Annotated in this window: 33 protein-coding genes and 1 pseudogene (1 of these 34 only partly in view); 11 read left to right on the plus strand and 23 right to left on the minus strand. The window is 63.8% G+C overall.

Going from position 1 to position 40522, the window contains the following annotated elements; all coding sequences use genetic code 11:
* Window positions 1-82: the final stretch of a DUF2199 domain-containing protein gene (locus ACFY9W_RS21690; RefSeq protein WP_391134449.1), read on the plus strand. Its footprint begins 407 nt before the window's first position; 82 of the gene's 489 nt are visible here — the last part of the coding sequence; the start codon falls outside the window, past its left edge; its stop codon occupies window positions 80-82.
* A 177-nt stretch (window positions 83-259) separates the two neighbouring features.
* The gene (locus ACFY9W_RS21695) at window positions 260-847 is read left to right on the plus strand and encodes a hypothetical protein (protein WP_391134452.1); all 588 of its coding nucleotides are present in this window, start codon (window positions 260-262) and stop codon (window positions 845-847) included.
* Window positions 848-1251: 404 nt separating this feature from the next.
* On the opposite strand, the gene ACFY9W_RS21700 is transcribed toward ACFY9W_RS21695, so the two are convergent.
* The 7 genes from ACFY9W_RS21700 to ACFY9W_RS21730 all read right to left on the minus strand — a co-directional run bounded on the left by ACFY9W_RS21700 (window position 1252) and on the right by ACFY9W_RS21730 (window position 13299).
* Window positions 1252-1791 carry a GNAT family N-acetyltransferase gene (locus ACFY9W_RS21700; RefSeq protein WP_391134455.1) on the minus strand — a complete coding sequence of 180 codons (540 nt, stop codon included), beginning with the start codon at window positions 1789-1791 and terminating at the stop codon, window positions 1252-1254.
* 226 nt (window positions 1792-2017) lie between these two features.
* Window positions 2018-4483 carry a TonB-dependent siderophore receptor gene (locus ACFY9W_RS21705; RefSeq protein ID WP_391134458.1) on the minus strand — a complete coding sequence of 822 codons (2466 nt, stop codon included), beginning with the start codon at window positions 4481-4483 and terminating at the stop codon, window positions 2018-2020.
* Window positions 4484-4578: 95 nt separating this feature from the next.
* Window positions 4579-5553 carry a FecR domain-containing protein gene (locus ACFY9W_RS21710; protein WP_391134461.1) on the minus strand — a complete coding sequence of 325 codons (975 nt, stop codon included), beginning with the start codon at window positions 5551-5553 and terminating at the stop codon, window positions 4579-4581.
* Between the two features lies 1 nt (window position 5554).
* Entirely contained in the window at window positions 5555-6100 is a 546-nt protein-coding gene (locus ACFY9W_RS21715) for a sigma-70 family RNA polymerase sigma factor (RefSeq protein ID WP_391134464.1), read from the minus strand.
* Window positions 6101-6363: 263 nt separating this feature from the next.
* Window positions 6364-7401 (minus strand): diguanylate cyclase, encoded by a 1038-nt coding sequence (locus ACFY9W_RS21720; protein ID WP_391134467.1) that lies wholly within the window; start codon window positions 7399-7401, stop codon window positions 6364-6366.
* Window positions 7402-7512: 111 nt separating this feature from the next.
* Complete coding sequence (locus tag ACFY9W_RS21725; RefSeq protein ID WP_391134470.1) at window positions 7513-12606, minus strand: AAA family ATPase; 5094 nt, start codon at window positions 12604-12606, stop codon at window positions 7513-7515.
* A 42-nt stretch (window positions 12607-12648) separates the two neighbouring features.
* Window positions 12649-13299 (minus strand): response regulator, encoded by a 651-nt coding sequence (locus tag ACFY9W_RS21730; RefSeq protein WP_391134473.1) that lies wholly within the window; start codon window positions 13297-13299, stop codon window positions 12649-12651.
* Between the two features lie 200 nt (window positions 13300-13499).
* On the opposite strand from ACFY9W_RS21730, the gene ACFY9W_RS21735 reads away from it, so the two are divergent.
* The 3 genes from ACFY9W_RS21735 (at window position 13500) to ACFY9W_RS21745 (ending at window position 16200) form a co-directional block, all read left to right on the plus strand.
* Window positions 13500-13874, plus strand: coding sequence for a response regulator (locus ACFY9W_RS21735; protein ID WP_391134476.1), 375 nt, complete (start codon window positions 13500-13502; stop codon window positions 13872-13874).
* Between the two features lie 183 nt (window positions 13875-14057).
* Entirely contained in the window at window positions 14058-15260 is a 1203-nt protein-coding gene (locus tag ACFY9W_RS21740) for an FAD-dependent oxidoreductase (RefSeq protein ID WP_391134479.1), read from the plus strand.
* 28 nt (window positions 15261-15288) lie between these two features.
* The gene (locus tag ACFY9W_RS21745) at window positions 15289-16200 is read left to right on the plus strand and encodes an MBL fold metallo-hydrolase (RefSeq protein WP_391134482.1); all 912 of its coding nucleotides are present in this window, start codon (window positions 15289-15291) and stop codon (window positions 16198-16200) included.
* A gap of 386 nt (window positions 16201-16586) precedes the next feature.
* Here the strand turns inward: ACFY9W_RS21745 and ACFY9W_RS21750 are convergent, their stop codons facing one another.
* The 7 genes from ACFY9W_RS21750 to ACFY9W_RS21780 all read right to left on the minus strand — a co-directional run bounded on the left by ACFY9W_RS21750 (window position 16587) and on the right by ACFY9W_RS21780 (window position 25860).
* The gene (locus ACFY9W_RS21750; RefSeq protein WP_391134485.1) at window positions 16587-17906 is read right to left on the minus strand and encodes a serine hydrolase; all 1320 of its coding nucleotides are present in this window, start codon (window positions 17904-17906) and stop codon (window positions 16587-16589) included.
* Window positions 17907-17926: 20 nt separating this feature from the next.
* Window positions 17927-19780, minus strand: coding sequence for a DUF1302 family protein (locus tag ACFY9W_RS21755; protein WP_391134488.1), 1854 nt, complete (start codon window positions 19778-19780; stop codon window positions 17927-17929).
* Window positions 19781-19954: 174 nt separating this feature from the next.
* On the minus strand, window positions 19955-21139 hold the full coding sequence (locus ACFY9W_RS21760; protein ID WP_391134491.1) for an acetyl-CoA C-acyltransferase: 1185 nt from the start codon (window positions 21137-21139) through the stop codon (window positions 19955-19957).
* A 21-nt stretch (window positions 21140-21160) separates the two neighbouring features.
* The gene (locus ACFY9W_RS21765) at window positions 21161-21595 is read right to left on the minus strand and encodes a thioesterase family protein (RefSeq protein ID WP_391134494.1); all 435 of its coding nucleotides are present in this window, start codon (window positions 21593-21595) and stop codon (window positions 21161-21163) included.
* A gap of 2 nt (window positions 21596-21597) precedes the next feature.
* The gene (locus ACFY9W_RS21770; RefSeq protein ID WP_391134497.1) at window positions 21598-22761 is read right to left on the minus strand and encodes an iron-containing alcohol dehydrogenase; all 1164 of its coding nucleotides are present in this window, start codon (window positions 22759-22761) and stop codon (window positions 21598-21600) included.
* Between the two features lie 43 nt (window positions 22762-22804).
* Window positions 22805-24592 (minus strand): acyl-CoA dehydrogenase C-terminal domain-containing protein, encoded by a 1788-nt coding sequence (locus tag ACFY9W_RS21775; RefSeq protein ID WP_391134500.1) that lies wholly within the window; start codon window positions 24590-24592, stop codon window positions 22805-22807.
* Window positions 24589-25860 carry a 3-hydroxyacyl-CoA dehydrogenase NAD-binding domain-containing protein gene (locus ACFY9W_RS21780; RefSeq protein WP_391134503.1) on the minus strand — a complete coding sequence of 424 codons (1272 nt, stop codon included), beginning with the start codon at window positions 25858-25860 and terminating at the stop codon, window positions 24589-24591. The genes ACFY9W_RS21775 and ACFY9W_RS21780 overlap by 4 nt, the downstream gene beginning before the upstream one ends.
* A gap of 67 nt (window positions 25861-25927) precedes the next feature.
* Here ACFY9W_RS21780 and ACFY9W_RS21785 point away from each other — a divergent pair, with 67 nt between their 5' ends.
* Both ACFY9W_RS21785 and ACFY9W_RS21790 read left to right on the plus strand, forming a co-directional pair.
* Window positions 25928-26827, plus strand: a complete 900-nt coding sequence (locus ACFY9W_RS21785; RefSeq protein WP_391134506.1) for a LysR substrate-binding domain-containing protein — start codon at window positions 25928-25930, stop codon at window positions 26825-26827.
* Between the two features lie 101 nt (window positions 26828-26928).
* Window positions 26929-28887, plus strand: coding sequence for an alkyl sulfatase dimerization domain-containing protein (locus ACFY9W_RS21790; RefSeq protein ID WP_391134509.1), 1959 nt, complete (start codon window positions 26929-26931; stop codon window positions 28885-28887).
* A gap of 18 nt (window positions 28888-28905) precedes the next feature.
* On the opposite strand, the gene ACFY9W_RS21795 is transcribed toward ACFY9W_RS21790, so the two are convergent.
* The 3 genes from ACFY9W_RS21795 to ACFY9W_RS21805 are packed head-to-tail and all read right to left on the minus strand — an operon-like array spanning window position 28906 to window position 30934.
* Entirely contained in the window at window positions 28906-29205 is a 300-nt protein-coding gene (locus ACFY9W_RS21795; RefSeq protein WP_391134512.1) for a DUF202 domain-containing protein, read from the minus strand.
* Window positions 29195-29584 carry a DUF202 domain-containing protein gene (locus ACFY9W_RS21800; RefSeq protein ID WP_391134515.1) on the minus strand — a complete coding sequence of 130 codons (390 nt, stop codon included), beginning with the start codon at window positions 29582-29584 and terminating at the stop codon, window positions 29195-29197. The genes ACFY9W_RS21795 and ACFY9W_RS21800 overlap by 11 nt, the downstream gene beginning before the upstream one ends.
* 12 nt (window positions 29585-29596) lie before the next feature.
* Window positions 29597-30934 (minus strand): DUF1329 domain-containing protein, encoded by a 1338-nt coding sequence (locus tag ACFY9W_RS21805; protein WP_391134518.1) that lies wholly within the window; start codon window positions 30932-30934, stop codon window positions 29597-29599.
* A 150-nt stretch (window positions 30935-31084) separates the two neighbouring features.
* Here ACFY9W_RS21805 and ACFY9W_RS21810 point away from each other — a divergent pair, with 150 nt between their 5' ends.
* On the plus strand, window positions 31085-32047 hold the full coding sequence (locus ACFY9W_RS21810) for a LysR substrate-binding domain-containing protein (RefSeq protein ID WP_391134521.1): 963 nt from the start codon (window positions 31085-31087) through the stop codon (window positions 32045-32047).
* Here ACFY9W_RS21810 and ACFY9W_RS21815 read toward each other — a convergent pair.
* The 4 genes from ACFY9W_RS21815 to ACFY9W_RS21830 all read right to left on the minus strand — a co-directional run bounded on the left by ACFY9W_RS21815 (window position 32032) and on the right by ACFY9W_RS21830 (window position 36462).
* Window positions 32032-33342 carry an MFS transporter gene (locus ACFY9W_RS21815; RefSeq protein WP_391134524.1) on the minus strand — a complete coding sequence of 437 codons (1311 nt, stop codon included), beginning with the start codon at window positions 33340-33342 and terminating at the stop codon, window positions 32032-32034. The genes ACFY9W_RS21810 and ACFY9W_RS21815 overlap by 16 nt on opposite strands.
* 64 nt (window positions 33343-33406) lie before the next feature.
* Window positions 33407-34570, minus strand: a complete 1164-nt coding sequence (locus ACFY9W_RS21820) for an acyl-CoA dehydrogenase family protein (protein ID WP_391134527.1) — start codon at window positions 34568-34570, stop codon at window positions 33407-33409.
* Between the two features lie 15 nt (window positions 34571-34585).
* Window positions 34586-36133 carry an AMP-binding protein gene (locus tag ACFY9W_RS21825; protein ID WP_391134530.1) on the minus strand — a complete coding sequence of 516 codons (1548 nt, stop codon included), beginning with the start codon at window positions 36131-36133 and terminating at the stop codon, window positions 34586-34588.
* Between the two features lie 173 nt (window positions 36134-36306).
* The gene (locus ACFY9W_RS21830; RefSeq protein WP_391134533.1) at window positions 36307-36462 is read right to left on the minus strand and encodes a hypothetical protein; all 156 of its coding nucleotides are present in this window, start codon (window positions 36460-36462) and stop codon (window positions 36307-36309) included.
* Window positions 36463-36579: 117 nt separating this feature from the next.
* Between ACFY9W_RS21830 and ACFY9W_RS21835 the strand changes: the two genes are divergently transcribed.
* Window positions 36580-37236: an alpha/beta fold hydrolase gene (locus tag ACFY9W_RS21835; RefSeq protein ID WP_391134536.1), complete on the plus strand. Its 657-nt coding sequence runs from the start codon at window positions 36580-36582 to the stop codon at window positions 37234-37236.
* Here ACFY9W_RS21835 and ACFY9W_RS21840 read toward each other — a convergent pair.
* A pseudogene (locus tag ACFY9W_RS21840) lies at window positions 37206-37629 on the minus strand (anti-virulence regulator CigR family protein). The gene ACFY9W_RS21835 and the pseudogene ACFY9W_RS21840 sit on opposite strands and share 31 nt — an antisense overlap.
* A 188-nt stretch (window positions 37630-37817) precedes the next feature.
* Between ACFY9W_RS21840 and ACFY9W_RS21845 the strand changes: the two are divergent.
* On the plus strand, window positions 37818-38951 hold the full coding sequence (locus ACFY9W_RS21845) for an alanine--glyoxylate aminotransferase family protein (RefSeq protein WP_391134539.1): 1134 nt from the start codon (window positions 37818-37820) through the stop codon (window positions 38949-38951).
* 221 nt (window positions 38952-39172) lie between these two features.
* On the opposite strand, the gene dapA is transcribed toward ACFY9W_RS21845, so the two are convergent.
* A complete protein-coding gene (gene dapA / locus ACFY9W_RS21850) occupies window positions 39173-40045 on the minus strand; it encodes a 4-hydroxy-tetrahydrodipicolinate synthase (RefSeq protein ID WP_391134542.1) in 873 nt (290 codons plus the stop codon).
* Window positions 40046-40320: 275 nt separating this feature from the next.
* On the opposite strand from dapA, the gene ACFY9W_RS21855 reads away from it, so the two are divergent.
* Window positions 40321-40522 (plus strand): hypothetical protein (locus ACFY9W_RS21855; RefSeq protein WP_391134545.1); only part of this gene is annotated, 202 nt, incomplete at its 3' end.

Below are 40522 nucleotides of genomic sequence, written 5' to 3' on the forward strand. Positions count from 1 at the left end.
CGATCATGCACTGGCAGTTGAGCAGACCTTCGGTATATCGATTCATAGAGCACATGAGTACAGTGCCCTGGCAAGCGGATGACTACCAAATGACTACAGCGTTACGGCGTTTACAGCAGCACTCACTGAGCGACCAGCAACATTCGCCTGCCGTACGTGGTGGTCAGCTACGAGTCGGGAGGGAACTACAGGTAGTTGTCAGTAGTCGTCAGGATCATGAAAATGCCACCAACTTTTATGCCCGATCAAAGGACTGACCATGTTTTTGCGCACCGCCATTGCTCTCGTCGCCGCACTTCTCAGCGCCTGCGGCAGTATCCAGCACAATACGACAGAGGCCAGGCAGCACATCAAGGAAGACCTCAAGCTGGCCGAGATTACCGACACGTCGTTCACGAGTTTTTGCTGGATGCGCATCGGCGGGCCAGCGGGCTGCCACGCCACACCAGGTATCAGCGTCCTCACGCCGGATAGTCTTCTTCTGGTCGACCACCAATGGGGGAAATACGTCAAGAAGGACGTTATCAAAACGGAAAATGTGAGGTGCATTCATGAGGGAAACGGTGAGATTTTCTACGTCTTCACCGATCAAGTGGCCGTGCAGGTCATGCCATTGACCGACGTACCTGGATCCCCGATGGTGAACAATGCCAGGTATCGGGAAGAGGCGATCAAAATGCTGCTGAGTAATGGCCAGCCCTACGTGACACGTGAGGTTGCGCCTATGATCGTAGCGTCGGGCGTCAAGTTTTACACGACTATGCCAAGCGGAACGGCGGGCATGAATGTCGGCCAGATCGTAAGCCCGTGCCCAGGCGCTCACCTATCCAGGACCTCACTGAACTGAGAGTTGCGCTGCGGATATCATTGGCGCCGATTGACCCGACCAAGCTAGAGACCGCCCATGCAATGCTGTCAGTGCCTGCCCCTACAGGATCATCACCAGAGTGCAGGCCTGCGCTGTATCTGTGGGAGCCGGGCTTGCCGGCGATGGGCCGCAAAGCGGCCCCAGTTCGTGAGCACGACGCGCACTCTGTGGGAGCGGGCGTGCCCGCGAACACCGGCGCAGCCGGTGCCAGGCTCCGCGTTGGATTCTGCGCGGCGGTTCGACGCCTCGACGCGCCCGCTCCCACAAAGATTGCTGTTCGGCTCACCGGCTGCCACGGGTCGATAGCGGACAGTGGTGACCGGCGACAGTAGATGTCGAAGGCTACCCCTGAGCATGAGGTTCAGCGCAACCCCTCGCCATGCTCAAGAGTGCTGCCATCGGGCGCGCGTAAGCGCATAGCACTTCCAGAGCTTTGGAGCGTTTGAAAGGTTCAGCTCCGCGTCATAGAGGTGCTCGGCACCCAATTTCATCGTGGCTTTCTGGGAGCGTATATTCGTCGGCGCGATATGGAAGAACACCCTGTCGTACAGCGTGAAAGCGTGCTCAACCATCAAGCGCTTGAGTTCGCGATTGCTGCCTCCTCCCCAGTGCTCTCTCACCAAAAAGGTAAAGCCAATGGCAATACTGTCGCATTGATCAGGTGGTGAGTAATAACTTGATCCACCGATCACTTTCTGCTGTTGAAGATCTATCACTGCAAGCGCCTTCCCAGTGGCTAGTAGCGTTGCGAAATAGGGCTCGAACACCTCGCGCTTAAAGCGATCCGTAGACGGGTGACCTTCCCAGATTTTCGGGTCGCTTGCTGCATCCAGCATCTCGTCAAAATGACCTTTGGTGAGAGGCTCCAGTCTTAACGAGCGTCCTGACAGAAACGGCTGGTAGTTGAAATCCTTTTGCGTCATGGTCTGTGCGCACTCGCATCCTTGATTGGTAGGCAAAGTCTACATCCGCTACAAGCACAGGCAAGATCCAATCGTGGGTTAATCCCAGGTGCCAAACTCCCGGGAAAACTGACTGTCCGCTATGGGTCGAAAGCGGTCAAACGCCACTGGCCGCATTCGACCCATTACGGATAATCCCTTCAACCTTCAACTTTCAACGCTGGGGGGCAACGGTTGGCAGGCGCTGTCAGAAAGTACCCTTCAATGTCACCATGTAGTTGCGTGGCTCGCCATAATAGTTGCCGCCACTGCGATCACCGACGGTGGCGTAATAAACCTTGTCAAAAAGATTGTTTCCGTTGAGCGCTACGGCCCAGTGCGGGTCGATCTGGTACTGCACCCGTGCGCTCCAGATGGCATACCCCGGTTGTTCGGTCTTGGCCGCGCCAGACAACCTGGAAATATCGCTCTGTGCATTCACGCCCCCGCCGATGCTCCAGCGGCTCAAATTACCGGCCAGTGCATAATCACCCCACGCTCGCAACGCGTGTCGCGGCACCAGGGTGTTGTAGGTATCGCCATCGACCGCTGCCACATTGCTGTTGCGCACGTTGCTGCTCAAGGTTTCTGTCGCGGTGTAGGTGTAGCCCGCTGTCAGTTGCAGCCGCTCGACGGGGGAACCGGTCAGTTCCATTTCCACACCCTGGGCGCGGACCTTGCCTGCGTCTACCGAGCAGGAGGCGCAGATGCTCTTGTCGGTGACCGCCACGGCAGCATGCTCCTGGTAAGCACGGAACAGGTTCAGCGAGCCATTGAGTGCGCCGTCGAACCACTCGCCCTTGATCCCCAGCTCATAGTTGGTGCCGGTTTTCGGCTCTAGCACCTTGCCACTGGCATCGGTATAGGACTGTGGCTGGAAAACATCGGCGTAGCTGGCATAAACCGTCAGGTTGGGCGTCAGGTCGTACAGCACTGCAGCAAACGGCGTGACTTGCCCGGTTTCCCGACGCTCATCGATCGGGGCCACGCCGTAGGCATGGCTGTCATTGGTGTAGCGCCAGTCGCTGACCCGCGCGCCCAGCACCACGGTCAAGGGTTCGGCCAGCTTCAGTCGCAGGTTGGCGTAGGCCCCTTGCTGCTTGACGGTGGTTCGCGACGGGTACGGCCAGCCACCACGGTAGCTGTTGTTGATGATGTAGTCGTCGCTGGGTTCGATGAAGTGCGTAGGGTTGAATACATCGGAGCGTTGCTGCAAAAACGCCAGCGCCCATACGTCATGGCTGTGCGAATAGCTGGTGTTGGCGCCGACGGTCAACTCATGCTCCAGGCCAAATGCGCGAAACTTGCCATCCAGATACCCGTCGAAGCCGTAGTCCACCGAGTCGTAGTCGAACAGGCCGGAAATCGACTGGATCGATGATGATGTGGCACCGGGGGTAACGTAACCGACCCCCACGCCTTGGGCGTATTTCATGTCCTGCTGGTTATGGCTGTAGGCACCTGCCAGGCGCACGGCCCAGTCTTCGTTCAGGTGATGCTTCACGTCGGCAAATACGGAGGTGCGTTCGCTGTCCCAGTGGTTCCAGCTGGCGCCCAGGCAGGTAGAGCGCTTGAGCTTGATGTCCGAGCCGTCACTGTAGCTTGGCAGGCCACCAAAACAGGGTGTGGCGTTGAGCTTTTCATAGGCGATGGCAATGCCAGCAGTGGTGTCGTCAGAGAAATCATAGTCCAGCGCCCCATAGGCAAGCTGGTCTTCACGCTTGCCATAATCGTAGAAATATCGGCGCTTCTGTTCGGCAACCACCGCACGCCCCCGTAGTGTGCCCTCGGCATTGAGCGGGCCGCCGACATCAACCTGGCTACGGTAGTTGTCCCAGGTGCCGCCGGACAGCGTCACGGTCGCCGTGGGCGTGGCCTGGCCGCGCTTGCGCACGAAGTTGACCGCGCCCGCCGGGGTGCCTGCGCCCTGCATCATGCCGGCGGCGCCACGCAGCAGTTCCACCTGCTCGTAGAAGGCCATGTCGCTGCTGAAGCTGTTGGCCTGCACATAGCTGCCGCCGACATCCAGCGGCACGCCGTCGTACTGGAACGGCGCATCCATCTTGAAACCGCGCGAGTAGAAGTACTTGCCACCCATTGGCGACCCGGAGACGGTGATGCCGGGGGTCTGTTCCATCACCTGTTCGATGGTGTTGAGGTTCTGGTCATCCATGCGCTTGCGGGTCATCACCGTGACCGACTGTGGAGTTTCCTTGATGCTGTGCTCGCCCTTGCCTATGGTAATGGCCCGTGTGGTGTAGGAGGTGGTTGGCTCGACCGTAGTACCCAGCGCGGCATTAACGTTAGTGGCACCGAGTTCAAGGGCAGCGCTGTCGACGGTGTACAGCCGGTACTGCGCTGGGCCGGTCATTTCGGCGGCCAAACCGGTTCCCGACAGCAACATGAAAAAGCCACTCTCGGTATCGAAACTACCCTGCAACCCCTGGCTGGAGCGGCCTGTGGCCAGTTCGCTCAACCCCACGAGGTAGACGCCGGACTCTGCGGCGAAGCGCGACAGCACCTGGCTCAATGGCCCGGCAGGAATCGCGTACTGGCGGCTGGCGGCCTGGGCGGTGAGCGGTGCGGTCGCCAGCCAGGTGGTGGCCGCAATGCCGGCCAGGCAGACAGAAAAGCTCAGGCGTGCTGTAAACGGCGCGCGTGCTGGACGAAACATTATGTGATCCTTGTCCCCGTTGGGTGTAATGGGTGGGTTGTCATCCCTTAACCCGGCGAGGCGATGAAAAGCGGAACCACAGGTTGAAAATTTCTTCAGCTGCCACTGGCCGCTACCGTGATCCACCACGGCAGGCGCCGTTCGACGCGAATGGGCAGTGACTCACCGAGCATTGCCAGGGCACCGTCGAAGTCGAGCAGCGGAAGGTTGCCGAACACCTTGAGCAGGGCTACCTCGGGGCTGACCGAGATGTACCCGTGGTGGTAGCGCGACAGTTCGTCCAGCACCTCGCCCAGTGGTACGTCTACCGCCACCAGCTTGCCTTCGGTCCAGGCTTCCCGGGCCAGTTCGGCGGTGCCTGGAGGGGCTAGCTGGTGGCTATCGAACGTTTGCTGGTGGCCAGCGGTGATCACCCGGCTGGTGCCGGTGTTCGCCAAGGTCACTTCCACCGCGCCTGCGAACACCGACAGTTTCGTCTGTGTGCTATCGGTACACACGCTGAAGCGCGTACCCAGCGCCCGCATATGGCCCTGGTGGGTACTGACGATAAAGGGGCGCTCGGCATCGTGCGCGGTGTCCACCAGGATCTCGCCGGCCAAGAGGTGCAGACGGCGGCAGGTACTTGAAAAGGCGACATCGAAAGCCGTGCGGGTGTTGAGCCACACCTGGGTGCCATCGCTCAGGCGCACCGGTTTCAGTTCGCCCGTGCCGGTGCGGTAATCGGCGGCCAGTTCCGCACGCCAGGCCGGCAATGGTGTCAGGCGCCAGGTAGACCACAGCACCCCCACACCGGCCAAGGCGGCAAGGCCGCGCAGCAGCGCACGCCGGCGCACCCGCTGGTGGGCACCGATAAGGCGCTCGGCGGTGTCGCGGCGATGCGCCAGGTGCTCCAGCGGTTCGAAACGCTGGCTGATGCCTTGTACGGCCTGCCAGGCCTGCCGGTGCATCGGGTCGGCGGCGAGCCAACGTTGCCAAGCCTGCTGGCGGGCCGTGTCGGCGCCGCCGCAGCGCAGTTCGGCATACCACTCGGCAGCTTGTTCCAGTACCTGGAATGATGGTTGAGCGCGCATCTCAGCCGCCGTGCTCGCTGCACAACATCGTCATGTCCTGCGCTGCCTGCAAGCTCAGGCAGGCGAGCATGGCCTTGGCCACATACTTGCGCACCATGCGGTCGGACACACCCAGTTCGGCAGCCACTTCCTTGTCAGTCATCCGGCACACCACAGCCAGCACGAAGGCCTGTGCCGCCTTGCTCGGCAGGCCGATCAGCATCTGCCCAACTTCCTGCAAAGCCTGCAACACCGCCGCGCAATGCTCTGCGGAGTCGGCAAAGCGTTCTGGCTGGGCAGCCAGGGTATCGAGCCAGGCTTGTTCGATCTCGCGGCGTTGCCAAAGGTTGATGCACAGCCCGTTGGCAACCTTGCGCAGGTAACCGCGGGCGGCAAGGGCATTGTCGAACACGGGCTGCACCGGCTTGAGCAACAATCTGAGGAAGGCATCATGGGCAAGATCGGCTGCGTCGGCATGGCAGCCCAAGCGCCGCCCCAACCACTGACGCAGCCAGGAATGATGCTCGTGATAGAGGTGATCAAGAGGTGCGAGTGGTTTGGTCGACATGGTAAAAGGCAGCGCCTGAGAACTTGTATCAAAAGACAATCATTATCATGAGCCACGAATTATTGGGATATCGGTCGAAGAATGCAATGCGATAAGCCGGCGTTCAGCTGAACGAAGCAAGCTCGCTGAGCCCATACCAAAGCAGACCCTTGTCCTCCCGCACCTGGAGAACAAGCCATGAACGCCATCAGGACCAGCCGCCATCAACCTTGGAACAAAGGAAAATTGGTCGGGCCAGCGATTTTCAGGGGCAGGAACATACCTCATTTATGCGGCGGCACGTAGGCAACTTGATCTCTCCCTCCCTTTTTTGCCGCGTAAAGTGCGCTGTCGGCGCGCTTCAATGCATCATCGATCTGCTCGTTTTCGGCGACTAGAGTACATCCCACACTCAGGCTCACCCTCAGTGGACCGCCAGAAAGCTGCATCGGCCTGCTGCCGATGAGCAGGCGCACGCGCTCCGCGATGCGCACCAGTTCGTCATCGTCCTTCACACGCAGCAATGCGACGAACTCTTCACCGCCCTGGCGTACCAGCAAATCATCGGGGCGAAGCGCAGCTCGCAGGCGACACGCACACTCGCAGAGCACCTTGTCACCGTCAGCATGACCATACTTGTCGTTAACAGCCTTGAAGTGATCAAGGTCAGCATACAGAGCACCCAGCCGTAGGCCTTTTTCCGTTGCCAAACGGCGTTCACGTTCCTTGAAGGCCGCCAAAGCGCCGCGGTTCCATAATTGAGTTAGCGGATCAACCAAAGCCTTGCGCTGCTCACGGTCCATTTCAAGCCGCAAGTCCTGGTTGGCCTGTATCAAACTGCGCAGTTGTAGATACCCCTCTGCGAGCGTGGCCAGATCTCTGAAGTTGGCCTGTTGGGCCTCACTCAGGACGCGTGGGCGAGGGTCGAACATGCATAAGGTGCCGATCGCCTTGCCGTTGCCAGCACGCAAGGGGTGCCCGGCATAGAAGCGGATATAGGGTGCGCCAGTGACCAGCGGATTATCGGCGAATCGCGAATCGTACTCGGCATCTGCCACCAGCAGGGTGTCGTCCCCCAGAATGGCGTAGCCGCAGAAGGACACATTGCGCGGGGTCTCGCTTACATCCAGCCCAATCCTGGCCTTGAACCATTGCCGATCGTGATCGATCAGGCTGATCAGCACGGTGTCCACATGCGCCACTTCCTGAGTGAGTCGCACCAGGGTATCGAGGTAATGCTCAGCCGGTGTATCCAACACATTCATTTCATCGAGTGTACGCTGGCGCGCCGTTTCGTCAGTCGGTATGGGACAAGCCGGCATATCTGTTCTCCAGTTCATGGGCGGTGGCGTCTGCGAAAGGCGCATTCCTAGGCTGTTTTCAACGCAGCATCACCGAGTATCAAGGCTATTCACACAGAGCCTAGTACGCCTTCAGGCGCCCGGCGCGGGATGCGCCGGCAAGGTGAACTGCACTTCGGCGCCAGGGCCCTGCCTGGCGCTGGCCCAGAAACGGCCACCGTGGCTGTCGATGATCGAGCGGCAGATCGACAACCCCATGCCCAGGCCGGTCGCCTTGGTGGTGTAGAAAGGCTCAAAAACCTGCTCTACGTTTTCCGCTTCGAATCCGGGCCCGCTGTCTGCCACGGTCACCCGCACACCGTCCTGGTCGATGGCCGTGCTGATGTGCAGCGTGCGAGCGCGTGCAACCTCCGACATGGCTTCCAGCGCGTTGAGGATCAGATTCAGCAGCACCTGCTGCAGCTCCACCCGGTCGGCCAGAACCTTCGGCAAATACTCGGCGAGTTCGGTGCGCACCTCTGCCCTCCCTCTTACGGCCTCGCCACGGGTGAAGTCGACCATCTCCAGCACCACGGCATTGATGTCCACCGCCTGCTTCTGCGGTGGAGCCTTGCGGATCAGCTCGCGAATACGGCCTAGCACCTGCGCCGCGCGGTTGGCATCCTTGATGATCCGCCCCAACCCGAGGGCTACTTCATCCAGCTGCGGGGGTTGCGCACCCAACCAGCGGATGGCGGCGTTGGCATTGGTGACCGTGGCGGCGATCGGCTGGTTGACTTCATGGGCGATCGAGGCGGCCAGCTGGCCCATGGTCGCGACACGATTGGCATGGGCCAGTTCGGCCTGCACCTGACGATTCCTGGCTTCGCGTTCGGCAACCGCGTGATACAGCCTGGCGTTTTCAAGCGAGATAGCGGCCTGTGACGCGACCAGCCGCAGCACCGCGATGCGCGCAGCGTCGAACACACCTGCACTCAGGTTGTTCTCAAGGTACAGCGCCCCCACCAACCGCGCCTGGTTGGTCAGGGGCAGGCACAGCAGGGATCGGGCCCGGCAACGGCGGATGTAATCGTCAGCCATGAACTCAGCATCAACGATGGCGTCGTCCAGGCAGAGGCTTTCCCCAGTGCGCAGTACCTGGTAAAGCACGGATTGAGCCAGCAGCGTGCCGCTCACCGGCTCGTCGCAGAGCACTACCTCGCCCTGCGCCACACTTGCCTGCGCAACGATACGCGGCGCTTCCCCTCGGGCACGCACCAGCACGCCACGTTCGGCGCCGGCCTGCTCGATTGCCGTGCGCAGCACCTGGGTGATCAGCTGGTGCAGGTCAACTTCGCCCGACACGGCTTGAGACACCTTGAGCACAGTCGCAAGGTCCAGGTGCTCGACCGGGGTGGCGATGGTGGTTGTGGGGCCCGGCTCCGGGTCGACACTGCGCAGATAACGATGACGGCTGTCCAGCTGGCGAACCTTGCCGTCTGCCCCCCAGCGCAGGTAGCCATAACGCGCATCACGAAGGTAGGCCCGGGCAATCCTGGCGAGCCCGCGGCTGGCATAGAAGCGCGATGCCAGTTCGTTGGCCAGCGCCTCTACCTGCACGAAGCCGCTGTCACGCGCTAGCTGGATAGCCTGTTCATAGAGGTGCTCGGCCTCGACCAGGCGCCCCTCCAGGCGGGCGATCTCTGCCGCAAGCAGTACCTGCCTGCTGGCGAAGGTTTCCGCGCACTGCTGTGTCCAGACCTGCAGCATCCCATGGTGCTCGGCCAACGCTTGCAAGGTTGCCTCATCAGCACCCTGACGGGCCGACAGGGTCAGCGCCGCGAAAAAGTGGTATTCCGCCTCTTCGAAGAACGAGGCGATCACCCACAGCAGCGCCTTGGCCCGCGCAGCACAGGCTTCGGCGGCCGCATGGTCGCCGGCCAGGTAACGCGCCTGCAGCTTGCGCACCCAGTACTTGCCCGCGGCCAAGGCCAGGCCGGGCATAGCGTCCAGGTGTTGCTCGAAACGCGCCTCGCTGAAGTGTTCGGTGTCCAGGCACCCGAACACCGGTGCTTGCCCGCGCAGCGTGCGGATCAGCGCCAATTGCGTGTGCATGAAGTCTATCACCAGCCCGAAATGCACCTTTTCTGCGTAAGCCAGGCCCTGCTCCGCCTCGGTTTGCATGCTGCCCAGCGGTTCGCCGCTGAACAGTTGATCGGAGATCAGCCCATTGCCGACGTAGGCGGCATACGGCAGGTCACCGACCCGGTTGGCCGCAACGAAGGCCCGCCGCAGCAACTCTCGGCACTCGCTGACCGGCCGCGTCCAGCGCACCACGAACATCGAGAAACACAGGAACGTATTGGCTTCGAAGCGTTGCAGGCCGCGCCGCTCGACCAGCTCGCAAGCCAGGCGCCCGAACCGGTAGCCGGTCTGGTAGTCGCCATAGCGCCGGGAGACCCGCCCGATATTGGCGTAGAGCATGCACGAGGCGTCGCAGTTGCCATGCTCAAGGCTCAGGCTCACGGCCTTGCAAATGGTCAGGCAGGCCAGGTTGGCATTGGTTTGCAAGGCCGGGGCGAACAGCTTGCACAAGATATCCAGGGTGGCCAGGGTGGACGCGTCGTTCATCAGCGGAAGGTCGATCAACTGCTCGATGCTGCGCGAGCCCACCTTCAGCGCGATCTGCTCATATTCGCCACGCACCTGGTCATCGTCCGGTTGCGCGCGCCAATGAATGCCCACCTGGCGCAACCAGGCCAGGCAAACCGCCACCGCACGGTCGCTGCGGTCGAGCATCAGGCACACGTCCATGTGCAGGCAGGCCACGGCAACGCCTTCAGCCGCAGTTCTGGCGCGCTGTGCCAGGCCGATCAGGCGCTCGTCGGCGTGCCCGAGCTGGCCGGTGAGAAACTCGCACTCAGCCAGGTTCAGCGCCAGGGCAAAGCTCAACTCATGCGCAGGAGCTGCACAAGGCCCCTCCAGCAATTGCTCGCCCACCCTCAGATAGGCCAGCGCCGAACCGTAGGCCGACGCGGCCTTGGCCCGGCGCCCGGCCAGCAGGTTGAGGGCGGCCAATTGCTCGCGTTCAGCATGGGCATCGATCAGCGCCACGCCGCGGTTGAGCTGCCCGACAATCTCGAAAATGGCTTCCTCGCGGTGGCGGTCCGACACCTGTTCGGCCAACAGGCGGCCGATGCGCAGGTGCATCGCAGCGCGGTCCTGGTCGGCGATCAGCGAGTAGGCAGCTTCATGGATGCGGTCATGCACGAAGGCGCAGGTACCGTCCTGGTGCGCCACCAGTTCCAGCCGGATTGCAGCCCACAACACCGCCTGCACACGCTCGGGCGGCAGGCCGAGTACCAGGGCAAGGGTTTGCGTTTGCGCCACGTTCCCCAGGCAGGCCAAGTGCTGAAGCGCCTGCCGGGTGGCCAACGGCAGGCGCGCCAGCTTGCCAACCATCAAGTCAACCACATTGTCGGTGTAGCCCTTGGCATGGATGCGCTGCGAATCCCAACGCCAGCGCCGGGCTACAGGGTCATAGGCCAGCAGCGATTCCTCGGCCAAGGCCTGGAGAAACTGGATGACGAAAAACGGGTTGCCGGCCGTCTTGTCCTGCACCAGCTGGGCCAGGCCCATGACACTGGGCGCCGGGCAGTGCAGCGCCTCGGCGATCAACTGTTCGATATGCGGCCGGGCCAGGGGCGCAAGGCGCACCTCGTGCACCGGGGCACCGGCCTTGCGAATTGCCTGGAGCCTGGCGGTCAACGGGTGGTGGGCATCCACCTCGTTGTCGCGGTAGGCGCCCACCACCATCAGGTAGTGCAGCTCCGGGTGCGTGAGCAGGTCTTCGAGCAGGTCGAGGGTCGCCGCATCCAGCCATTGCAGGTCGTCCAGAAACAGCGCCAGCGGATGCTCGGCGCGGGCGAACACCGAGATGAAACGCCGCAATACCAGCAGAAAACGCCGTTGCGCCTGTTGCGGATCCAGCTCCGGCACTGGCGCGGGCTCGCCGATGATCAAGCGCAGCTCCGGGATCAGGTCGGTCAACAGCCGCGCGTTGGGCTGGCAGGCCGCCAGCAATGCCGAGCGCCATTCGGCCAGCACCTCGGTGCTTTTGCCGAGCAGCGTGCGCACCAGCCCCTGGAACGCCTGCACCAGCGTGGCATAGGGGATATCACGCTTGTACTGGTCGAACTTGCCACTGGCGAACAAACCACGCGGCGGAACCAGCATCTTGTGCAACTCATTGACCACCGAAGACTTGCCAATGCCCGAGTATCCGCAGACCAACACCAACTCCGGCACGCTGCTGCGCACCATCCTGGTGAAGGCGTCTTCAAGAACCTGCACTTCGCGTTCGCGGCCGTAGAGTTTTTCCGGGATCAACAGGCGGTCGGGGGTGCCTTGCTCATCCAGGCTGAAGGCCATGATGCTGCGGCTTTGCCGCCATTCGGCAAGGCACCGGCGCAGGTCGTGCTCGAGGCCGGCGGCACTCTGGTAACGATCTTCGGCGGTCTTGGCCAGGAGCTTCATCACCAGCTGGGAAAGCAGCGGCGGCACGGTAGCGACACGCTCGCAAGGTGGCAACGGTTTGCGCGCAATGTGGCAGTGCACCCACTCCATAGGATCGGTGGCGTGGAAGGGCAACGTGCCGGTAAGCATCTGGTACAGGCTCACCCCTAGTGCATAGAGGTCACTGCGTGAATCGATGGAGCGGTTCATCCGCCCGGTCTGCTCAGGCGCCATGTACGCCAGGGTGCCAGCGATGGTCTCCGGCGGTTCGGGGGCATGCCGCTCGCGGGGTAGGCGCGAAGCAAGGCCAAAACCGGTCAAGCGGACCTTGCCATCGTCGCAGCCGACCAGAATATGGTGGGGTTTGAGGTCCCGGTGCACCAGCCCGGCCAGGTGCATGCGGCCCAAGGCAACGCTGATTTCAATCGCCAGTTCAAGGCAGGTTTCGACGCCCAGCGGCGCCACCAGCAGCGCCGACAAGGGTTGGCCTCCGGGGTCACCCAGCACCAGGCGCGGCTTGCCGTTGATCCGCTCCAAGGCTTGGGGGTGCAGCGCCCAGCCAGCATCGAGCTGATCGCGCAGGCCGTATTCATGGGCCAGGCGGTCGACGGTGGCCGGCAATGGCTGTTCGTTGGCCGGCCGCATCAGCAGCATGCGGGTGCCGTCCGGGCGCTTCAGCCGGCAAAACAGGCGATCCCCATCGTTCCACAATATTTGCTGTTTGCCTGGCATGGGTCCGGGCCCCATCCTCGAGTTGGAAGAATACGGGCGGTGTCAGACTGTGCGCGGTAACGGCTCGACACCCAGCGCTTCGGCCATGCGCACCAGGTCGGCAACCGAACGCGCGCCAAGCTTCTTCATCATCTGCCCGCGGTGTACCTTCACGGTGACCTCGCTGAGGTTCAGCTCAGCGGCGATCTGCTTGTTCATCAGGCCTGCGGTCACGAAGCCCAGCACCTGGCGCTCCCTGGGCGTGAGGGCTTCGAAAGCTCGGCGCAGTGCCAGGTTTGCCTGCTCGCCTGCCAGCCGTTCGCGGTCGCGCGCCAGGGCACTGGCCACCGCGTCGAGCATGTCCTGGTCACGGAACGGTTTGGCCAGAAAATCGACCGCGCCAGCCTTCATCGCCTTTACCGACATGGCGATGTCGCCATGCCCGGTCATGAACACCACCGGCATGCGCACCCCGCCCTGCTCCATCTGCGCCTGAAAGGCCAGGCCGCTCTCACCGCGCAGGCGCACATCGAGCACCAGGCAGCCGGGTACAGCCTTGCGCGGGAAGGCCAGAAAGTCCTGGGTGGAGCCGAAGCTTTGCACCTGCAAACCCACTGAGCGGAACAGCCCGTCAAGGGCCAGGCGCATGGCCTCGTCGTCATCGACGATATACACCATCGGCTCATTCGAGCTATGCGTGCCCTGTAAGGCCATGTGTACTCCTTGAGCAATGACGCCGCGTCGTTGGCAGATGAAAAATCTAGCCTATTGTTGGGCAACCTTCACCGGTTTGGCCACTGCAAACTGCAATACCAGACGCAGGTATTGCCCGGTTATACCAAGGTATACTTCTGCCACCTGCGCGACGGGGTATCTTGGATACCATGGCACAGGCCGCCAGGAGCCAAGCGCGCATGAAGCAGCCCACCGCAACGCTGATTGCCGTCGTCGACGACGACGAGTCCCTGCGCGATGCGCTCGACGGCCTGTTGCGTGCCACCGGTTACCGTGCCCGCACCTTTGCCAGCGGCAGTGATTTCCTCGCCTCCGATGGCCCGGGTCAGGCGGGCTGCCTGATCTCCGACATCCAGATGCCCGGCATGTGCGGCGTCGAACTGCTGACGCAACTGCAGGTACGGGGATTCGAAATCCCGGTGATCTTCATCAGCGCCCACCCCGGCCAGCGCTCGCGCATCACCCCGGGCATGCCGGGCGTGGTCAGTTGCCTGCCCAAGCCATTCGAAGCCCAGCAACTGCTGGACTGCATCGCGTCTGCCCTGCAGCACTGAACAGCTGCCTCGATACCTTTGTATACCCCCTTACGCCCCATGCGTAATCCGTTGCACACCCATGGAGAAGTGTCCCCGCCCCTGCCCCTGCTTAACATCAACCTACAGCGAACGACTGGCCCTACAGCGTCTCGCCAAGGCTGAAGTTCAGAACCTTTACCCGTTCACGTCAGGAGCACAATCATGAAACAGCAACTTCTGGTTATTGGTGCAGGTTTCGCCGGCCTCTGGAGCGCCCTGAGCGCTGCGCGCCTGCTCGACATGCATGACCGCCAGGACGTACAGATCACCGTGCTGGCCCCGCAAGCCGAACTGCGCATCCGCCCGCGCTTCTACGAAGCCGATGTGCACAGCATGTTCGCCCCGCTCAAGGCGCTGTTCGACGCCGTGGACGTACACTTCGTCAAGGGCAGCGCCGACAGCATCGACGAACAGGCCCGCCGCGTCAGCTACCGCGACGAAGCGGGCCAACCGGCGCAGCTGGCCTACGACCGGCTGATCCTTGCCAGCGGCAGCCAGCTGGCGCGGCCACCTGTGCCTGGCCTGAACCAGCACAGCTTCGACGTCGACCAGATCGAGTCGGCCGCGCGCCTGGAGCAGCACCTGATGGCACTGGGCCAACGGCCCGCCAGCGCCGCCCGCAATACCGTGGTGGTGTCCGGCGGCGGCTTCACCGGTATCGAGACCGCGACCGAAATGCCTGCGCGCCTGCGTGCAGCACTGGGCGAAGGCGAGAAGACCCGGGTGGTGCTCATCGACCGTGGCGAGCGCATCGGTGCCGCCCTGGGTGAAGGTATCCGGCCTTCGATCATCGAAGCCTCGGACGAACTGGGTATCGAATGGGTCGTCGGCGCTACCGTAGCGGCGGTGGATGCCGAAGGCGTAACCCTGGCTGATGGCCGGCGTATCGAAAGCCAGACCGTGGTCTGGACCGCCGGCATGCGCGCTAGCCCGCTGACCGAACAGCTGACCAGCGCACGCGACCACCAGGGCCGCCTGCATGTGGACGGCAACCTCAAGGTGCGTGGCCTGGACGATGTATTCGCCGCGGGCGATGTGGCCTATGCCGCCACCGACGATATCGGCAATTTCGCGGTGATGTCCTGCCAGCACGCCATCTGCCTCGGCCGCCATGCCGGCAACAATGCCGCCGCCGACCTGCTGGGTGTGGCTCCCACCCCCTATCGCCAGCCCAAGTACGTGACCTGCCTGGACCTGGGTGCATGGGGCGCCGTGTACAGCGAAGGCTGGGACCGTCAGTTGAAACTGGTGAAAGGCGAAGCCAAGGAACTCAAGACCCAGATCAACACCGTATGGATCTACCCACCGGCCGCCGAACGCGCCACCGCCCTGGCCGCTGCCGACCCGTCGATTCCAGTGGCATGAACCTATCCATTCGAGCAGGAGAACGACCATGACAATGCCAATGAACACTGTCGTCCCGAGCGAGACTGAAGAACTGGTGCCCTCGCGCTATGCCGTGAAAGTCGGCGACATCGATGTGCTGGTGGTGAGTGACGGTGTACTGCCATTGCCCACCCAGACCATGTCGACCAACGCCGACCCGGCTGCCCGCGCGGCCTGGTTCAAGGACATGTTCCTGGGGCCGGAAAACTTCGACTGGGCCCTGAACGTCCTGCTGGTGCGCAGCGGTCAGCAGGTGATCCTGGTGGATGCAGGGCTGGGTGGGCAGTTCCCCGGCTTCCCGCGGGCCGGGCAGTTTCCGAAACGGCTGGCGGCTGCCGGCATCGCGCTGGAATCGATCACCGATATCGTCATTACCCACATGCACATGGACCATATCGGCGGCCTGCTGGTGGATGAGGTGAAAAACCGCTTGCGTGAGGACGTGAAAATTCATGTCACCGCGACCGAGGTCGCCTTCTGGGCCGCACCGGATTTCTCGCAGACAGACATGCCACAGCCGGTGCCGGACGTGCTGCGGTCCACGGCCACGGCGTTCATGCAAACCTATGGCAGCAGGATCCGCACGTTCGAACGCCAGCATGAAGTGGCGCCCGGTGTGGTCGCCAGCCTTACCGGCGGCCATACCCCGGGGCATTGCGTGGTGTATCTCAACTCGGGCGCAGAGCGGTTGACATTCGCCGGCGATGCGCTGTTCCCGGTAGCCTTTGATCACCCGGATTGGCACAACGGCTTCGAGCACGATCCTGATGAGTCGGTACGGGTACGGGTGGCGCTTTTGCAAGCTGCCGCGGCGAGTGGCGAGCTGTTCGTTGCCACACACTTGCCATTCCCCTCTGTAGGGCGAGTGGCGGTCGACGGAGATGGGTTCCGCTGGATCGCAGGGTTCTGGAACTATTGAGCGCCGTCGGGCACGGTGCCGACTGAGCAACCAAAGACGTCTGCTGGGAACAGCAGGCGCCTTTTCATTCTGGGCTGAACCAACGTGCGCGTAGGCTTCCTGAACGGCTCATTTTTATTTCAGCGGCAGCTATGGGTCGATAGCTGCCACCGTTCAAATACCGCTTGCCAGCTACCCACGATTCCTGTGGGAGCGGCTTCAGCCGCGGAGCAGGCGACGCGGTGGCTGGCACCGGCTTTGCCGGTGTTCGCGGCTAAAGCCGCTCCCACAGTGTGCGTGTAGCGTCCCCGAACAGGTTGTTTTTTCAGCGGCTGTTTTGGGTCGATAAAAGACCTCCCGCACTGAGGGGTTTCAGCATGCAACCCGCCCCTGCCGGCCCCTACACCTCAACCGGGCAGTGCCGCCAGCACCGCACCCACCATGCTGTTGAATGTAGCCGGCGAGTCCACGACGCGCGTGGGGGCATTCACCTTGCCGTCAGCACGCGTAGCGCGACGGGCTTGGTCGGCGGTGGCTGAGAGCTTCACGATTACGAGTTCGCGGCGGGGGTTGATGTAGATTTTCTGCCCGAAGCGCCCGCTGGCCTCGAACGAACCGTCGACATCGTTTTTTTGGTACCAGTAATTGCGGTAGCTGTAGCCAGGGCGGCCAGGGCCAAGGTTGCCCTGAGCGAACACTGCCGGGTCCGCAGGTTGGAACGTGCTGTGCACAGCCTGGTTGAAGCTGTCGCCCTTGGCATCACGGGCCAGTTCGCGGCGCACCAGTTCGGCGAAGCGGGCGGTGTCGCGCAAATTGCAGCTGATGCCGCCACTGGCCATTTCGGTACCGAGCGGGTCGACCTGCACATAGGCATCGTCCTCGGCGAAGCGTGACCACAACCGTTGTTCGACCAACTGCGCCCAGTTGAGCCCGGTGACGCGCCGCAACGCCCAGGCCAGCGCTTCCGGCGAGCCGTTCTGGTAGAAGAACGGCGCCTGGCCAGCGGTGTTCGGCGCCTGCTGCACCTGCCGCAGGAAGCTGTAGATATCCCCCGGCATGCCCTCGCCCCGCGGTATCAGGCCGGTAGCGGCAAACAGGCCGAGGTCCGGCGGCATCTGCGCGGGGTACTGCACCGCCACCTGCATGTCCAGGTTGGCCTGCACCGTCGCCTCGCCAAACGGCGTGCCGCGCAGTTCCGGCACGTAATGCGCCAGCGTACGCTGCGGGTCCAGCGCACCTTCGGCGATCAGCTGGGCGGCGATCAGGCCGGTGACCGACTTGGTCATCGACGCCCAGATATGGGACTGGCGGGGCTGGAAGCCTTCCAGATAACGCTCGTACACCACCTTGCCCTGGTGCAGCACGATTAGCCCGTCGGTGCTGGTTTGCTGCAGGTAGCCAGCCAAGGTCAAAGGCTGGTCACCGGCGCTGAAGGCCAGCTGGTCGAGCGCCGCCGCGCGGCCTTCGGTCAAGCTCAGCGGTGTGGCCGCCCGGGCGATGCCACGGGTGGGCGACACCTCACGGGCGTGGCGCATCGACCAGCGCAAGTACGGTGGCTGAAAGGCATTGGCCTGGTTGACCCGCAACTCCGGCGCTGGAGGGAACCCCTGCATCACACTCTGCCCGGTCGGCGCACCGACCGCCAGGGTTGGGGCCAGGGCACCCGCCAGCACCAGGGCGATACCCGTCAGGTTGGCGGATGAAGGGTTCATGCTGCGCTTGAACATGGTCTTGCTCCTTGGTTGCACTAGAAGTTGGCGCCCACGCTGAACGCCACATAATCCCGGTCACCGCGGGTGCCGTAATCGCCGTCGAGGTAATCGGTATAGGCCAGGCTGGCCCAGTACTGGCTGGCCAGGCTGACGTCCACGCCCAGGCTGATCGAGCGCGAGCCTTCGTTAAAGGCCGAGCTGTCCGCCGGTGAGTAACCCTTGACATCATGGGCCCAGGCCAGGCCTGGGCGAATGTCCAGGCCTTGGATCAGGTTGGGGTAGCTCCACGTTGCGCGCAGGCGGTAGCCCCAGGAAAAGGGGGTGACAAAGCCCTCGTCGTTGCAGTCGCCCGGGCTTTTCGAGATCGCCAGGCACAGGCTGTTGTCGGCCAGCTCGCCGTTGCCATAGGCACCGGAGCGGCCATAACGCGGCCCGAAGCGCCCTTCCAGCCCGCCTACATAGGTGGCGCCCACCTCGCCCATCAGCAGTAGCTGGTTAGCGCCCATGACTTGGCTGAACGCCTGCACGGCCGATACCTGGGCCTGGGTCACCTCCTTGCGCCGGTAACCGTCGAAGGGTGTGTTGTCGGTCGCAGGGCGCAGGCCGTCGGCGTTGAGCGGGCTGCGGCCGGGGGCATTGAGCAATGACTGCAGCACATCATTGCCGTTGAGCTGCACCGGCATGTTCGGCCGGTAGCTCAGCTCACCCTGCACGGCGGCACCGTTGCGCAAGGTGGTGGCGAAGGTCAGGCCGTACAGGCGGATGTCCTCGGGGTATTGCGCCCTGTACTGCGAGGTGCCCATACGCAGCGCGCCGGCCAGGGTCTGCCCGTTGCTGGACGCCAGAAAGGCGCCGCAATTGGCCAGCGCCACACCAACATTGCCGCACAGTTCACGGGCAAAGCCCGTATTGGCGTAATAGCGGCTGCTGACCGTGCCCAGGTATGGCGAGCGGCTGTGGTAGTTGGCGGCGAACAGGCCGAACTCGGTATCCAGTGGTTCAACGTACCAGTGCAGCGAAAAACCCCACTGGCCACTGTTGCGTGCATCCTGGTCGGCCCCCCGAGGCACCCGTACGCCCTCCTCCGACAGCGTCACACCGAACGGGGCCAGGGCGGTCGACACGGACGGGTTGGTCACCATCTGCCCGCCGACATCCAGCCCCTGGCAGCCTTCGGGCATGAAGTCGTTGCCAGAAAAGAACGTTGCGCAGTTCTCCAGCCGTGTCTGCTCCCAGTCCAGCTGGTAGAAGGCATCGAAAGACAGCGCTTGGTTGAGGTTTTGCGTAACATACAGCAGGTTGACCGGCGCCAGGGCGTCTTTCACTTCCGAGCCCGGCCGGCGCAGCGCAGCCTGGTTGAAGGGGCTGATCACGTTCAGCCCGCCCTGGATGAACAGACTTTCCCCCCAGTTGACCACCTGTTTGCCCACCCGCAGCGAACCAGGCTCACCGCCAATGTCGTAAAGACCATAGGCGAACGCATCGAGCAGCTCCGCCCCCGCGGTTTTAGCCGAAACCTGGCGGTTGCGGTCGTCGATGTCGACGGCCCGCTGGCTGTGGTCGCGCTGCGCGGTGTCGTACCAGTAGGTGCCACGCAGGAATACACCCGCGTTATCGCGGCGCAGCTCCAGATCGTGAGTGCCTTTGAGCATCGCCGAAAATACATCGCCCGAGCGGTAGTTGCGGCGCCCGTCGTTGCCATTGGCTGCCTGCAACTGCTGTTTGTCGGGGTTGGCAGTGCTGACGGCGGTACTCACTGACACCGCCGAGTCGAAACGCCCTTGCAGCGGGCCAACGTCGAATTGAAGGCCCGCAACCGGGGTTGCGAGCACGCAGCACAGGGCCGCCAGCGGCGCCTGGCGCCGGCAGAATGGAAGGGTTGCGCTCACTCTTAACCTCTTGTTGTTTTATTAGAGAGGGAAATGATGGGTTCAGCGCGGACGCGCCGGACGTCCAGGCCGGCGGTGTCGGTGACGAGCAGTATCAGGTAGGTTTGATTACGCGCACAAATAGCGTCTTCGGATCAATGCCATGCCGGTTCGTTATGGCTCGATGACGGTGCTTCAGAGCACTTCGAACAAGCCTGCCGCGCCCATGCCCCCGCCCACGCACATGCTCACCACCACATAGCGGACCTTGCGCCGGCGGCCTTCAAGCAAGGCATGTCCGACCATGCGCGCACCGCTCATGCCATAGGGGTGGCCGATGGCGATCGCCCCTCCGTTGACGTTGAGCCGCGCTGGGTCGATGCCCAGGTGTTCGGCGCAGTAGAGCACCTGGCAGGCGAATGCCTCGTTGATCTCCCACAAGCCGATGTCCTCGACCCGCAACGCGTGGCGTGCCAACAGGCGAGGTATCGCCAGCACCGGGCCAATGCCCATTTCCTCCGGCGCCAGGCCGACCACCGCCATGCCCCGATACAGCCCCAGCGGCTGGCAGCCTGCGCGTGCCGCCCGGGAACCGCTCATCAGCACACAAGCGCTGGCACCGTCGGACAACTGGCTGGCATTGCCCGCAGTCACGCAGCCGCCCTCGATCACCGGTTGCAGTGCCTCAAGGTCCGCCAGCCGGGTGTGCGGGCGGTTACCTTCGTCCTGGCTCAGGTGCATGCGCTCGTGGGACTGGACGCCAGTGGCCTTGTCGATGACCTTGCGCTGCGTCGTTACTGCAACGATTTCATCAGCGAACAGCCCGGCCTCCTGCGCTGCCGCTGTTCGCTGCTGCGACAGCAAGGCGTAATGGTCCTGGGCATGGCGGTCGATACCATAGCGCTTGGCGACGAGCTCGGCCGTGTGCAGCATGGGCATGTAGGCGTGCTCGCACAGGCGCCGCACCGTGGCGTCTTGGGCAGCATTGGCGGCCTGTATGTGCGCCTGCTGCACCAGGCTGATCTGCTCCTGCCCGGCTCCGACCACCACCTGCATGCCCTCGCCGCGTATCTGCTGAGCGCCGATGGCAATGGCCATCAGCCCTGAGGCGCACTGGCGGTCGATGGTCTGCCCGGCCACCGACTGCGGCAAGCCGGCCGCCAGGGCCGACAAGCGCGCCGGGTTAATGGCGGCGGTCCCGCTTTGCATGGCGGTGCCCAGCAGCAGGTCCTCGACTTCGCCCGGCTCCACGCCGGCGCGCTCAACGGCGGCGCGGATGGCAATGGCGCTCATGCTGGGGGTGGTGAGGTCGTTGAACGCGCCGCGCCAAGCCTTGGCGATGGGCGTGCGCGCGGTGGATACAATGACGGCGTCTTGCATGAAACGGCTCTCCTTGGGCAATTACACCGGCAGCAGTCTTTCGTAGGCGCTGCGCAATTTGGCGGGAATAGTGATCGGGCGGTTGTTGCGGCGATCGACGAACACATGGGTGAAACGCCCAGCGGCGCAGGCCTCGGGCTCGCCCTCGACGAACACGGCCAGGGCGTAGTGCACCGAACTGTTGCCCAACCGTTCGACGACAATGCCTACCTCGATGCGTTGCGGGAAGGCGACGGCGGCAAAATAGTCGCAGGCGGACCCGGCCACGTAGGCCACCACCGGGTCGTGGTGGATATCGAGGCCGGCGTGCTCAATCAACCAGGTATTCACGGCACTGTCGAAAAACCCGTAATAAACGACGTTGTTCACATGCCCATACAAGTCGTTGTCGTGCCAGCGCGTAGTGATCGGCTTAAAGTGGCGGTAGGCGCCGCGCAGCGGGCGTTCCCTGGCCATGTTCAAAACGCCGCCTGATAGAGGGCCAATGCGTCGTCGAGGGCGACCTTGCGCGGGTTGTTGACCAGCAACCGTTGCTGTTGCAGGGCATCCTCGGCCAGCGATGGCAGGCTGTGCCGCGGCACCCCGACATCTCGCAGCCGGCTGGGCAGGCCGCAGCGTGGCGCCAGTTGCTCCAGTTCATCGATGAACTGGTTGCACAGCTCATGGGGATCGCCCGGCACCAGCCGCTCGCCCAGCAGTGCCGGCGCCAGCGCGGCATAGTCGGCGAACGCTTCGCACCGGTTGAAGCGCATCACGTGGGGCAGCACCAGCGCATTGGCCAGCCCATGCGGCACGTGGTAACGCGCCCCCAACGGGTAGGCCAGCGCATGCACCGCCGCTACTGGCGCGTTGGCGAACGCCTGCCCGGCCAGGCAGGCGCCCAGCAACATGGCCTGGCGCGCCCCCAGGTTGCCACCGTTGTGCACCGCCTGGTCGAGGTTGCCGGCCAGCAGCGCCAGCGCCTCACGGGCCAACAGGCTGGACAGCGGGTTGCGCTTGAACTGGCTGGTAGTGGCCTCGATGGCATGGACCATGGCATCGATCCCCGTGGCGGCGGTGATCGCCGGGGGCAGGCCGAGGGTGCGCTCGGCGTCGAGCAGTGCCAGGTCGGGCAGCAACAGGGGTGAAATCACCGCCATCTTGGCCGCCTCGCCGGTGGTGATCACCGCGACGGGTGTGACCTCCGACCCTGTCCCGGCGGTGGTCGGCACCTGGATCAGCGGCAGGCGCTGGCCTCTGGCCTGGTCGATGCCGTAGACCGCCTCCAGGGTCTGGTCACAGGCCGGGTGCGCCAACAGCGCAACCAGCTTGGCGACATCCATGGAGCTGCCGCCACCAAAGCCAACGATCAGCTCGACGCCGATGTGCCGTGCCCGAGCGACGGCCGACAGCACGCAGGCATGGCTGGGGTCGGCGCTGACCTCGCTGAAGATCGCCACGCTCAGGTGGGCCTGGGTGAACCCTGGCAGCAAGTCATCAAGCATGCCCAGGTTGACGATACCCGGGTCGGTCACGATCAGCACGCGGCGCACGCCGCGTTGCTGGCACAGCTGCGCCAGGCGCCCGGCAGCGCCAGGTTCGCAGAGCAGGTGGGGGGTGGTGGCAAAACTGAAAGGCTGCATGCTCATGTTCCTCTTGTTCTTGTGGGTGAACAGCCGGGCCAGGTCAAAAGGCGAAGTGCGCTTCATCCAGGCTCATCAGGCACTGCGCGCCGCCGCGCAAGGCCTCGCAGTGGGCACTCGCGCGCGGCAACAGCCGCCGCCAGTAAAAGGCTGCAGCCTGCAACTTGGCCTGGTAGAAGGCGCTGTCCTGGCTGCCTGCGGCCAAGGCCGCGCTGGCGGTTTCGGCCGCCCGCAGCCACAACGCGGCCAGCAGCACATAGCCCGAATAGGCGAGAAAATCCACCGACACCGCGCCGATTTCCTGCGGGTCGCAGCGGCAGGCGTCGAGCACCTCGGCGCTCAGGTTGCGCCATTCCTGCAGGCGCTGGGCAACCGCCTGGGCCATGCCGTCCAGCGCGTCTGCGCGGCAGGTGCGTGCCGCTTCAAGCAACTCATCAATCAGCAGGCGCAGCTGCTCGCCGCCGTCGCCAAGCAGCTTGCGGCGAACCAGGTCCAACGCCTGAATGCCATTGGTGCCCTCATACAGCTGGGTGATGCGGCTGTCGCGCATCAGTTGCTCCATGCCCCATTCGCGGATGTAGCCGTGCCCGCCGTACAGCTGCACGCCCAGGCTGGCAGTCTCCTGCCCGACATCGGTGAGGAAGGCCTTGACGATGGGGATCAACAACGCCGCCCGGCGGCCGGCAGCCGCCTGCACCTCAGGCTGCAAGGCGCCGTGCTCCAGGTCCAGGGCTTGCGCGGCAAAGGCCGCCAGCATGCGGCAACCTTCGCTGAGGGTTTTCTGGGTCAGCAGCATGCGCCGCACGTCAGGGTGGCAGATGATCGGGTCGGCACTGCGCTCGGGGGCCACCGGCCCCGCCAGGCTGCGCGACTGCAAGCGCTCGCGGGCATAGACCAAGCCTCCCTGAAAGGCCGCCTCGGCGATGCCCAGCCCCTGTAGGCCGACCTGGAAGCGCGCATCGTTCATCATGGTGAACATGCACGCCAGGCCCTGGTTGGCCTCCCCCAGCAGCCAGCCGCGAGCGCCATCGAAATTCATCACGCAGGTCGCCGCGCCCTTGATGCCCATCTTGTGCTCGAGCGCGCCGCATTCGACCGCATTGCGCGGGCCCAGCCCTGCGCCTTCCGTACATTCGAACTTGGGTACCAGGAACAGGCTGATGCCACGCACGCCGGCCGGCGCATCCGGCAGGCGCGCCAGCACCAAGTGGACTATGTTGTCGGTGAGGTCTTGGTCGCCGCCGCTGATGAAGATCTTGCTGCCGCTGATGCGGTAGCTGCCATCGCCCTGCGGCTCGGCACGGGTACGCAGCAGCGCCAGGTCGGTACCGGCCTGCGCCTCGGTCAGGCACATGGTGCCGGCCCATTCGCCGCTGACCAGCTTGCCCAGGTAATCGCGTTTGAGGGCGGCGCTGCCATGCCGGTGCAAGGCCAGCACGGCGCCCTCGGTCAGGCCGGAATAGATCCGAAACGACAGCGACGCCCCCATCAGCATTTCGTGAAAGCAGGCCGAAACCATTTGCGGCAAGCCCTGTCCGCCATGTTCCAGCGGGCCGGTCATGCCACCCCAGCCCTGCTCCACATACTGCCGGTAAGCCTGGCGAAAGCCATCCGGTGTGCGCACGTTGCCTTGCTCCAGGCGGCAGCCCTGCTCATCGCCCCGGCGGTTGAGCGGTGCAACCACTTCGCCAGCAAAGCGTGCACCCTGCTCAAGAATGCCATCGATGGTTTCGCGATCCAGTTCATTGCCCAGGCGGGCACAGTGCGCCGTCACATCGAACAGTTCGTGCAGCACGAAGTGCATGTCACGCTGGGGGGCTCGGTAGTTCATGCGCGGCCCTCGCGGACGTCGGCCAGCTGTTTGCCCTCAGCCACCAGGCGCATCAGCAACCCGGCCGGGCGCCAGTGCTCGCCGAACAGGCCCTGCAAGCGTTCCAGGCGTGCCAGCAGCACGCCCAGCCCCTGCTGTTCGGCCCAGCGCATAGGCCCGCCCACCTCGTTCGGGAAGCCGTAGCCATGCAGGTACACCCGGTCGATGTCAGCGCTGCAGCTGGCCACCGTTTCCTCAAGAATTTTCGCGCCCTCGTTGACCAACGCCAGCAGGCAGCGCTCGCGAATTTCCTCGTCGTCGATCGCGCGCCGGTGCACGCCCAGGTCCTGGGCGACTTTGAGCACCAGCGCATCGACCTCTGGGTCGTGCACGGCTTCACGGCTGCCGTGGGCATAACGGTAGTAACCCTGGCCGCTTTTCTGGCCGAAACGCTCCAGCGCGCACAGGGCATTGTCGACCTGTACCAACGGCGCATCCATGTCTTTACCGGCCAGCTGACGCGCACGCCACTCCAGGTCGATGCCGACCACGTCGTACATGTGAAACGGGCCCATGGCCATGCCGAAGGCCTGCAGCGCCTCATCCACCTGCCGCGGCGTGGCGCCTTCGAGCAGCAGCTTGCGCGCCTCGGCCACATAGCTGGCGAGCATGCGGTTGCCGATGAAGCCCGGGCAGTTGCCGGCCACCACCACTACCTTGCCCATGCGCTGCCCAAGGGCCTGGGCCGCATCGAGCACCGCAGGCGAAGTGCGCTCGCCGCGCACCACTTCCAACAGCTTCATCACATGGGCCGGGCTGAAGAAATGCAGCCCGAGTACCTGTTCGGGCCGGCGGGTGACGGCCGCGATGGCGTCGATGTCCAGTGCCGAGGTGTTGCTGGCCAGAATGGCGTCGGCCTTGAGCGTGCTGTCCAGGGTACGGAAGATGACTTGCTTGAGCGCCAGGTTCTCGTATACCGCTTCGATCACCAGGTCGGCTTCGGCGAGGTCGTCATAGGCTCTTACCTGGCGCACCCGCGCCAGGCAAGCGTCGGCCTCGGCCTGATCGATACGGCCCTTGGCAACCTGCTGTGCCCAGGTTTGCGCAATCATCGCCAGGCCGGCTTCGGTGGCGCTGGGGTCGTTGTCCAGCCACAGCACCGCAAGGCCTGCACGGGCCAGGCTGATGACGATGCCGCGGCCCATGGTGCCGGCGCCGATCACCGCCACCTGCTGAACGTTGTAGGGAGTACTCACTGGGGACGCTCCTGATTCAAGTTGTGAAGGCATTGCCCTCACCCTAGTCAGGCGCCTACTATTTTGGAAATTCTCATTTTCCATCCCATGTATTCTTCGCATGAATATAATCAACTTCGACCTCAACCTGCTGCGCGTCCTGGATATGCTGCTGCGTGAACAGAACGTGTCACGTGCTGCCGAGCGCCTGGCGCTGACCCAGCCGACGGTGAGCAATGCGCTGGCACGCCTGCGCGACCTGCTGGGCGACCCGCTGCTGGTGCGCGTGGGCCGGCGCATGCGCCCCACCCCGCGCGCCCTGGCCCTGGAAGGCCCGATTCGCGCGGCGCTGCTGCAGATCGAACAGACCCTTGGCGCCGCCGACAGCTTCGACCCCCGACTCAGCCACCGGCAACTGCGCATTGCCCTTACCGACTTTGCCGAACAGCTGTGCATGCCAAAGTTGCTGGTCACCTTGCAAACCCAGGCGCCGCATCTGCGCGTGGATGTGCTGCACCTCACGCCCAATCTGCCCGCCGAAGCCCTCGATCGCGGCGAACTCGACCTGGTGCTGGGGCGCTTCGATGAGGTGCCGGCGCGCTACGAGCGGCGCCACTGGCGCAGCGAAACCCTGCACGTGGCGGTGCGCCAGGGCCACCCCGAAGTGGATGGCACACTCGACCTTCAAGCGTTTCTCGCTTTGCGCCACTTGTGGGTGCACGGTGGCCAGACCCGTGGCATGGTCGACCAGTGGCTGGGAGAACAGGGCCTGGCCCGGCGCATCGTCTACACCACGCCCAATTACCTGCAGGCCGCGCACCTGGCCGCAAGCTCCGACCTGTGCGTTGTGCTGCCCACCGCCCTGGCCCACCATTTCGCCCGGCTGCTGCCACTGCAGGTATTCGACCTGCCGTTCGCCCTGGAGCCCTTTCAGCTGGAGCTGGTGTACCTTGCCCATCGCCAGCACGACCCGGCACTGGCCTGGCTGGTGGGGCGCATCATGGACATTGGTGCCGGCTAAGCCATCGCATTTGGGCATGGCTGGCCATGCAAGAGTGGTATTGGTTCGCCAGCGGATTCTGTCCTTAGAGTGTTTGCCCTCAGAACAACAAGGACCACCCCATGCGCCTACGCACACTGCCATGCCTGCTGGCCCTGGCCCTGCCCTACGCGGCGCTGGCCGACGGGCCGGCCAAGGACGCCAGCGACTTCACCCGCCAGAGCAATCAGCAATGGTTGCAGCGCCTGCCGTTCAACGACCGCAGCGACTTCGACAATGCCCGCCGCGGGCTGCTCGAAGCCGTCGACCAGCCCGTGGTGAATGCCGAAGGCAAAACCGTCTGGGACCTGCAGCGCTATGCCTTCCTGAAAGGTGAGGCACCGGCCACGGTCAACCCGAGCCTGTGGCGCATCGCCCAGCTCAACACCCTTGCCGGGTTATTCAAGGTCAGCGAAGGCATCTACCAGGTGCGCGGCCTGGACCTGGCCAACATGACCTTGATCGAAGGCGAGCACGGCCTGATCGTGATGGACCCGCTGCTGTCGGTGGAAACCGCCAGGGCCGGGTTGGCCATGTACTTTCGCCATCGCCCGCAGCGGCCGGTGGTGGCGGTGATCTATACCCACCCGCACGTCGATCATTTCGGGGGGGTGCGTGGGGTGATCGACACGGCCGACGTCAAGGCGGGCAAGGTGCAGATCATCGCCCCGCAGGGCTTCTTCGAACATGCCGTCAGCGAAAACGTGCTGGCCGGGCCGGCAATGAAGCGCCGTGCGCAGTACATGTACGGCGCGCCACTGCCACGTGGGCCACGCGGTCAGGTTGATGCCGGGCTGGGCAAGGGTGTGCCGGCCAATGCCACCGTCAGCCTGATTGCGCCGACCCGGCTGATCGAACAGCCCTTCGAGACCATGCGCATCGATGGTGTCGACATCGAGTTCCAGCTCACCCCTGGCACCGAAGCGCCTGCTGAAATGAACTTGTGGTTCCCCCAGTTCAAGGCCCTGTGCATGGCCGAGAACGCCTCGCACGTGCAGCACAATGTGCTGACCCTGCGCGGTGCCCAGGTGCGCGATGCCAAGGTGTGGGCGCACTACCTCGACCAATCGCTGTTGCGCTATGGCGAGCAGGCCGAAGTGTTGTTTGCCCAACACCACTGGCCGACCTGGGGCGGCGCAGCGATCCGCGACTACCTGGCTGATCAGCGCGACATGTACGCCTTCATCGACAGCCAGACCCTACGCCTGATCAACCGCGGCCTGGGCCCCACCGAGATCGCCGCCGAGCTGACCACCTTGCCGCCACGGCTGGCCAGCAAATGGTACAGCCGCGACTACTACGGCTCGCTCAGCCACAACGTGCGGGCAGTGTATCAGCGCTACATGGGCTTTTATGACGGCAACCCGGCAACCCTCAACCCGTTGCCACCGAGCGAGGCCGGCACGCATTACGTCAAGGCCCTGGGCGGCGCCGAGCGGGTGCTGACCTTGGCCCGTGAGGCCTACGGCAGCGGTGATTACCGTTGGGTTGCCGAGCTCACCCGGCACCTGGTGTTCGCCCAGCCCGATAACAGCGCAGCGCGCGAGCTGCAGGCCGACGCCCTGGAGCAACTGGGCTACCAGAGCGAGAACGCCACCTGGCGCAACGCCTACCTGACCGGTGCGCAAGAGCTGCGCAACGGTGTGGCGCCGGCCGCCAGCAAAGGTGGCAGCGCAGACGACCTGGTACGCGCCCTGACCCCGACGCTGTTCTTCGACTACCTGGGCGTACGCGTGGATGCTGCCAAAGCCGCCGAGCAGGACCTGGCCATCAACTGGCACTTCACCGACCTGAACGAAGACTACGCCCTGACCCTGCGCAACGGCGTGCTGACCCACCGCGACCACACCCGCCACGGGCAGGCGGATGTCGAGGTGAAAATGAGCAAGGCTACCCTGGACCGCATCGCCCTGAAGCAGACCGGGTTTCTCAAGGAAGCAACCGTGGGTGACATCGACATCAGTGGCGAGCGCATGAAGTTCATGCGCTTCATGGCAGGGCTGGACGAGCCGGACGGGCGCTTCAATATCGTCACCCCCTGAATCAACCACAGCGCCGCCCTAAAGCGGGCGGCGCAACAACACGCTCAGCACCAGGCCCGCCACTCCCAAGGCACAAAGCAGCACGCTCCAGGCGGCCGCGTGGCCCTGCTCGCGGTGCAGCATGCCCAGCCCTCGGCGGTACACCCCGCGCTCACGGGCCCGGCCCAGCAGCGCTAGCAGCGCCGCCATGCCGGCCACCATCCACATTTCTCCACGCCAGGCGATGCACGCTACCAGCAGCAGCGACACCTGCGTGCGCCGCCAGGCCAGCACCGTACGTTCGGCCTGCAGCCCAGTGTCCCCGGCGCTATCCGCCATGCCAACGCGCCCACAGCACGCCGACCAGCGCCACGCAGGCAAATCCGCACGCCACGCTCAGTAGCGGCACCAGGCGCGACAGCGGCAGAGGCGCCCCGCGGCGCAATGCGCGCTCCACCGCCAACCAGCGCCAGCCGGCGCCCAGGCTCACCAGCAAACTGGTGGCCAGCAACGCCAGCTCCATGGCCACGCGCCCAGATGGCGGCCAGGCATGGGCAGCGAAGGTTTCGATGGCGATTGCGCCGCCGAGCAAGGCCAGGGCGGTGCGGATCCAGGCCAGAAAGGTGCGCTCATTGGCCAGGGTAAAACGCGGGTCAGGCGCCTTGCCCTGCCCCAGCAACCAGCGCTCCCAAGGGGTATGACGTTGATCGGAATTCATGAGAGCCCTGTGTCAACGCAGCCCTTGGCTGCGCAATGCGCCGGGGGAGAAGTAGGAAGCACTGGTGCGCACGTCGAAAGCGTACGGCCGTGGTTGCTCGTTGGTCAGCCCGGACAGCTGGTAGCGACCACTGCGCAGGTCGTAGATCGCCTCCATGGCGTTGACCAGCGCCTGGCCGGTGACGTGGTAGTAGCTGTGGGCCTGGGCGGTCCGCCACAGCTGGCCCTTATGGTCGAAGAAGTCCGCCTCAAGGATGGCCCAGCTGTCTTCGTCCAGGTAATAGCGGCGGCTGGCGTACAGATGCTTCGCCCCAGGCTTGAGGGTGCCCACCACCTCCCACACACGGTGCAACTCGTAGCGGGTGGGTTGCGGGTTGACGTGCCCCGGCCCGATCAGCGCGGCATAACCGAGCAGCGGCGAAGCCAGGCGATAGCTGTTGTACGGCACATACAGGGCCTTCTTGCCCACCAGGGTCCACTGGTAGAGGTCCGGGGCTCCGTTGAACATGTCGCGGCTGTCGGCGGTGCGCAGGCCGGCCGTGCCCGGGGTGATGCTGTCATAGGCCAGCGCGGGCGCGCGCCGCACCCGCCGCTGGCTGCTGCTGTACAACCACAAGAGACGCGGCTGGGCTACCTGATCGAGGGTTTCGTGCAGCACCACGGCATCGCCCGCCAGGCGCGACGGCGCGGTCATGCGGTAACTCAGGTAATACAACACGTTGCCCGCTTGGCCGCCTTCCAGTACGTCGGGGCGGGCGAAGCTCTGTTGCAGGCTCATCGCCGCGAAGCGGCCATCACCACGCGGGGTGATGCTGTCCGAGGCCAGGCTGTAACTGCCGTTGCGCGGGCGGGTGAGGTGGTTCCACAGCACCTGCAGGCCATTCCCGGGCCTAGGGAATGCCACTACGCCGGCAAAGCCCTCTACGCCGTTACCATCATTGACCAGCCGGGCGCTGGCCGCATTGTGCCGGGCCCACTCGGCCACGGGGGGAGGCACCGCGACACTGCGGTGCGAGGGATACACCGGCAGGCGGAAAGACTGGGGGTAACGCTGCAGCAAAGCCACCTGCCCCGCCGTCAGCTGCTCCCGGTACGGGGTGTAGTTGTTGGCGGTGATCACATACAGCGGCTGCTCATCGGCGTACGGGTCCAGCGGCGTGCCGTTGACCGCCAGCGACACTTCCCGCGCCTGCAGGCCGCCGTTCCAGGCCGGTATGCGGCCGTCGCTGCTGGGCCCGCGTTCGGCCCCAACCGGCGTTAGGTCTGCCGGCAGTGGCATGGCCACCACGTACAGGCTCAGCAGGCTGGCGTTGACGAACAGGAAGCTGCGCAACAGGGCGAATGGTTTCATCGGGTTTGGCCTCTTGTTGTTGTGGTGTCCGGGCCGGGCTTGCCTTGGCACGCCCTTTCGGGGTGATACTAGGAGCCGGGCTTCGAACCCCACAAATAACGTGTACGGATACGTGCCATATCAGTTCGGTATACCCTTGGAACCGCTCCGATGACCCTGAAACAGCTCCGCTACCTGATTGCCATCGTCGAAGCTGGCAGCTTCTCTTCGGCTTCACGTCGCGCCTACATTGCCCAGCCGGCGTTGAGCCGGCAGATCAGCCTGCTGGAAAGTGAGCTGGAGATGCAGCTGCTCGACCGCCAGCACGATGGCATAGCCCTGACCGATGCCGGACGCCAACTCTACGAAGTGGCCCGGCAGGTGGTGCAGAAACTCGACTCGGTGAAGGATGAGCTGAAATCCAGCCGCGGCGACCCCAAGGGCCACGTGGCCATTTCCATCCCGGCCACGGCCGCCGACCTGCTACTGCCAGAAATCGTCAGGCGCGCCGAACAACGCTTCCCCGGCGTGACGCTGACCGTATGGGACGGCCTCAGCCGTGAAGGCGGCCAGGCCATCGAGCTGGGCAAGGTGGACTTCGGTGTGGTGCCCAATGCCGAGGAACTCGACCATGTGGAGGCCGAGCCAATCTTCACCGAGGCGCTGTACTGGGTTGGCGCATCAGCCCCAGACACCCCCGACACCATCACCCTCGCCGAAGCCGCCGCCACCCGGCTGGTGCTGCCGCCCAGGACGCTGCACCTGCGCCGACGCATCGAGCAAGCCGCCATGGAAGCGGCCGTGCCCCTGGTTGCCGCCTACGAGCAGCAATCGGCACCCGGTATCGCCAGCCTGGTGCGCGCCGGCCTGGCGGCGACCATCAGCAACTGGCCGCCGCTGAGCGTGCTGCTGGAACCCACGGCGGCAAGGCGCATCGTCGAACCGCGCATCAGCCGCACCATCGCGTTGGCGCACTCCCAGCACAAACCCCTATCGTTCGCTGCCGGTTGCCTGCGCGACCTGGTGCGCAGCGTGCTGATCGACCTGGTCAACAGCGGCCGTTGGCGGGGCGAGCTAATCGGCAAGGAGGCCGAGCCGCTGGAGTCGGTGCTCGACGTTCAGCTGGCGGTCTGAGCGCGTGCCTGCCCGCCAGCGGCAGCCGACTCGCGCAGGCGCTGCTGGGTGTGCTGCGGGTTCATGGTTGCCACGCCCACCAACCCGGCCACCACCAGCACCGCCCCGCATACCAGGAAGCCCTGGGCATACCCCGCCGGGTGCTCGCTACCCGCACCTTGTACCAGCAAGCCGGTCACCACCGGTGCTGCCAACCCGGCCAGCGAGGCGATGCCGTTGCCCATGGCGAGGATGCCGCCGCGCTGGGCCGCCGGGGTGAACTCGGCGAGCATTGCCGGGCCCACGGAATACATCACCAACGCCAGGCCCCCACTCAAAGTCAGCGCGGCGACCCTTGCGGCCGTGCTCAAGCCAGGCAGCATCAGCGACGCCGACAACAGCCCGCCCAATATCAGGCACACCGAAACGAACACGCCGCGTGCCACCCGTGACCTCACGCCGCGACGCATCAGGCGCTGGGAGAACCAGGCCAGCAGCAAGCTCAACGGCGTGGTCACGACCACGAACATGATAAAAATGCGCCCGGTCTGCAGCGGGTCTATACCCAGGCCCACCTGCAGGTAACTGGGTACCCAGGTCAGGGTGAGGGCCAGCGACCAGTTGGCGGCGAAGTGGCACAGGTAGTTGCCCAGCACGCTGGGGTCGCCCAGCAGCCTGCGATAGGGGATGGCGGGTTCGTCGGCCTTGAGCTGGCTGGCACGCAGGCGCTCGAGGGTGCCCTCCTGGCCCAGCCGCCACCACAGCAGGCACCAGACCAGGCCGATCAGCGCAAGGATGATGAAATTGGTGCGCCAGCCGTAATGCAGGCTGACCCAGGGGATCATCGCCCCCGCCACCAGCAGGCCCATGGCACTGCCGGCATGCAGCAGGGCCACCGGCAGGTTGCGCCGGTCGTTGGGAAACCACTTGTACAGTGCATGGGTGGCGACCGGCGATGCCGGCCCCTCACCGATGCCCAGCAGCACCCGGCAGGCGACGATGGCCCACAGTGAAGTGGCAAACAGCATCGGCAGCTGGATCAGCGCCCAGAACAGGCCCATGCCCAGCAGCAAGGTACGAGTGGGGCGCCGGTTGGCCATGAAGCCACCGACCACGGCGGATATCGCGAAAAACCAATGCAAGGCGCCGCCGATCAGGCCGAACTCGGTGGCCGTCAGGCCCAGTTCGGCGCTCATCGGCACCGCCACCAAACCGATCACCACCTTGTCGAGAAAGTTGACCAGCATCAGCAGGGCCAGCAGCGCGGCCACCAGCCAGGCGGTACGGGGGTTGGGCAGGGAAGAATCCGCAGTCATGGCGAGTACTCTTGTTATTGTTGTGGGGTGTTGCAAAAAGGCCGCCGCAAGGGCGGCCCGTCGTTCAGGCAGGCATCAGCACGCCTTTGGCGATGGTGTTGCGCTGGATCTCGCTGGTGCCGGTAAGGATACGCATCATCCGCGTGGCGCGGAAAATCCACTCCACCGGGTGGCCCTGCATCAGCCCGGCGCCGCCGTGCACCTGCACCGCCTTGTCGGCGATGCGGAAGGCAGCCTCGGATACGAACAGCTTGCACATCGGCGCCTGGGTGCGGATATCGCCCCCGGCGTCGTTCGCCTGGGCCGTGGCGTAGACCATGCTGCGCGCAGCGTGCAGCTCGGTCGCCATGTCGGCGATCATGTGGTTGACCGCCTGGAACATGGCGATCGGCTGGCCGAACTGCTTGCGGTTGCGTGCATGCTCGATCGACAGGTTCAGGGCCAGACCGGCCATCCCTAGCAGGGTCGGGCAATGCAGCAGGCGGTTGAGGGTGATGCGCCCCATGGCCAGCTTGAACCCCTGCCCCTCTTCACCGATCAGGTTTGCCGCGGGCACGCGCACCTGGTCAAGCATGATGTCGCCATGGGCACCGCCACCGGACATCACCGAGTAATCGCTTTCGATTCGCACACCCGGGGCGTTGAGGTCGACGAAGAACGCCGAAATACCCTGGGCGCCCTTGCCCGGCCCGGTCACCGCCAGCAGCACTGCCAGGTCGGCGTAGGTGGCACCAGAGATGTAACGCTTGGTGCCGCTGAGCACATAGTGGTCGCCGTCGCGGCGCGCCTGGGTAGTAATGGCGGTGGCATCGGAGCCGGCCTCGGCTTCGGTCAGGGCAAAGCACACGGCCTTTTCAGCGCGGCACACTGGCTTGAGAAAGGTCTCGACCTGGTAGGGGTTGGCAACCTTGAACAGGTGGCCAACCCGCGGCGGCCCCGACAGCTCGCCCAACACGTGTGCGGCGAGCATGGAGCCTGTCAGCACCGTGGCCTCCTTCACCGCGCACAGGTCGGCCACGTTCAGGCCAGCCCCGCCCATGCTTTCGGGCAGCATGACGGTGTACAGGCCCTGCTCGCTGGACAGTTTCCACACCTGCCGCAGCACCGACTGGGGGTGCGGACGCGCCCAGTCCAGCTGTGCCTGCTGCTCCAGCGGGCGTACCTGATCGCGGACGAACCCTTCGATCGCTTCGATAATCTGCGCAGCCTTTGCACTGGGTTGATACATGGTGATGCTCCCTGGTCAGATACGACGTTCGCTGTGTTGCCAGTAGGTGTCCCGGACCAGGCGGCGCACCACCTTGCCATTGGGGTTTTTCGGCAGTTCGCTGACAAAATCGACGCCGCGCGGCTTCTTGAAACCTGCCAGCGCACGGCCGCAACGCTCGATCAGCTCGGCGGCCTCCATTTGCGCCCCGGGCTTGAGCACGACCACCGCGCGCACCGCTTCACCCCACTGCGCGTCGGGCACGCCGACCACCGCCACTTCGAACACCTCGGGGAAGCCGTAGATCACCTGCTCCACTTCGCTGGGGTAAACGTTGAAACCGCCGGAGATGATCATTTCCTTCTTGCGATCGACGATGAACACATACCCCTGTGCATCGACCGTCGCCAGATCGCCGGTAAGGTAGTAACCGTCGCGCATCACTTCGGCGGTGAGCGCTGGCGCGCGCCAGTAGCCCTGCATCACGTCCGGGCCCTTGACCACGATCTCACCGACTTCACCCGGGGCCACATCCTTGAACGCCTCGTTGACCACCCGCAGGTCGGTCTCGAAGTAGCACCGCCCGCAGGAAGCCAGGCGTTGATAATCGCCGTCTTCCACCAAGTGGTCCTGCTCGGTCAGCACGGTGACCAGCGAACAGGTTTCACCGGCGCCGTAACCTTGCGCGAGAATCGGCCCGAACAATTCGATGGCCTTTTTCACCAGGGCCGGTGCCATGGGCGCGGCGCCGTACATGACCAGCTTCAGGCTCGACAGGTCGAAGCGTTCAACGCCGGGGTAATTGACCAAGCGGTTGATCATCGCCGGCACCAGGAACAGCCGTGTCACCCGTTCGCGCTGAATGGCCTCCAGCAACAAGCGGTCGTCATAACGGTCGAGCAGCAGGTTGCAGGCGCCCACCGCCAGCAGCGGCATGATCTGCATCCCGCTGGCATGGGTGATGGGGCCCACGTGGGCCATGACGTCGCCGGGCCCGGAGCGCCGTGTAGGGCTGGCGATGCTCTTGCGCACCAGCGCCTTGCGGTTGCCGAACGACAGCATCGCAGCCTTGAGCACGCCAGAGCTTCCGGAGGTGTAATGCAGCACGGCCAGCGCATCGTCGGCCGGTTCCAGGCCCAGCGGTGCCTCACTGCCGCGCTCAAGCAACGCGGCATAACCCAGGTCACCGCCCTCGCCTTCCAGCACGATAAGCTGGCGCAGCAGCGGCAACTCCCTACGTCGCGCTGCCAGCGCCTGGGCAAAACTGGCATCGGTGATCAGTGCAACGCTGCAGGAGTCTTCCAGCACCCGCACCACTTCATCCACTGACAGCCGCGCATTGATCGGCACCTTGACCATCGCCGCCTTGTACAGCGCCACTTCCGCTTCGACCAGCTCCACGCGGTTGGCGGCGAGAATCGCCACATGCTCGCCGACACCCACGCCCAGCGTACCCAGCGCTGAGGCCAGGCGATTGCTGCGGCGCTCCAGTTGGGCGTATGTGACGCGTGCCTGGCTGTCCGCCACGGCGATGTGGTCCGGCCAGTAGCTGGCACTTCGGGTAATGATCGTTCCAAGGTTCACGTTGTTGTTCTCGTCGACAGGAAGACATCGACGATGCTAATCAGCTGTGCGCGTACAGATGAAATACAAGATTCAGATGTGGGCCATAACTTTATTGACTGGCGTGAGGCCCAGGCATGCTGGGGCTGGCGATCGATCAGGATATGGCAGTCATTGTTTGTGGCAGCGTTGTTTCATGAGAGACCGATATCGACCAACAGCGAATACCGTCCCAACGCTTTGTAGTCAGTGCCGGCCGTCGGATGCAGGCTGCCCTCGCCGGGCTGCGCAGGGAAGCCGTAGTTGATTTGTTCGTCCCCCCGCCCATCGGTGAGGATGAACGTGGGCAACGCGCCCTCAAGGCACGAGCCGTCTTTATGCCTCAATGCTTTGCCCTATGAGGACATCATTTGTGATTAGCTGCGACTGCTCATAAGCTGCGTGATCCCTGACTCAAGGACCGAGCCGTGACACACTCCCCTCAAAAGATTCTTTTCCTTCCTGGCGCTTCAGGTAACGCTCAATTCTGGTGCCCGGTTGCCGAAGCCCTCGAAACGACAATTGCCGCACACCACATTGGCTGGCCCGGTTTTGGCGATACACCGGCTAACCCGAATGTAACCTGCCTGGAGCATCTCGCCGCGCTAGCGATCACGCAGATCGACAGGCCTACGGCCTTGGTGGCTCAATCCATGGGCGGGGTTGTAGCGGTGCATATTGCACTTGAGCGCCCTGACTTGGTCACTCACCTGGTCTTGGCCGTCACTTCGGGCGGTTTGAACCTCCCGGCTTTAGGTGCCATGGACTGGCGCGCGGCGTTTGAATCAGACAACCCTACCCTGCCACGCTGGTTCCTCGATGATCGCGCCGACCTGTCTGCACGATTGCACGAACTGCGACTGCCGGTATTGTTGCTGTGGGGCGCAGTGGACCCGATCAGTCCAATTGCGGTCGGCCAGCGGCTGGCGCAGTTGATACCAGATGCCAGGCTGGAAGTGTTCCCCAAGGCCGGCCATGACCTTGGCCATACTCATGCCAAGACTGTCGCGAAACTGATCGACGAGCACCTGGGCCTTGACGACGTTGGACGGTTTCAATCCAGCACATTGTGCAGAACCTCATAGATCACACCCGAGGCAATAGCCACAAGGATTAGGTCAGCCCCGGCTTGTTGCCACTCATAGCCATCGTAGTGGGGAAGTCGTCCGATCAACCTGCTGTAGTTTCTTGCCGATTCCGGGCGGGAGCGGTTTGCCGCGCGCCAGATTCTTCTGAATGCCGGGAGGCAGAGAGGCGCCTGGATTCCAGTAACCGCGATTATCGTTGAGGATGACACGCACCCCGCCCACGTCGACGGAAGGCCCACTGTGCCAGTCATTACCGTTGCCTTGATGCCCTTGGTTGCTGTGTTGGCTTCCCTTGTCATGACCTTTCGCTTTTCCGGGATCGGCCAACAACATTGGGCTCAAACCCATTGCCAGCAAGAGCACTGCGGCGGCATTCAATTTCCTTCCCATCTGAACAGTCCTGATTGCTTATCCAAACAGAGCGTAGTCAATCTACTACCGAAGGCAATGCTCTTTAAGGGAGCAGCATTTGTTCGGTGGCTGGCCATCTCCCTGCAATCAGTCCCGCCCCATCTTGCCATTTACCAAGGCTTAGGGCAGGGTCGATACCATGGACATCTCTGCCAAGGAGTCACCCCATGTCAAAGCTCTATCCCAGTATTGACCCTGAGGGGCTGGTCGAGTACTCGGTGGTTTACACCGACCGCTCGCTCAACCACATGTCGCAGACCTTTCAAGGGGTGATGAGGAACATTTCCAGCACCCTCAAGCAGGTCTACAACGCCGAGGCTGTTGCGGTAGTCCCCGGTAGCGGTACATTCGGCATGGAGGCGGTAGCACGACAGTTTGCCACCGGCCAGCAATGCCTGGTGATACGCAATGGCTGGTTCAGTTATCGCTGGAGCCAGATCCTTGAGATGGGCAACATCCCGGCAGCCACCACGGTACTGAAAGCCCGGCCGGTCGACCCCGGCCACCAGGCTGCATACGCGCCACCGCCGCTGGACGAGGTGCTGGCAGCCATTCAGGCGCACAAGCCGCAGATTGTGTTCGCGCCGCACGTTGAAACCTCATCGGGGATCATTCTGCCCGACGACTACCTGCGGGCCGTAGGCGACGCCGTGCATGCGGTGGGCGGCCTGTTCGTACTGGACTGCATCGCCTCGGGCACGCTGTGGGTGGATATGCACAAGTGCGCCATCGACCTGTTGATCAGCGCACCGCAGAAAGGCTGGAGCGCCTCCCCTTGCTGTGCGCTGGTGATGCTCAGTGCGTTGGCCCTCGAGCGCATCGGGCAGACGCAAAGCAGCAGCTTTGCCTGCGACCTGAAAAAGTGGCTGCAGATCATGCAGGCCTATGAACAGGGCGGGCATGCCTACCATGCGACCATGCCCAGCGATTCGCTCGCGCGGTTCAGCGAAGTGGTGAGCGAGATGCAAGCCTACGGGTTCGACAAGGTCCGCAGCGAACAACAGGCCCTTGGCGACAAGGTGCGCGCAATGCTTGCCGGCAAAGGGTTCAAGAGTGTGGCCGCAGCCGGCTTTCAGGCCCCAGGCGTAGTGGTGAGCTACACCGATGATGCCGACATCAAGAATGGTAAGAAATTTGCCGACCACGGCCTGCAGATCGCCGCCGGCGTGCCGTTGCAATGCGATGAGCCGGCAGACTTCCAGACCTTCCGCATCGGCCTGTTCGGGCTCGAAAAACTGCACAATATCGAGCGCACGGTCAGCACACTGGAACAGGCCTTGGATGCAGTGATGGTGAACTGAGTCCTTGCCTCAACCGGCAGATGAAACGCAGACCGGAAAGCCAGCGTGATCGCTTTGGTAGCAACTGTCTTGCCCAATTTCTGAAAGCTGGCGCAAATCCCTGTGGGAGCGGTCGTACACCGCGAACACGGGCGAAGCCCGTGCCATCCTCCGCGCAGCCTGCTTCGCGGGCACGCCCGCTCCCACAGTAGTCGCGCCAGCTTTCAGGTTTTGTACAAGCCCTACTCCAAGCCACCGCGCAGCGCCAATACAGCCGCCAGCTTGCCTCGGGTGGCTTCGGTGCAAGGCTGCATGGGCTCACGCAGCTCGTCGGTCATCAACCCCTGCAACTGCAAAGCCGCCTTGACCACCGCCGGGTTAGGCTCGGCAAACGCCATCCTGATCCAGGGCAGCAACTGATAGTACGTACCACGCGCGGCCACCCAGTCGCCGCTGTCGACCTGCCGCAGCATGCGTACATACAGGTCGGCATGCACATGCGCCGAGGCCGAAATGGCCCCTGCCCCACCCAGGCACAGGTTGTTGAAAATCTGCAGGTCTTCCCCAGCCAGCACCTGGGCATCGCCAGCCTGGATCAGGGCCATGGTGGTTTCGCTGTCGCCACTGCAATCCTTGACTGCCGCAATACGCGGGTGCCGTACAATCCGGCGCAGGGTTTCGCGCTCGATCCGCACGCCGGTGCGATAGGGAATGTCGTAGACGATTACAGGTACGCTGGCGGCATCCGCCACGGTGTTGAAGAAGGCTTCGATGCCGGCCTGTGATGGGCGAATGTAGCAAGGTGCCGGCACCAGCAGCCCACCCACGTCACGCCGCTGGATTTCTGCCTGGAACGTCAACAGTTCGCGCAGGTTGCAACCCGACAGCCCCATCACCACCCTGCCCGACTCCACCCAGCCCAGAACGGCATCCAGCACAGCCAGTTGCTCGGCCTTGGACAGCGCCGCTGCCTCCCCCGTGGTACCGCACACCACAAAACCGGTCACGCCCTCTTCGAGCAGCTTCTTCACCAGCGTTTCCAGGGCGACAAAGTCGACTTCATTGGCGCGTAATGGGGTGACGAGGGCGATCCAGATACCACGGAAATTCGACATGCAATAACTCCTGATGTTGACCGAAAGTCAGCGTCAGAGGGTGAAGAGTCGAAGTGTTCTGGCAGGGATACCTGGCGCCTTCTGTCTCGTCAGCCCACCTGACGAGACAGCGCGCCTCGGTCAGATGAGCGGCTGTTTCTTGGATTTCTTGGCGACGGCAACGCACGCGCCAGCCTGGGCAATGAAGCCCGAAGCGGAGATGGCGTGGTTGGTTGTGGACATTGAGAAGGCCCGTTGCTTAGGTATGACCGGATAATGGTTTGCCGGCATACCTTATGTCAACCTGGAGCTGCGTGTTTGCGGGCTCATCCGCAAGGCGGCTTGTGGGTTGGTTTCATAAAGCGCGAGTTCGCCCCCCCCTTGCCGGGCTTTCTGACGGGCGAAAAAAAGGTTCTTCACGGATTGCCGGGAAAGTCATTCTTGATCTTCATGAAAAAGAACTCGCTGTCCCGGTAGCCGTAAGCCATCCGCTTGATC

It is taken from the genome of Pseudomonas sp. NPDC008258 (assembly GCF_042956345.1).
Lineage (GTDB): Bacteria > Pseudomonadota > Gammaproteobacteria > Pseudomonadales > Pseudomonadaceae > Aquipseudomonas.

Bases quoted from the DNA above. Each gene is read 5' to 3' on its own strand.
- ACFY9W_RS21695 (WP_391134452.1), top strand. From the start codon at position 260: ATGTTTTTGCGCACCGCCATTGCTCTCGTCGCCGCACTTCTCAGCGCC.
- ACFY9W_RS21700 (WP_391134455.1), bottom strand. From the start codon at position 1,791: ATGACGCAAAAGGATTTCAACTACCAGCCGTTTCTGTCAGGACGCTCG.
- ACFY9W_RS21705 (WP_391134458.1), bottom strand. From the start codon at position 4,483: ATGTTTCGTCCAGCACGCGCGCCGTTTACAGCACGCCTGAGCTTTTCT.
- ACFY9W_RS21710 (WP_391134461.1), bottom strand. From the start codon at position 5,553: ATGCGCGCTCAACCATCATTCCAGGTACTGGAACAAGCTGCCGAGTGG.
- ACFY9W_RS21715 (WP_391134464.1), bottom strand. From the start codon at position 6,100: ATGTCGACCAAACCACTCGCACCTCTTGATCACCTCTATCACGAGCAT.
- ACFY9W_RS21720 (WP_391134467.1), bottom strand. From the start codon at position 7,401: ATGCCGGCTTGTCCCATACCGACTGACGAAACGGCGCGCCAGCGTACA.
- ACFY9W_RS21725 (WP_391134470.1), bottom strand. From the start codon at position 12,606: ATGCCAGGCAAACAGCAAATATTGTGGAACGATGGGGATCGCCTGTTT.
- ACFY9W_RS21730 (WP_391134473.1), bottom strand. From the start codon at position 13,299: ATGGCCTTACAGGGCACGCATAGCTCGAATGAGCCGATGGTGTATATC.
- ACFY9W_RS21735 (WP_391134476.1), top strand. From the start codon at position 13,500: ATGAAGCAGCCCACCGCAACGCTGATTGCCGTCGTCGACGACGACGAG.
- ACFY9W_RS21740 (WP_391134479.1), top strand. From the start codon at position 14,058: ATGAAACAGCAACTTCTGGTTATTGGTGCAGGTTTCGCCGGCCTCTGG.
- ACFY9W_RS21745 (WP_391134482.1), top strand. From the start codon at position 15,289: ATGACAATGCCAATGAACACTGTCGTCCCGAGCGAGACTGAAGAACTG.
- ACFY9W_RS21750 (WP_391134485.1), bottom strand. From the start codon at position 17,906: ATGTTCAAGCGCAGCATGAACCCTTCATCCGCCAACCTGACGGGTATC.
- ACFY9W_RS21760 (WP_391134491.1), bottom strand. From the start codon at position 21,139: ATGCAAGACGCCGTCATTGTATCCACCGCGCGCACGCCCATCGCCAAG.
- ACFY9W_RS21765 (WP_391134494.1), bottom strand. From the start codon at position 21,595: ATGGCCAGGGAACGCCCGCTGCGCGGCGCCTACCGCCACTTTAAGCCG.
- ACFY9W_RS21770 (WP_391134497.1), bottom strand. From the start codon at position 22,761: ATGCAGCCTTTCAGTTTTGCCACCACCCCCCACCTGCTCTGCGAACCT.
- ACFY9W_RS21775 (WP_391134500.1), bottom strand. From the start codon at position 24,592: ATGAACTACCGAGCCCCCCAGCGTGACATGCACTTCGTGCTGCACGAA.
- ACFY9W_RS21780 (WP_391134503.1), bottom strand. From the start codon at position 25,860: ATGCCTTCACAACTTGAATCAGGAGCGTCCCCAGTGAGTACTCCCTAC.
- ACFY9W_RS21785 (WP_391134506.1), top strand. From the start codon at position 25,928: ATGAATATAATCAACTTCGACCTCAACCTGCTGCGCGTCCTGGATATG.
- ACFY9W_RS21790 (WP_391134509.1), top strand. From the start codon at position 26,929: ATGCGCCTACGCACACTGCCATGCCTGCTGGCCCTGGCCCTGCCCTAC.
- ACFY9W_RS21795 (WP_391134512.1), bottom strand. From the start codon at position 29,205: ATGGCGGATAGCGCCGGGGACACTGGGCTGCAGGCCGAACGTACGGTG.
- ACFY9W_RS21800 (WP_391134515.1), bottom strand. From the start codon at position 29,584: ATGAATTCCGATCAACGTCATACCCCTTGGGAGCGCTGGTTGCTGGGG.
- ACFY9W_RS21805 (WP_391134518.1), bottom strand. From the start codon at position 30,934: ATGAAACCATTCGCCCTGTTGCGCAGCTTCCTGTTCGTCAACGCCAGC.
- ACFY9W_RS21810 (WP_391134521.1), top strand. From the start codon at position 31,085: ATGACCCTGAAACAGCTCCGCTACCTGATTGCCATCGTCGAAGCTGGC.
- ACFY9W_RS21815 (WP_391134524.1), bottom strand. From the start codon at position 33,342: ATGACTGCGGATTCTTCCCTGCCCAACCCCCGTACCGCCTGGCTGGTG.
- ACFY9W_RS21820 (WP_391134527.1), bottom strand. From the start codon at position 34,570: ATGTATCAACCCAGTGCAAAGGCTGCGCAGATTATCGAAGCGATCGAA.
- ACFY9W_RS21845 (WP_391134539.1), top strand. From the start codon at position 37,818: ATGTCAAAGCTCTATCCCAGTATTGACCCTGAGGGGCTGGTCGAGTAC.
- dapA (WP_391134542.1), bottom strand. From the start codon at position 40,045: ATGTCGAATTTCCGTGGTATCTGGATCGCCCTCGTCACCCCATTACGC.